The 57,206-nt window shown below is 45.3% G+C and carries 60 protein-coding genes and 2 pseudogenes (2 of these 62 running past the window's edge); 39 read left to right on the forward strand and 23 right to left on the reverse strand.

Annotation, left to right across the window (positions count from 1 at the left end):
• On the forward strand, nt 1–81 hold the 3' portion of the coding sequence (locus QT994_RS10420) for a hypothetical protein (RefSeq protein WP_333174122.1). Its footprint begins 588 nt before the window's first position; only the last 81 of its 669 coding nucleotides appear in the window; its start codon lies off the left edge, out of view; the stop codon is at nt 79–81.
• Here the strand turns inward: QT994_RS10420 and QT994_RS10425 are convergent.
• Nucleotides 72–617, reverse strand: a complete 546-nt coding sequence (locus QT994_RS10425; RefSeq protein WP_333174125.1) for a hypothetical protein — start codon at nt 615–617, stop codon at nt 72–74. The two genes, QT994_RS10420 and QT994_RS10425, sit on opposite strands and share 10 nt — an antisense overlap.
• Before the next feature lie 89 nt (nt 618–706).
• Between QT994_RS10425 and QT994_RS10430 the strand changes: the two genes are divergently transcribed.
• The 4 genes from QT994_RS10430 to QT994_RS10445 all read left to right on the forward strand — a co-directional run bounded on the left by QT994_RS10430 (nt 707) and on the right by QT994_RS10445 (nt 6,075).
• Nucleotides 707–1,129, forward strand: coding sequence for an RNase H family protein (locus QT994_RS10430; protein ID WP_333174127.1), 423 nt, complete (start codon nt 707–709; stop codon nt 1,127–1,129).
• A 114-nt stretch (nt 1,130–1,243) separates the two neighbouring features.
• On the forward strand, nt 1,244–2,662 hold the full coding sequence (locus tag QT994_RS10435; protein WP_333174130.1) for a hypothetical protein: 1,419 nt from the start codon (nt 1,244–1,246) through the stop codon (nt 2,660–2,662).
• Nucleotides 2,652–5,360: a hypothetical protein gene (locus QT994_RS10440; RefSeq protein ID WP_333174132.1), complete on the forward strand. Its 2,709-nt coding sequence runs from the start codon at nt 2,652–2,654 to the stop codon at nt 5,358–5,360. The genes QT994_RS10435 and QT994_RS10440 overlap by 11 nt, the downstream gene beginning before the upstream one ends.
• Nucleotides 5,361–5,511: 151 nt before the next feature.
• Entirely contained in the window at nt 5,512–6,075 is a 564-nt protein-coding gene (locus QT994_RS10445) for an HU family DNA-binding protein (RefSeq protein ID WP_333174135.1), read from the forward strand.
• A gap of 137 nt (nt 6,076–6,212) precedes the next feature.
• On the opposite strand, the gene QT994_RS10450 is transcribed toward QT994_RS10445, so the two are convergent.
• From QT994_RS10450 to QT994_RS10495, 10 genes are all read right to left on the reverse strand, one after another.
• Entirely contained in the window at nt 6,213–7,052 is an 840-nt protein-coding gene (locus QT994_RS10450; RefSeq protein WP_333174137.1) for an ATP-dependent DNA ligase, read from the reverse strand.
• Between the two features lie 15 nt (nt 7,053–7,067).
• Nucleotides 7,068–7,901 (reverse strand): hypothetical protein, encoded by an 834-nt coding sequence (locus QT994_RS10455; RefSeq protein WP_333174140.1) that lies wholly within the window; start codon nt 7,899–7,901, stop codon nt 7,068–7,070.
• An 8-nt stretch (nt 7,902–7,909) separates the two neighbouring features.
• On the reverse strand, nt 7,910–11,041 hold the full coding sequence (locus tag QT994_RS10460; RefSeq protein WP_333174143.1) for a hypothetical protein: 3,132 nt from the start codon (nt 11,039–11,041) through the stop codon (nt 7,910–7,912).
• 148 nt (nt 11,042–11,189) lie between these two features.
• Nucleotides 11,190–11,735 (reverse strand): hypothetical protein, encoded by a 546-nt coding sequence (locus tag QT994_RS10465; protein ID WP_333174146.1) that lies wholly within the window; start codon nt 11,733–11,735, stop codon nt 11,190–11,192.
• A gap of 115 nt (nt 11,736–11,850) precedes the next feature.
• A complete protein-coding gene (locus QT994_RS10470) occupies nt 11,851–12,234 on the reverse strand; it encodes a hypothetical protein (protein ID WP_333174149.1) in 384 nt (127 codons plus the stop codon).
• A complete protein-coding gene (locus QT994_RS10475) occupies nt 12,195–12,488 on the reverse strand; it encodes a hypothetical protein (RefSeq protein ID WP_333174151.1) in 294 nt (97 codons plus the stop codon). The genes QT994_RS10470 and QT994_RS10475 overlap by 40 nt, the downstream gene beginning before the upstream one ends.
• A gap of 4 nt (nt 12,489–12,492) precedes the next feature.
• Entirely contained in the window at nt 12,493–12,819 is a 327-nt protein-coding gene (locus tag QT994_RS10480; RefSeq protein ID WP_333174153.1) for a hypothetical protein, read from the reverse strand.
• Nucleotides 12,820–12,897: 78 nt separating this feature from the next.
• Nucleotides 12,898–13,083 carry a hypothetical protein gene (locus tag QT994_RS10485; protein ID WP_333174155.1) on the reverse strand — a complete coding sequence of 62 codons (186 nt, stop codon included), beginning with the start codon at nt 13,081–13,083 and terminating at the stop codon, nt 12,898–12,900.
• Nucleotides 13,084–13,169: 86 nt separating this feature from the next.
• Nucleotides 13,170–13,394: a hypothetical protein gene (locus QT994_RS10490; protein WP_333174158.1), complete on the reverse strand. Its 225-nt coding sequence runs from the start codon at nt 13,392–13,394 to the stop codon at nt 13,170–13,172.
• A gap of 466 nt (nt 13,395–13,860) precedes the next feature.
• Nucleotides 13,861–14,025, reverse strand: a complete 165-nt coding sequence (locus tag QT994_RS10495; protein ID WP_333174161.1) for a hypothetical protein — start codon at nt 14,023–14,025, stop codon at nt 13,861–13,863.
• 31 nt (nt 14,026–14,056) lie between these two features.
• On the opposite strand from QT994_RS10495, the gene QT994_RS10500 reads away from it, so the two are divergent.
• From QT994_RS10500 to QT994_RS10515, 4 genes are all read left to right on the forward strand, one after another.
• Nucleotides 14,057–14,542 (forward strand): GIY-YIG nuclease family protein, encoded by a 486-nt coding sequence (locus QT994_RS10500; protein WP_333174163.1) that lies wholly within the window; start codon nt 14,057–14,059, stop codon nt 14,540–14,542.
• Nucleotides 14,482–15,084, forward strand: a complete 603-nt coding sequence (locus tag QT994_RS10505) for a hypothetical protein (protein WP_333174165.1) — start codon at nt 14,482–14,484, stop codon at nt 15,082–15,084. Before QT994_RS10500 ends, QT994_RS10505 begins: the two co-directional genes overlap by 61 nt.
• 82 nt (nt 15,085–15,166) lie before the next feature.
• Nucleotides 15,167–15,529, forward strand: a complete 363-nt coding sequence (locus tag QT994_RS10510) for a hypothetical protein (RefSeq protein ID WP_333174168.1) — start codon at nt 15,167–15,169, stop codon at nt 15,527–15,529.
• 190 nt (nt 15,530–15,719) lie between these two features.
• On the forward strand, nt 15,720–16,115 hold the full coding sequence (locus QT994_RS10515; RefSeq protein WP_333174170.1) for a nuclease A inhibitor family protein: 396 nt from the start codon (nt 15,720–15,722) through the stop codon (nt 16,113–16,115).
• 389 nt (nt 16,116–16,504) lie between these two features.
• Here QT994_RS10515 and QT994_RS10520 read toward each other — a convergent pair whose 3' ends face one another.
• Nucleotides 16,505–17,404 carry a DNA/RNA non-specific endonuclease gene (locus tag QT994_RS10520; RefSeq protein ID WP_333174172.1) on the reverse strand — a complete coding sequence of 300 codons (900 nt, stop codon included), beginning with the start codon at nt 17,402–17,404 and terminating at the stop codon, nt 16,505–16,507.
• Between the two features lie 180 nt (nt 17,405–17,584).
• Here QT994_RS10520 and QT994_RS10525 point away from each other — a divergent pair, with 180 nt between their 5' ends.
• From QT994_RS10525 to QT994_RS10540, 4 genes are read left to right on the forward strand one after another with little or no spacing between them, the layout of a single operon-like run.
• Nucleotides 17,585–18,385 carry a ParA family protein gene (locus QT994_RS10525; RefSeq protein ID WP_333174174.1) on the forward strand — a complete coding sequence of 267 codons (801 nt, stop codon included), beginning with the start codon at nt 17,585–17,587 and terminating at the stop codon, nt 18,383–18,385.
• The gene (locus tag QT994_RS10530) at nt 18,385–19,494 is read left to right on the forward strand and encodes a ParB/RepB/Spo0J family partition protein (RefSeq protein ID WP_333174176.1); all 1,110 of its coding nucleotides are present in this window, start codon (nt 18,385–18,387) and stop codon (nt 19,492–19,494) included. The genes QT994_RS10525 and QT994_RS10530 overlap by 1 nt, the downstream gene beginning before the upstream one ends.
• A gap of 24 nt (nt 19,495–19,518) precedes the next feature.
• Nucleotides 19,519–19,794 carry a hypothetical protein gene (locus QT994_RS10535; RefSeq protein WP_333174177.1) on the forward strand — a complete coding sequence of 92 codons (276 nt, stop codon included), beginning with the start codon at nt 19,519–19,521 and terminating at the stop codon, nt 19,792–19,794.
• A gap of 28 nt (nt 19,795–19,822) precedes the next feature.
• A complete protein-coding gene (locus tag QT994_RS10540) occupies nt 19,823–20,404 on the forward strand; it encodes a YHYH domain-containing protein (RefSeq protein ID WP_333174179.1) in 582 nt (193 codons plus the stop codon).
• 433 nt (nt 20,405–20,837) lie between these two features.
• On the opposite strand, the gene QT994_RS10545 is transcribed toward QT994_RS10540, so the two are convergent.
• The gene (locus QT994_RS10545; RefSeq protein ID WP_333174182.1) at nt 20,838–21,473 is read right to left on the reverse strand and encodes a hypothetical protein; all 636 of its coding nucleotides are present in this window, start codon (nt 21,471–21,473) and stop codon (nt 20,838–20,840) included.
• Between the two features lie 219 nt (nt 21,474–21,692).
• Here QT994_RS10545 and QT994_RS10550 point away from each other — a divergent pair, with 219 nt between their 5' ends.
• The 5 genes from QT994_RS10550 (at nt 21,693) to QT994_RS10570 (ending at nt 29,487) form a co-directional block, all read left to right on the forward strand.
• A complete protein-coding gene (locus QT994_RS10550; protein ID WP_333174185.1) occupies nt 21,693–22,058 on the forward strand; it encodes a hypothetical protein in 366 nt (121 codons plus the stop codon).
• Nucleotides 22,059–22,401: 343 nt separating this feature from the next.
• Nucleotides 22,402–24,042: a class I SAM-dependent DNA methyltransferase gene (locus tag QT994_RS10555; RefSeq protein ID WP_333174187.1), complete on the forward strand. Its 1,641-nt coding sequence runs from the start codon at nt 22,402–22,404 to the stop codon at nt 24,040–24,042.
• Entirely contained in the window at nt 24,035–25,297 is a 1,263-nt protein-coding gene (locus QT994_RS10560; protein WP_333174190.1) for a restriction endonuclease subunit S, read from the forward strand. Before QT994_RS10555 ends, QT994_RS10560 begins: the two co-directional genes overlap by 8 nt.
• Nucleotides 25,298–25,342: 45 nt before the next feature.
• Nucleotides 25,343–26,332 (forward strand): hypothetical protein, encoded by a 990-nt coding sequence (locus QT994_RS10565; protein ID WP_333174192.1) that lies wholly within the window; start codon nt 25,343–25,345, stop codon nt 26,330–26,332.
• Complete coding sequence (locus QT994_RS10570) at nt 26,332–29,487, forward strand: type I restriction endonuclease subunit R (protein WP_333174194.1); 3,156 nt, start codon at nt 26,332–26,334, stop codon at nt 29,485–29,487. Before QT994_RS10565 ends, QT994_RS10570 begins: the two co-directional genes overlap by 1 nt.
• 41 nt (nt 29,488–29,528) lie before the next feature.
• Here the strand turns inward: QT994_RS10570 and QT994_RS10575 are convergent, their stop codons facing one another.
• Nucleotides 29,529–29,999, reverse strand: coding sequence for a GNAT family N-acetyltransferase (locus QT994_RS10575; protein ID WP_333174196.1), 471 nt, complete (start codon nt 29,997–29,999; stop codon nt 29,529–29,531).
• Nucleotides 30,000–30,145: 146 nt separating this feature from the next.
• Here QT994_RS10575 and QT994_RS10580 point away from each other — a divergent pair, with 146 nt between their 5' ends.
• Nucleotides 30,146–30,898, forward strand: coding sequence for a site-specific integrase (locus tag QT994_RS10580; RefSeq protein ID WP_333174198.1), 753 nt, complete (start codon nt 30,146–30,148; stop codon nt 30,896–30,898).
• 191 nt (nt 30,899–31,089) lie between these two features.
• A complete protein-coding gene (locus QT994_RS10585; protein ID WP_333174200.1) occupies nt 31,090–31,989 on the forward strand; it encodes a GIY-YIG nuclease family protein in 900 nt (299 codons plus the stop codon).
• Nucleotides 31,990–32,237: 248 nt separating this feature from the next.
• On the opposite strand, the gene QT994_RS10590 is transcribed toward QT994_RS10585, so the two are convergent.
• From QT994_RS10590 to QT994_RS10605, 4 genes and pseudogenes are all read right to left on the reverse strand, one after another.
• On the reverse strand, nt 32,238–33,092 hold the full coding sequence (locus QT994_RS10590; protein WP_333174202.1) for an NB-ARC domain-containing protein: 855 nt from the start codon (nt 33,090–33,092) through the stop codon (nt 32,238–32,240).
• An 84-nt stretch (nt 33,093–33,176) separates the two neighbouring features.
• Entirely contained in the window at nt 33,177–35,216 is a 2,040-nt protein-coding gene (locus QT994_RS10595) for an NACHT domain-containing NTPase (RefSeq protein WP_333174205.1), read from the reverse strand.
• Between the two features lie 342 nt (nt 35,217–35,558).
• Nucleotides 35,559–36,621: pseudogene (locus tag QT994_RS10600) on the reverse strand (ISKra4 family transposase); the annotation flags it as partial.
• Between the two features lie 87 nt (nt 36,622–36,708).
• Nucleotides 36,709–36,846 (reverse strand): annotated as a pseudogene (locus tag QT994_RS10605) (D-alanyl-D-alanine carboxypeptidase family protein); the annotation flags it as partial.
• A 150-nt stretch (nt 36,847–36,996) separates the two neighbouring features.
• On the opposite strand from QT994_RS10605, the gene QT994_RS10610 reads away from it, so the two are divergent.
• The 8 genes from QT994_RS10610 (at nt 36,997) to QT994_RS10645 (ending at nt 44,905) form a co-directional block, all read left to right on the forward strand.
• Complete coding sequence (locus QT994_RS10610) at nt 36,997–37,227, forward strand: DOPA 4,5-dioxygenase family protein (RefSeq protein WP_333174286.1); 231 nt, start codon at nt 36,997–36,999, stop codon at nt 37,225–37,227.
• A gap of 311 nt (nt 37,228–37,538) precedes the next feature.
• Nucleotides 37,539–39,743 carry a tetratricopeptide repeat protein gene (locus tag QT994_RS10615; RefSeq protein ID WP_333174208.1) on the forward strand — a complete coding sequence of 735 codons (2,205 nt, stop codon included), beginning with the start codon at nt 37,539–37,541 and terminating at the stop codon, nt 39,741–39,743.
• A 349-nt stretch (nt 39,744–40,092) separates the two neighbouring features.
• Nucleotides 40,093–40,290: a hypothetical protein gene (locus tag QT994_RS10620; protein WP_333174289.1), complete on the forward strand. Its 198-nt coding sequence runs from the start codon at nt 40,093–40,095 to the stop codon at nt 40,288–40,290.
• Nucleotides 40,221–40,586, forward strand: coding sequence for an NB-ARC domain-containing protein (locus QT994_RS10625; protein WP_333174210.1), 366 nt, complete (start codon nt 40,221–40,223; stop codon nt 40,584–40,586). Before QT994_RS10620 ends, QT994_RS10625 begins: the two co-directional genes overlap by 70 nt.
• A gap of 169 nt (nt 40,587–40,755) precedes the next feature.
• On the forward strand, nt 40,756–41,370 hold the full coding sequence (locus QT994_RS10630; RefSeq protein WP_333174212.1) for a 7-cyano-7-deazaguanine synthase: 615 nt from the start codon (nt 40,756–40,758) through the stop codon (nt 41,368–41,370).
• Entirely contained in the window at nt 41,324–42,313 is a 990-nt protein-coding gene (locus tag QT994_RS10635; protein WP_333174214.1) for a hypothetical protein, read from the forward strand. The genes QT994_RS10630 and QT994_RS10635 overlap by 47 nt, the downstream gene beginning before the upstream one ends.
• A gap of 8 nt (nt 42,314–42,321) precedes the next feature.
• Entirely contained in the window at nt 42,322–43,266 is a 945-nt protein-coding gene (locus tag QT994_RS10640) for a CBASS oligonucleotide cyclase (RefSeq protein WP_333174216.1), read from the forward strand.
• A 193-nt stretch (nt 43,267–43,459) separates the two neighbouring features.
• Nucleotides 43,460–44,905 (forward strand): CHAT domain-containing protein, encoded by a 1,446-nt coding sequence (locus QT994_RS10645; RefSeq protein ID WP_333174218.1) that lies wholly within the window; start codon nt 43,460–43,462, stop codon nt 44,903–44,905.
• Here the strand turns inward: QT994_RS10645 and QT994_RS10650 are convergent.
• A complete protein-coding gene (locus QT994_RS10650; protein ID WP_333174221.1) occupies nt 44,885–45,241 on the reverse strand; it encodes a hypothetical protein in 357 nt (118 codons plus the stop codon). The genes QT994_RS10645 and QT994_RS10650 overlap by 21 nt on opposite strands.
• A gap of 100 nt (nt 45,242–45,341) precedes the next feature.
• Here QT994_RS10650 and QT994_RS10655 point away from each other — a divergent pair, with 100 nt between their 5' ends.
• From QT994_RS10655 to QT994_RS10670, 4 genes are all read left to right on the forward strand, one after another.
• Complete coding sequence (locus tag QT994_RS10655; protein ID WP_333174223.1) at nt 45,342–45,830, forward strand: hypothetical protein; 489 nt, start codon at nt 45,342–45,344, stop codon at nt 45,828–45,830.
• 540 nt (nt 45,831–46,370) lie between these two features.
• Nucleotides 46,371–46,787, forward strand: coding sequence for a DUF3024 domain-containing protein (locus QT994_RS10660; protein ID WP_333174225.1), 417 nt, complete (start codon nt 46,371–46,373; stop codon nt 46,785–46,787).
• Between the two features lie 12 nt (nt 46,788–46,799).
• Nucleotides 46,800–46,964, forward strand: a complete 165-nt coding sequence (locus QT994_RS10665; protein WP_333174227.1) for a hypothetical protein — start codon at nt 46,800–46,802, stop codon at nt 46,962–46,964.
• 36 nt (nt 46,965–47,000) lie between these two features.
• Nucleotides 47,001–47,189, forward strand: a complete 189-nt coding sequence (locus tag QT994_RS10670; protein ID WP_333174230.1) for a hypothetical protein — start codon at nt 47,001–47,003, stop codon at nt 47,187–47,189.
• A gap of 204 nt (nt 47,190–47,393) precedes the next feature.
• Here QT994_RS10670 and QT994_RS10675 read toward each other — a convergent pair whose 3' ends face one another.
• The 4 genes from QT994_RS10675 to QT994_RS10690 all read right to left on the reverse strand — a co-directional run bounded on the left by QT994_RS10675 (nt 47,394) and on the right by QT994_RS10690 (nt 50,874).
• On the reverse strand, nt 47,394–49,598 hold the full coding sequence (locus tag QT994_RS10675; protein WP_333174233.1) for a pentapeptide repeat-containing protein: 2,205 nt from the start codon (nt 49,596–49,598) through the stop codon (nt 47,394–47,396).
• A 104-nt stretch (nt 49,599–49,702) separates the two neighbouring features.
• Complete coding sequence (locus QT994_RS10680; RefSeq protein WP_333174235.1) at nt 49,703–49,939, reverse strand: hypothetical protein; 237 nt, start codon at nt 49,937–49,939, stop codon at nt 49,703–49,705.
• Nucleotides 49,940–50,227: 288 nt separating this feature from the next.
• Entirely contained in the window at nt 50,228–50,569 is a 342-nt protein-coding gene (locus QT994_RS10685; protein ID WP_194060142.1) for a HepT-like ribonuclease domain-containing protein, read from the reverse strand.
• Nucleotides 50,566–50,874: a nucleotidyltransferase domain-containing protein gene (locus QT994_RS10690; protein WP_333174239.1), complete on the reverse strand. Its 309-nt coding sequence runs from the start codon at nt 50,872–50,874 to the stop codon at nt 50,566–50,568. The genes QT994_RS10685 and QT994_RS10690 overlap by 4 nt, the downstream gene beginning before the upstream one ends.
• 177 nt (nt 50,875–51,051) lie before the next feature.
• On the opposite strand from QT994_RS10690, the gene QT994_RS10695 reads away from it, so the two are divergent.
• From QT994_RS10695 to QT994_RS10720, 7 genes are all read left to right on the forward strand, one after another.
• A complete protein-coding gene (locus tag QT994_RS10695) occupies nt 51,052–51,402 on the forward strand; it encodes a hypothetical protein (protein ID WP_333174242.1) in 351 nt (116 codons plus the stop codon).
• A 343-nt stretch (nt 51,403–51,745) separates the two neighbouring features.
• The gene (locus QT994_RS27795; RefSeq protein WP_445243893.1) at nt 51,746–51,835 is read left to right on the forward strand and encodes a hypothetical protein; all 90 of its coding nucleotides are present in this window, start codon (nt 51,746–51,748) and stop codon (nt 51,833–51,835) included.
• A gap of 111 nt (nt 51,836–51,946) precedes the next feature.
• Complete coding sequence (locus tag QT994_RS10700; protein WP_333174244.1) at nt 51,947–52,975, forward strand: radical SAM protein; 1,029 nt, start codon at nt 51,947–51,949, stop codon at nt 52,973–52,975.
• Nucleotides 52,968–53,645 (forward strand): hypothetical protein, encoded by a 678-nt coding sequence (locus tag QT994_RS10705; protein WP_333174248.1) that lies wholly within the window; start codon nt 52,968–52,970, stop codon nt 53,643–53,645. Before QT994_RS10700 ends, QT994_RS10705 begins: the two co-directional genes overlap by 8 nt.
• Nucleotides 53,642–55,165, forward strand: coding sequence for a cysteine--tRNA ligase (gene cysS / locus QT994_RS10710; protein WP_333174251.1), 1,524 nt, complete (start codon nt 53,642–53,644; stop codon nt 55,163–55,165). Before QT994_RS10705 ends, cysS begins: the two co-directional genes overlap by 4 nt.
• Complete coding sequence (locus tag QT994_RS10715; RefSeq protein ID WP_333174254.1) at nt 55,162–56,610, forward strand: pyridoxal-dependent decarboxylase; 1,449 nt, start codon at nt 55,162–55,164, stop codon at nt 56,608–56,610. Before cysS ends, QT994_RS10715 begins: the two co-directional genes overlap by 4 nt.
• On the forward strand, nt 56,600–57,206 hold the 5' portion of the coding sequence (locus tag QT994_RS10720; RefSeq protein WP_333174256.1) for a nucleotidyltransferase domain-containing protein. The gene runs 185 nt beyond the window's last position; the window shows 607 of its 792 coding nt (coding positions 1–607); the start codon lies at nt 56,600–56,602; its stop codon lies beyond the right edge, outside the window. The genes QT994_RS10715 and QT994_RS10720 overlap by 11 nt, the downstream gene beginning before the upstream one ends.

Consider the following 57,206-nt stretch of genomic DNA (forward strand, 5'->3'; position numbering starts at 1 on the left):
CGTAGAGCTTTTTCCTCAACCAAACATCGAGTTAACTATTTTTTGACCGCTCATGAGCTTCTTCGCTGGGCTTATAAATAATCCATTGCCATCATCCTGTCAAACTCTTTGACGACATACTTTAAAAACTTGGGGTTCTGATGGAACAACTTTAAAAATCTGTCAGGCAGACCACTAAATCCTTGTCCTACCAGTTCTTCTACCATGAAAAACACCGCATAGCCGAAATAATAAAGCTTAGGCGCTATATCACCTTCTGGCGTAAATCCTTCTGTTGATATGTAGGATTTCCCAGTTCGATCGACATACTGAACAAAATAGATAGTTCCCCCATTCTTCAGTTCTAAGGATTCTCTATTATTTTCGATCAAAGTTCCGTTAGGTCGATCGAGCTTAAAATCGTTATACATTCCTCTGGCTAAATTGTTCATTTGATTCAAGCGCTGAGTTAGTCTCAGATTTTCTGCTTTTACCCTCATAGTTTCTGCTTTTACCCTCAAATTTTCTATTAATAGTTCTGAATTATCGATCGTTAATTCAGAATTGTCGATTATTAATTCAGAATTAACTACCGATAAACGCGCACATTCTCTCAATAAATCTGTGTTATCTGACATAAAAACTCTCAATTATTTGTTATATTATAGCAATAATTAAGGTTTCAGGTAGCTTCGCTTTTAGATTTTGATGTTTTTTTATTAAGTCAATGACAGCAACAGTAACTGAAACAAAAAGTGTGGTTAATATTCATTGTGATGGTGCTTGTTCAGGAAATCCAGGGCCCGGTGGTTGGGCTGCAATCCTCACAATTCCAGGTAAGTCTAATAAAAAAGCGATTAGTGGTAAATCTGACACAACCACTACTAACAATCGTATGGAATTAACAGCAGCGATCGAAGCTTTGAAAGCTCTCAAGAAACCTTGCAAAGTTACACTGTTCTCGGATTCAACCTACGTCGTAAACACGATGGCTAAAGGTTGGAAACGTAACGCTAACCAAGATTTGTGGGAAGAACTTGATAAGTTAGTAAAAGTTCATGACATCACATGGCTGTGGCTGTCGAGGAATTCAACTCCTGAGTTGAGTGAGTGCGATCGACTCGCCAAAGAACAAAGTGTCAGTTCTTGAAGCCTGCAATTTTAGCTTGACTTGATCGCAAATTGGGCATTGTTAATAGTTATAATGTCCAATTGTGGTATGTTAAAATAAGCTAACTTTTAGGATAAAACTTAGGACGCAACGATGAGTCAATTTGATTATTTACGAGCACAACTTGCCGAGAACGTATGGGCAGGAAAACCAATATTGACAGTAGCTGATGCTGTCAATCAAGGAGTAACTAGCGGAAAAGATTGGTATTTTAGTCTGCCCCATATTCAATTTATTATGGCAAACCCAGTGATGGCAGGTGTCAAAGATTTATTAGTAGCATCCCAAAATGTAGGAACAACGGTCATTGATTGCAGTTTGGTATTTTTGGAAACGCTTAATGGCATCAACCGTGCCTACAACAGCAAAGCATTCACAAACTTAGCCGGCAAAGGTCAGCAAGAATTAGCAAGTCTCCTTCCATCCACAAGAGAAAGGATAATTTATGAAACATCGGTGATGGCGTACAACGAATCGTTGAATTTACCTCAATTATCAGTAACGATCGACTCGATTGAGGCCGACATTCGAGCAATTCAGCAAGGGGGAGCCACAGCCGAAGCTCAAATAGAGACATGGAAATCACAAGCTCTTACTAAAGTCGAGCAGCTTAAGGCTGAGATTTTAGCAACGATCGAATCTCTGACCGGGAATCCACGCCGGAACGCTCGCGCACGTATCCGACGGGCAGAGGCAGCACGGATTGCTATGACTACGAACACGATTCCTAACATCATTGCTCACAACCCTTACTCCATCAGCTCAACCTACAATCACTCCATCAGTTCCATTTACAGCCGTCCGCCCGTCCTCAATGCTGCACTGGTGCCGATCGCAGTAGGGGGAGCAGCTACGATTGCAGGGGCTGTGGGTGTGCTCACAAGCATTGCCAGTTGGCTGCTAGGGAGTTTTTTCCTGAAATCATTCAATATTCCCGCAGTTTTGTTACCAGCGTTGACCAATACTGTGGTGTCGATCGTCCTAAAATTATCAGGTAGTTCAGGCGGTGCTGAAGCGGTTAGATATTTAGCGGCATCTGCTTTGAAAGCTGGAGCAAGTCTGTTGCCCCGCCTCTTTGGAACCACAGGAATGCGAGCAAGTGGTTGGGCTTATTTGATGGCTTGGGCAGCTCCTATAATTGGTGCAGCCGTTATCATTGCCACTGCTATGAGAAACCGAACTGATCTCGCTGAATTCCTTTACGTTTTCGCAGATATTGGTGATAAAACACCAAGAAAGTTTAACTTGTCGTTATCGCATATGTACGACACGAATCAAGTTGAAATTCTTGAGAAATTGAAGAGTAATGCAAGAAGTTTAAAAAATAAAGCTCTTGTGCCGATCGAGAAAATTATCGGAGTTGGACTAAACGCTAAACGCGAATTTATTCTTGGCTATGATTTAACCAATCCTGATGAACCAATTCTGATTCCCAAGGACGATATTATTACCACATTAGGAGGGGACAAAGTTGCTAAAATAGCAACAGGAAAATTTTACTTTGGCGACTAATATGCCTACGGATTACGACCTTGAATATTCTTGGGTTGATGAGAGCTTAGGACAAATTGCTACTACTGCTGTTTGGTCAGTTTGGGATTGTGTTCTTAAACAATGGTCAAACACTCCTAAAGTAACTCTCCGCAATATCCTTCTCTCTGGCTGGCATCAAGACGCTGGTAAAGAGCGATTTTGTATTGGACAAATCCCCGAAAACACCAAGACTGCTGCTCTCCTCGACCCCTTTATTGCTAATAAGAACGATCGATATATCCTGGACTTAGCTAGTGGCTCTCGTAACCACGGGAGATTCACTTTTAATATGGCTCCAATCGGCTCAAACTACTATGGCAGCAAAGGAACTGAGCAATGGAAACGCATCATTTACGGGAGTATCATGCACACCGGATGCAAGCACTTAGTCGGTAAAGAATTTAACTTTGTCATTGTAGATGATACCCGGCGTGATGCTCAAGGTAATCCCCAAGATGACCCTACAAATGGTAGACACTGGAACAGCGGAGACAGCCACGCCAAAGGGTCTAAGGAGTTTCTTACTATACTTGGAACAGGTGATGTTCACTTACCCAATGACGAAGGAATTCCCCTCCAATTTCGGATAGCCTCATTTAAAAAGTGGGTTGCAAAGGGTACGATCGCCTACAATCCAGAATTAGATGGTTCTGGCTATGATTTAGTCATCCCGTGGAGTTCACTCAAAGGCAACAAACCCGCCCTCGGAAACTACAAAGAAAAACTGCTTTGTGGGTTGGTATTTGAAGGAGAAAAACGCATGGCTAAAGCTGGTTGGATGCTATTCCAATGGTTCAAATTTGAAACACTAGAAAAAGACCAAATAATTAGCCGACTCCGCACGAAATGTGAAAAATTAGCAGCAGCTACTAACTCGATTCAAGCTCTGGCTAAAGAGTTGAGAATCCATCAAGTAGAAGCAGAACAAGAACGCGAACAAGGCGATAGTATCCAGTCAGAAGCTGAATATGTCAATACTGCAATGGAGATAATTAAATACGATATCAAAGGACGACTTCTGCTTCATCCTTACATCACAGGCAAAGTAGCAGAAAGACTTCAGGCAGTTTGGTTGAATTTAGCAAAGGCTGCGGGGGTTCGTTTCTGGTCATTGATGTCCCAACCAGATGAGTATTTTCAAAAATACGAAAGCACCGAAAATAACGGAAAAACGACTTTTAGCGAGAAAGTTTTCTGTGCACCTGGTATGGCTCCTGGCGAGTACATCGTATTTTGCAATCCCATGAGGCATTGGGGAGACTGCCAACTGTGGATTAACAGAATTGAAGGCACTTATACTCGGGGGACGAACCTCATGGCAGCATCCACCAAGCTCATGCTGAGTCTGGGCAGAGACTTTGACGGCGACTTTGTTCAGCTCATTGCCTCTCATCAATATCCGGCGTTGAGAGATGCGATCGCCAATTTCGACAAACCTCCCGAAGTTGACAAGCTTCCAAAAATGGCGCTGACGGGAACACTCCAAGAAGTCGCCATCAACAGCATGAACGACATCACCGGTGTAGTTGCCTCCTTGTTGGGTCGCGCCAGAGCAGCGGGAGTAGAAGGAATAGTCCTCAACATCCCGCCAGGAGGAATGCAGACAGAGCCAAAAGAGATGGCAATCATCAATTTTCTGAGTCAGGAACTTCAAATCGCGGTGGATTCCCTCAAATCGGCATATCCCAATAATGATGTGGGACTCAAAGCTGTTACCGACTACCTCAACGGTCTAGGAGACGCGGGTAAAATTCCCTGGCTCAAAGATTTTAAGGAGAAGGACACTTTTCTAACTCGACCCTGCGCCGTTGCCAATGATGCGATCGATACTATCTCTCGACTCGTCAAAGTAGTCAACAGCTATTGGCGGCCCCCAGCTCTAGAGACAAACATCGACATCAACTCGTTTCATAATGCGCTGTTTGTAGATGTAGAGGTAGCCCAAGAACAGATGGATTTTGCGTTTGAACAGCGCAAGGGATATGGCTCAGAGATGGGAGCTGCGATCAGATGGAAGGAAGAAAATGAGGGTGACACTACCAAACTCCGGGAAGTCTCCGCTAAATACCAGGCTCTCAAGAACTCCGCTCTTGAACAATTTGCTGATGCCCAAGGCGAGGCTTATACCGATAAATCTTGGGCTGCTGCTTATTGGCGCGCGGTGCACTTTAAGGCTACTGAGCTCAGCACTGGATCGCTAGTGTTTAACTTATTCCGGGAAGAAATCGTGACTGAATTGCAAGAGAATCCTGATACTTTGCCCTACTTCGGTGTCTTTAACGTCCACAAACAAGAACCCAATGTCTGGAGCCGAGGTGAATGGACTGGACAAAATGTACTCATCCGCATTGTTCAGCGGATGAAACCTGCTGTGGGTCAGCAAGCCGCGCGAATGGAATTAGCGATCGATATGAGGTATCCCGACAGTACCAAAAATATCGGCTATTTTCCCCTTGGATGGGTTGGTGAAAAATATCGAAGTAAAGTTGCGATCGGTGAAACTCGTGAAATGCGCTGTTACACCGATGGCAAATATATGGATGAAGCGGGTAGAACTATTACCAAAACAGTTCGTTTATTTAATCAATCCCTGAGTCAAGAACAGATTGATTTCTTAAATGGCAAAATGCCAGCAGGTCTTTATGGCCCTGAAGATTTTGGTTTACCACCTAATTAATGATGAGTGGTATTTACCATTTGTCGTAAATACCACCAACTTCCTGCCAGTTTCATGCCTAAAAATGAGAAAAATGTTTGTGATTTATTGTGCTTTTATAAAAACTAGGGCATAATCAAATCAAGCGTCTATCTCAATCAAAATTTTAATTATGGCTTCAGTTGTTGAAAATCTCCCATTTGGAGAAGTTATCTCCAGTGTCGTAGCTTCTCTAGAAAGCGGAAAGGATATCAAAATCGAAGGGTTTGGCACTTTCTCTTTGATTGAAAAACCAGAACGGGAAGGACGAAACCCAAGAACAGGCAAACCCACCATTTACAAGCCTACTCGCCGACCGAAGATTACGTTTGACAAGAAGTTCCTGGAAAGAGTTTATGCGGGTTCAAGTGCTTTGGAAACTTCGACTGAAACAGGTTCGCCAACAGCTTCAGTAGCAAGCCCCGCAACGACTCCAGCTTCGACAGCAGCTTCGACAGCAGCTCCGGTAGCAGCTCCAACAGCCCCTGTTTTGCCTCCTCCAATTCCAGCGGAATTGCTTACTCCTTCGGCACCACCAATTATCTGGCAAATCAAAGCCCCAGACGGTAGCTTTATCGAAGTTCCGAGCCAGGATCTATCCAAGTGGGGAGTTGGTGCAAATACTCCAATCTACTCTGCTGCCACTGGTTGGAAACTAGCAGGGAGCATTCCTGAACTTGTAGGGCTTGTCCAATAAGAAGAGCTTCAGCTAAACTGAATCGGCGACGAACGAACTGCACAAAAAAAACCTGAGTGACTGCACCCTCTCTCAGGTTTTTTTCATGTTTCGTGTTCCTAACACTTCCTAAGAATTTGTAAGAATTTCTTAGAACTTTAAACAAAAGCAGAGAAAACAGGATGTCTCAAAGCTCCAGTAGCAGTAATGCCAAGATGGATAACTTCGACTATTCTGCCCATATAATTAGCTTGGTTAGCCCAGATAGTCGATCGCTCAACATCAGTAAATCCAGTCCCTACTCTGGCATTGACAATTCGCTCGTTGAGAGAGCCGCCCACTAAGAGATTGCCCAACGACGCAGAATATTTCCCTGAGCCTTTAGTAAACCCGGTAACTGGCAAGCGGTCTTTCACAAAATTCTTGACCTTCAAAAGTGCGATCGATCGACCCTGGAAATATACCGAGTTCGGGTTCCGCAGCATTATCCCCTCAGCCGATTGTCCTGATGCTTTGATTGAGTCGGCTTCCGCTTGAATGACCAGAGGATTGTTCTGAATCAACCTCTGCGGAACGTAGCTAACCTTCCCCATTGCCGGAAAGATTTGCTGAACCTGGCTATATTCGTCTGCTGCCGGGATATTCGGATATTGAGTGAAGCCGATCGCAAAAATGCGAAATTCTACCCTCTGTTTCCCTTCGACAACAGTTGCTGTAGTTTTCGTCGAGCGGACAATCCCAGAAATTCTATCGAAAGGCTCTCCGGGAATGTACAACTCACCATCCAAAAATGACAAATTGTTGGCTAACCGGATGCTTTCACAGCTTTGCTCAATTTCGGTAAGTCCTGAATATCGAGTCAAGCCCGATCGACTCCTCAATCCACTGGTCGGGTTTTCATACAAACAGCGCACTCCATCCAGTTTGGGGCTACTGAGCCATTCAGCAACACCATAGTTTTTGGTGGGACTGTAAGTATTTGCTAATTGTAGTAACATCTTTGTTGCTCCTCATTAAACAAATCGACCCAAAGCAGGGCTTCGGAGATTGCCTGTTGATGTCAAACCCATGTAAACTATTTGAACTTGTTTGCCGATATAAGAATCTCTGTTCATCCAGAGATCCTGTTCTTCTTCGTCGTTTAAGCCGTAAACACGAGAAACTTTATTAACTCCATTCACCATGCCTTCAACGGACATATAACTCACGTAACCCACTATTGGATTTTGCGTAAACCCAACTACAATATAGATTCCGCTTGTTATGCCCTTCACTTTAAGAAGATTGTCCGATCGCACCCCAGAATAAACTGAGTCCAGATTTCTGAGGATGATTCCTTCAGTTTCTCCAGAATTAAGAACGGTGGTTGCTTCATCCAGAACGCTTAGAGGTGTGTTCCGAATTAGTTTTTGAGGAATCAAACTAATCATTCCCTGTGCCGGAATGATTAGTTGCATGAAATTCATCCTTTGTTGGGCTGTTAAGGTGGGATTTGTTGCCGCACCAACAGCAGAAACTCGGAATTCAACAGCAAATTTTTCATCAAGGTTGTATGTGGCTCGATCGCGAATTAATACCGTAAGCTCCTCGAAAGTTCTACCAGGAATGAACAGCTCACCGTCAAGGAAAGACAAATTGTTAGCGTCACAGATGGCGCGACAAGCTAACTCAAGTCGATCGAATCCCACAAATCGCGTGGTCAAAGTCTGGCTTCTTAATCCGCGTGAAATGCCGTCCCGGGTGTAAATGCAGCGAACTCCGTTGAGTTTAGGACTGCTTAGCCAGAATCCAACCATGTATTCTTTAGCTGGATTGTAAGTATTTGGTACTTCTGCTACAAAAGTCATGGTTTTTCTTAGTTAACTGCCATGATGAAATTGCTGACGCATCGGACTTGTTCGTTCACGATTTTGTCAAACATAAGAGCCAAATCTCGGTTATTTGGTTGGAATCTCATCAATCCCCATTGACCAGTAGCAGCAATTGTTAAGTCAGGCTTGAAAATCAGTGCTGTGGAATGGAACCATGTATTAAACACAGTCGCTGGCATATTAGAACAGATAATCATGCCAGAAATGTTGGCATAATTTATCAGCACATCTACGTTAAGACGAACCAATTTCCCACAGGTTTGATAAGTTACGCTACCTGAAACGTTCCACGATAAAGGCAACGAAATTGGCGCTGACCAAACAATTCCGGCTGGCCCGGCTGGACCAATAGCACCAGTATCTCCTTTCGGTCCGATCGCGCCAGTTGCACCAGTTGCACCAACAGCGCCGGCAACACCTTGAATTCCTTGAGCGCCCGCTGCACCAGTATCACCTTTCGGGCCCGCAACACCCTGAGCACCAGTGGCTCCCGCAGCGCCAGTTGCACCAGTAGCTCCGGCTTCACCTCTAGCACCAGTTGCACCCGCAGCGCCGGGAATTCCTTGAGCGCCAGTATCACCTTTGATTCCCTGAACACCAGTCGCACCAGTCGCGCCAACATCACCTTTAGGACCGATCGCACCAGTTGCACCAGCGACACCTGGATTTCCTTGCGCTCCAGTTGCACCGATCGCACCAGTTGCACCAGTGGCTCCGGTTGCACCTGCTGAACCAGTATCACCTTTCAAACCTTGAGGCCCTTGTGCTCCAGCGGAACCAGTTGCGCCTTGAATTCCTTGAGCGCCAGTTGAACCAGTTGCGCCTGGAGCTCCAGTATCTCCTTTAGCTCCGGGGAGTCCTTGAAGACCTGGATCGCCTTGTTTAGCTCCCAAAGTCCAGAATGCCGACGGCGGTACAGAATTTATGCTTGGCGCGTTGGCAATGTAGCTGCTGCCGTTGTAGGCAACCGCATCAAACATGGCGTAGTTGGTTGTTGGGCTCCAATTTCCACGCCAAATTAAGCCGGGTCGCCCTTGTTCACCTCGGATTCCTTGAGTACCTTGTGGCCCTGTTGCACCAGCCGGCCCCATTTGACCAGTCGGCCCGATATCACCCGGTGTACCTTGAATTCCTTGCTCTCCACGTTCGCCGGGAGTGCCGGGATTACCCTGCAAACCTTGCGAACCCATTTCGCCAGCAATTCCTCGATCACCGCGATCGCCTTTTTGACCTGCGGGGCCGGTTAAACCGATCGGGCCAGTAGCGCCAGTTGCGCCGACATCGCCAGCAATTCCTTGATCACCTCGATCGCCTTTTTGACCTTGCGGGCCCGTCAAACCGATCGAACCTGTAGCGCCAATATCGCCGGGAATTCCTTGATCACCCCGATCACCTTTAGAACCTTGCGGGCCGGTCAAACCGATCGGACCAACAGGGCCGAGATCGCCGGGAATTCCTTGATCGCCTCGATCACCTTTAGAACCTTGAGCACCAGTTAAACCGATCGGGCCCGTTGCGCCAGCTTCACCAACTAAACCTTGATCACCGCGATCGCCTTTGGAACCCTGCGGGCCGGTTAAACCTTGATCACCAGTCGCACCGACCGTGCCGGGAATTCCTTGATCACCTCGATCGCCTTTGGGACCCGGAGCGCCTTGGGGGCCGGTTAAGCCTGCCGGGCCCGTTGCGCCAATTTCACCGGGAATTCCTTGGTCGCCACGATCGCCTTTTATTCCGGGACTGCCTTGTGGGCCAGTTAAGCCTGGATTTCCTTGAGAGCCAGTAGCGCCAACTAGACCTTGATCGCCTCGATCGCCTTTCTCACCGGGAACGCCAGGGATGCCTGGATTGCCAATATCGCCTTTGTCACCTTGCGGGCCGGCAATCCCAGGCTGACCCTGTAAACCTTCAGCACCAGTTGCGCCGGGGGTTCCTGGTAAACCACGTTCGCCCGGTTCACCTTGAATGCCTGGATTTCCTTGAGGCCCTGGACTACCAGCCGGGCCCGTCAAACCTTGAATGCCTTGAATTCCTTGACTGCCTGGTTCGCCTTTTTCACCGGCTACACCGGGAGAACCTGCTACGCCATCAACACCGGGATTTCCTTGATCACCTTTCGGGCCGATCGGACCGATCGCACCAGTCGCGCCAGCAGTGCCGGCAATTCCTTGATCGCCTTTCTGACCTGGTGCTCCTGTTTCACCAGCCGGCCCGATCGCACCTGCTGTACCGGGTTCACCGGGAGTGCCGGGATTTCCTGGATCACCTTTAATACCCTGCGGGCCGGTAGCGCCAGCCGGGCCGGTAGCACCGGGTGTACCTGCTGCACCGGGCATACCATCCGCACCAGTCGCGCCGGGATTTCCCTGAATTCCCTGAATGCCTTGAGGGCCAGGATTGCCCGTGGCTCCGGTTGCTCCCATTGCACCAGTTGCTCCGGGCGTTCCAGGCTGACCAACATCACCGCGATCGCCTTTTTCGCCGGGAACGCCTTGAGGTCCGATCGGGCCAGCCGGGCCGGTTAAGCCGATCGGACCTTGTGGCCCAACGATTGCCGGCTCTGGAGGAATAAGAGTAACATCCCGAGAAGCGGTAGCAACAACACTCGTGCCAACCATCAAATCAGCGCGTAGAGTTCCATTTTGTGTGATGGCTGTCTCGAATGGAATCCAAGGAGATTCTTTGATAATTGTGCCATTGAGAGTGAAACGGACAAAAGAGTTAGTTGGCGGATATGCTACATCAGCAACTACTACAGTTTGTCCTGAGTAAAGAACAGGAGCGCGTAAGGCAATTGTTGGAGCATTGACCTTGACTTCAAAATTGATTTGAGCGGTCGATCGAACTGTAACTGGAGCTGTTCCAGAAATATCCTCGACTTCAATTAGGTGAACACCTGCGGTATTAATTGGAATCGACATTCCAAATTGATAGATAGGTGCAGCAGTAGTTCCTACATTTGTGGCTGTGGTATCTGTCCCAACAACTACACCATTCAATTTGAAACGAACATCGGTATTGGTGTTAGTGTCAGTGACTGCTGTAACGGGGAGAGAATAGGGCAATCCTCCGACTTGAATGCTGGGTTGAGTGGGAGATGTGATTCTAATTGGCATTAGCTAAACCGCCTAAAATTTGATAGACAAACAATCCCTTTCTTGGCATCGGCGTACCAAGAAAGAGATTACTGAAGCGAGCCTGGGACTAGCTTTGAGAGAGAAAATTTGGGGTTTCGCGCGTAACAATCCCGCGTCTGGTGGGGAATCAGGTCTGAATCAAAAGAGTCTGAGCAATAATCAACTCAAGTTCCATCGACTCTCCCACAATCATGAGACTTGTGTAAGCGTCGGGAGTGGGACTAGCATCATCAGAAACCCGGATAACTTTGGGATTCTGTAACTGGCTGAAAACTTGGTAAAGTTCAGTTAGGTATTCGATAGCTTCGATCGGCATTAAAATGCCAAAAACCGCCTCTGCCGGAACAGTTCCGTCCATCGTCAAACCTTGATTCTGGGTAACTGTCGCTAACTCGGTCAGCGCATTTCTAATCAAAGGCTGGAAGAGTTCATCAAGGGTTTGATAAGAAATTGCCCGATTTGCCGGAGGTTTGTAAGTAGGGGCTTCGGGATTCAGCGCCTTGATTGCAGCTCTCCGCATTGAAGCATCTCTGGAAAGGATAGCTGCGTCATCAAATGGCTGTTTTGCCCTTTTAATCGAGAGCAATGAGTCGCCTTCAGATTGAGGCCAGAAATTGTAATCGGCGATCGTTTGGCGCAGTAGTTTTGTGGCTAGTCCTGCTGTTAACACCATGTCACTTACTAACTAATAAATTATTTTTAGCTTATATCCCTTTTCTATTTTTGAGTTTATAGACTAAAAACTTGACTTTTATCCCCGTTTGTTATAGAGATAAAAGCCAAAAGTGTTAATCGGATGCTGACCAATTAACTACAATAATAGAGACAGAATCTTTGGTGAAATTATTAGCTTTGAAGTTTTGCTGTAGAGTCGCAACTACTTGTTCTGCTTTTTCTTTAGACTCAAAGAAATAGGCTTCTTCAAAATCACTAATCCATTCAGGATTTTCATAGTTAGCCAAGAACAGAATACTACCATGTTCTGTGGCAGTAGCGATTGAATAATAGGCGTAACAGATAACAAATCTGTGCTGAATCAAAGAAGGAGCATCAGCATTAGTGTTGGGAACGGGGGAATTGAGCATAAAAAAACCAGTAGCGAACTGGTAAACCGCTGCTGTCAGGTAAGAAATTAAGAAACAAGAGACTTGAAAGTGTGGATTCTTGCCCAATCGAAAGTATTTCCGATGTAACTGTCGAATAAATGACTGTCACCGCGAAACAAAACCTTGTTGGCTAGAAACCAATGACTTTCGCCACTACAATCTCGAACTAAGGTAAAGGAACGGGAGTAACAGGGAACGATCGGAAGTTCAATTTGACCGATCGCCCAACCTGGACACCAAACATTTCCATAGTGAAAGAAACAGTCTTTTGGTTCAGAAAACCAAGTAATGTGTTCTTGAGTGATTTTTAAGGTTTCCATAGAGTTACCAAACAATTGGCTTAAAACTGTTGATTTTCTCCCAATCGAAAGCATTTGCTGCGTAAGTATCGAAAAGGTGAGTTTGACAATGATTTTCCCCACGAATGGCAACATTTTTAGCAGAAACCCAATGACAGCCACCTTCAGCATCACGAACCAAAGTCAAGCAACGGGAATAGCTAGTAGGGATAGGAAGCTCAATTTGACCGAGCGCCCACCCAGGGCACCAATTAGAGGGATTGTACAAGAAGAAACAATCTTTGGGTTTCAGAAACAAATCAATGTGTTTCTGAGATGTTTTCTGTTTTTCCATCGTTTCTAGTGTTTCCATCGTTTTTGTTTCTCTTCAATTCAATTTCTGCAACAGCTTGATTGAAAGCTTCATCGGTGGGTTCTTCAATGATACCGATCAAACAAAACCACCGGAGTTGGATAGTTCGTCCGCCTCGGCAAATAGTTTTTTCTGCGCTATGGCATAAGTGCTGGGAGCCGCTATTGAGGAGTTGATCGTAATAGTATGTAAGTCGTTTGGGGGGGAGGTCGATCGGTTTTCTCCCACCAAATGGACAGGAATAGCAGCAGTTTGCTGGTACATTGTAAGCACTTAAATCTCTTGCCATGTGTTTTAGGGTTAGTATGAGTTCTGACCTCCCAGTAGAATGAGAGGTCAGTGGTCAGTAGTTAAACAGATTCTGCAATTTTATATGCTGCTAGATAGGTTGCCTCGGTACTTTGGGGGCGCTTCCCTTCTATCTGGTCGCTTATTGCTAGGGCTATTTTTATCCTTTGAGCTTCGGTTGGTGATGGAAGCACTTGGTTCTGAAAATAGTATCCAGCAGTGGAATCAAAGAATCTGTTGAGGTCAGTTTCATATTTCAGAAACTTTACTAATTTCTCTAGATTCATGAGTTTTCCGATTGAGCTTTCAGATCGTGCCTACTTTCGGACAGTCTGGAAAATGTCGAACGTCCCGAAATGAACAGAGATATCTGTTGGGATTTTATGTCCGGTTCAACTCTTTTTTGGATTGATAAAGAATGATGATGATAGATTCTCATAGTTAAAGAGCAAAAACATCATCACCCCAAAGCGAAGCATGATGATTTTCCTTTCCCCTGGATTGTTATCAGCCCCTAAGAAGTGCAAATGCTGACGGGGTAGCATTTCTTTATAAATTGCTGTGATTTGGTTCCATTTGTTATGAAGAGCTAAGAATCGATCGAATAGATAGGCAACGTGAAGGCAACGGTTTCCGAAACTTGGCTAAATAAACCTTCATTTACATCAAAAAACTAAGGAATCTGTAACAGAATCTCCAAATTCTCCTAATTTCCATTCATGAATTCTCTAGTTTTTTAAAGAATCACGGTCATCAGTTTGGTATAGTTGTGACAGTAGCAGTTCCATATTTGGAGACATTACTACCGGGAGCGTGATGTTTGGTATAATTCCATTGAGCTAAACTTGACAGCAGCGATCGTTCAACAATCTTTAAATCCGTGGAGCCACTCGAACTTTTCCCTGAATTTAAATCCAAAGCCAGAACCCCGAAATCTCCTCAATTAACGATGAGTTCTGATGCGCTAAAAAGCTGGAAACAGCGCATTTTTGAACACCAACAATCTGAAGGCACTGACCAACCGCGACAGGGAAGTCTATTCGAGCTCGCACCCAATCCCTGTGACTCTAACAGCATCGACCCGTTTACCCTGGAATTACACAATCTTTCCTTCTGCGAAAAACCGGATTGGGGTGATCGTACTTGCCTCTACTTCGTTATCGACAACGAACTCCCCTTGGTGCTGTATATAGGAGAAACAGACCGTACTCCCAAGCAACGATGGGTGAGCCACGATTGTCACAGCTACATTGCCAACTACATCGAATTGCATCGGCGTTATTCTCTGGGTGTGAGTGTAGCCATAGCATTTTGGTACGGAGCGCCGAGCAATCGGAAACAGCGGCTACAGTTAGAGTCCGAGCTTATCTACAAATGGCGATCGCCTTTCAACAAAGAATGCTGGCAGTGGTGGGGGCAACCGTTCGGGAAGTAAAACTGCTGCAATTTGGTATTTTAAAGTTAGAAACGATAGAGGAACAATCAGCCATCCCCGAATCAAATATGGATCGATTTGAATTTCAGCTAGCCATGCTGCAAAAAGGAGCAGAGGAACTAGAGAAAAAAATAGCTAATTTCAGTACGATTTTGCAGCAGGTAAAAACGGCAGCCATTACCATTTGGGTAGCGTTAATTGGTTGGGTGTTTGCCAGCAAAATAAATGCGTTAACTCCGCTGGGATACGTTATAATTTTTGGTTTTTGGTTTTTAGAAGCTACATATTGGAGAGTACAATTTTATTATATGCAAAGAGCCGCTGAAGTTACTGAGTTCTTGAATGATGAAAGGGCTTTAGATGAAAGTTTTAATACTGGTTCTATACCCAAAGGTTTAGTTCACCCGCTCGGTTCTTTGAAAATATTTAAAATGCCTTCTTTAGGGAGAGCTATGGGTGCTCCATCAATCTATATTTTTTATACCTTTTTGTTGGCTGTTAATTCAGTCGTTTGGTTGATAAGCCTTAAAACAGCTCTTTAAGTGGGCGAGTTCCGAACGTGCGATCGACCGAAGAATATCTTTCATCCCAACTAACTAGAACTAGACGCATCTCCACCTACCAATGAAAAAATACATCAACCTCGCCACCGCCCTCATCGCATCACTCAAGCCCAAATCCAAAATACCCATAATCGACACTTACGGTGAATCCACGCTTAACCAAGACGAGCAGCAAGCTCTTATGGAATGGCTCTTTGCTAGTTTGATGGGTGCGGGCTACTTCGGCAAAGCTCACCTCATCTGGGATGATGGCAAAGACAGAGAGCGGGAGATATTTACGGCATTGATGAGAAACGAGCCGATATTCCTGTACCGCCAGGGAGCGCGACCTACCCCAACGGTTGAAGGATATGGCTGGCGGCTGATTGGCGAACATCCAAGTTTGAGGGTGTATGAGTTGCAGGTGGAAGTTGGAGGAGAGTGAGACGATCGATATCGTGACCGACGAAGAAAGTTGCCAAGGTTGCCGTGACGTAACTAAACACCAAAACTCACCCAGCGTCATCACCACAGGCAGTTTTAGGAGTTTCAGAGTTCCCAGAGCGATCGCCTCGAAGCCCGCTGTAGCAACGCCAACTGTACAATCACAGTAAAGCTGAGGAACCACCGCAATCATGACCGACTCGATCGCCACCCAACTCCAACAAGCTTCTGAGGGCTTACTCTTCGGAAGCGAAACTGATGCTCCCTTTGAGGTCATTCATTGGCCGACACAGGGAGAGCTAACCCCGCCGAAACTCTTGCAACTGACGAATCATCTACCCGATGCTGCCGTAGAAATAATAAGTGTGGACGAGTTCTTTGATGCCGCCACCCAAGAAGAAGATTGGCACGATGAAGAAGAACGGGAAATAGTGAAGTGCTTTCAGAACTTAGTGAGCGTCTTGAAGCAGAACCTATCGCAGTTGCAGGTTTACCGAGTTGGCAGCATTGAGATTGATGCGTACATCATTGGAGTGACGGACGGTGGCGGAGTGGCGGGGCTGTCTACGAAACTGGTGGAGACTTGATTGCAACAGACAGGGTGAACTATGATTGTTTGTTAATCATTTAGTTACATAGTAACCATAATTAGAGTCAGGAACAGAGGTTGTAATATGAGCGCGCTTGGCAAAGTAATTAGTTGGCTTGCTTCTCTTTACTGTTTAGTTATGCTAGGAATTTTATTATTCCTCTCTTACACAGAGGGCAAGCCATTCCAGATGGGTATTATAGCTTCCTTTTTTATGTTCCTAATTGTTTTTCCTCCCCTCTGGTCTTACCTTGACAGAAAATATAATTTCAGGATTAACTGGCTAATCAAGTTTATTCTCTTCATCTTTTCTTACGGATTCCTAATGGCAAATGTTAATGCAGTTGGTTAAAAGTCTCAAGCAAAAAAGTAAGTTCTATTCCTTTTTTACTGACTGTCCACTTTGCTTTCAATCACCTGCTGAATCTGTGGCGGGACATTAGACAAGAAATTCAGCCCCGTTTCCTTTTCAACTCTCGCTACGGAAACTCGAAAGCTTCTCCATCCCCTGCCTTTGACGCTGGCATCGTTGGGCATCATTACAGCGATCGTCCTCGTGTCGGTTGTAATTCCTTGCATCCCCAACCCTTGTTGGCCGAGAACCACGATAACTTTCCAATTCTTAGTCGGCACTGCAATTTTCTCCTTTCTGCCGATGCTGCCTTTCCTCCCCACGGGCCCCGCTACGATGTAAAGTTCCTTGCCCTGTGCCACCAATTCCCGGCAATACTCTTCCAAGTCACCCCACACGCCTCTGTTAACTTCTGGTACTTGCGGCATCATATTGGTCATCAGGAATGTGCTGCTGTTGTCGGGTTCGTTGCGAGTTCTATCGGCACTGGGTGCAATGTGTCCCCGGTCATAGCCAGTTCCCATGTAATCGTTGGGTCGGACTTTGTACCAATCAGCGGGCAGGGAATCATCGGGGCGGAAGTTGTCTTGGCGATCGGCTGCTCCAATCCAAGAGCGATTCAGTTGCCACGAAACCCAGTTGGCGGTCTTAGTTTTACTGTTGTAGCTCATCACGTACTGAGGTTTTACCAGTAAATAGTTGTCGATGCTGGCAACACTAGAAACGGCATTGCTGGGATTTCCCAGGAGTAAGTTGCGGTTATTGATGGCTGAGCTGATGGGTTCTCTGGTGCTTGGTTTTGGTTGCTGCACCCTTGGTTTTTCACGACCAATTTGAGGAAGCCGAGACGGTGGCGATGGCTCAGTCAAGTTGCAGCCGCTAACAATTCCTAACAAAATCAGAGCGATCGCCCCCCGTTGCCACAAATTCTTCACTCTCAACCGCTCCTCTTACATCTTCCATGCCAAGCTTATCAGCAGCCTGCCACTTAACAAAAAGAATACAGCACCGCTAGTCGTATCTTAAAAGACGAAGCAAATGTTCTGTCGTATCTTAAAATACGACGAGACAAACTTTCTGTCGTATCTTAAAATACGACTTTTCAGAGTGAAGTTATGGCAAAGCACAAAATTATTATTGGGATTTTAGCCAATGCAGGCGGTGTTGGGAAAACAACGTTAGCAGTACATCTCGCTTACGAGATATGCAAGCGAGGACTCAAAGTAGCTTTAATCGACCTCGATCCTCAACGAGCTTTAGATGTATTCTGTGGTTTACCGAGCGCAGAAGTTGAAAACACAGTTGTCCGAGTATTTGACAAAGACTTCGACGGAAATTGGCCCTTGGTTTCGGCTTGGAACCATCCCGATATCGAAATCTGTCAAGGTCATCCCGCTACCGCACAAGTGGCAAGCGATTTGGTCATTCGGAGACGCGGTGAGTACGTGCTGGCCGATCGCTTAAAGAGCCATCCCCTACGCCACGATGTGGTCATCCTCGACTGCCCTGCCACCATAGGAATGCTTTGCGAAAATGCAGTGGCGGCTGCCACCGGCATATTAATTCCCCTTCAGTTAGAGATGAAATCTGTTTCCGGCGTAGCTGACTTGACGCAGTGGTTGATTGGAATTGCTGACGACTTAAAGCTAGAACCACGCCCTCCCGTCTTAGGCTTAGTTCCCAGCTTATATGACAACAGTCGCGCCATTCACCGCCAGTACCTCCAGCAGTTACCTGAAGTCGCCGAACAACTGCGAGTAAAACTATACCCGCAGATTCGAGATTCCTCAGAATTCAAGAATGCAAGCGCCAACGGCTTGCCTTTACAAAAATACCGCCCAGCCCATCCCGCTTGCAAGGACTTCAAATCGATCGCTGACGACCTCGTTACGTTAGTTAAAAAAGGAAAACTTTAATGGGTAAACTGCCTAAAATAAACGAACGCTTTGCGGGTGCTTATCAAGCGACTGACCAAGCCGAACGGATTGCCCAATTACAAGCTGAAGTAGAGAGGCTGCGAGCTACACCATCTCCAGAGCTAGAGCAACAAATGGCAGCTTTGCGAGAGCAACTGAAAGCGCAGTCGGGTGAATTAGAAGTAGCTGTAGATTTAATTGACCCCAATCACTACCAACCTCGCCAGACAATTACACCGGAAAGCATTCAAACTTTGGCTCGGAGTTTGGCTCACGACGGGCAGATTACTCCACTGATTGTCATTCCTCAAGGTGAAAGATACTTGTTGTGGGACGGACAGCGGCGTTGGGAAGCGGCTAAACAGTTGGGTTGGAAAACAATGCGGGCTGTCACTGCCCCCATGCCTCAAGATTTACATCGCAAAGCGCTGTTGACGTTTATCCATCACGAAGACCTCAATCCCTTAGATAAGGCTGAGGCGATTATTCAGGAAATAGCTACCACTACCGGCCGTGAGGCTGAAGAGATTTCTACTGTACTCTCAACGGTGTTGCGGCGTTTGGAACGTTCGTCCCAGGCTCATCAACTGACTGCCCTCGTGACGGCTGCCACAGAGGAACAGCAGCAAGGAGTGCAATCTTTGGGAGTGAGCGAAACGGAGGAAAAGTTGCTGTTAGCTTTGTTGGATTTAGCTTTAAATCCCGCTTCGGTGAAGGCTAACTTAATTCCTATGTTGTCCCTGCCAAAGGATTTGAAGGCAGCAATTCGACAGCTAGGGCTGAAAGGAGCGCACGCTTTAGCTTTGACGGTTTTATCTGCTAAGACTTTAAAGACTTCTGAGCGTCAGGCTACGAAGGAGAGGATTGAAGCGACTAGCCAAGTGATTGAACAAGATTTGACGGTAGCGAAGACTCGCGAGTTGGTGGGACAGATCAAGGCTAAATACCTAAAATCAGTCACTTCTGACTCGAAAGAAGTCACAACATTGGTGCGAGGGGTTAAGAAGTTATCGAAAGTAGTGATGGTTTCGACTAGCGCTGAACAACTTACGGAGTTGCGCCAAGTTTTACAACAAAAGCTTTCGGAAATTGATGAAATTTTGAGATGATACTAAGCGGGAGTTTCTTGGTATATGCTGACCCAGGGCTTAAAACCGCTAGAGCTTCATGAGGATAGGTACATATTGACCAAAGGCTTAACACTGCTACAGCTTCATCAGGATATACCAATTTCCTGCTTCAGAACGTCAAATCTCTATAACTGCGTGTTTGTACAGACGTATCAAAGCAAAAAGGGAATTAAGGTAGAGATAGAGGTGGATTTTTATGCGAGACGCTATGGGGTGATCGAAACGCGATCGCAACTCGCTCTTGATTCTGCTTGCTGCATCTACGGCTTGTTTGACTGACTGCAATCCCAAACCAGAATGAAACCCCATGAAAATTAATTGCAAGGTATCCAAAGCCTTGGCTGCTGCTTTTTTAGCTTTATCGGCTGTCTCGATCGCGGAGAGTAGCTGGGGACATCCAGGTCGCACTGATGCCAGCGGATGTCATACCAATCGCAAAACCGGAGACTACCATTGCCACAATGGTTCAGGTTCCGGGTCAGGTTCCGGGTCGGGTTCCGGGTCGGGTTCCGGGTCAGGTTCGCCCAGTGGCGGAGGTTCGGAAAGCGTTTGCCTGACGTTCACTGACTGCATGAATCGGGGAGAAGCGCAGCTTAATTCGGATGCAGCTCAGGCGCTCAGGTATTTCCAGCAAGCTTTACTCCTCAAACCAGGGGATATCAAAGCATTTACCCAGATTAACGTTGTCGAGCCTTACGTGATGGCGATACCCGGTAATTGTCCAGATTTTAAAACCTGTATGAATTTGGGATACGCAGGAATGAAACAGAAAGACTACCAAACTGCGTTAGTCAATTTCAAACGAGCCTTAGCGTTTAATTTAGGAAACAAGTACGCCGTTGAAGCAATTGGTAATGTTTCTCGCTATATCCAACAATCGCGCAATTGATATAAACCCTTTAAAACCTTTAAACCCGCTGCACTGTGACTGGGGCGGGTTTCTGCATTCACCAGCTTTTTAGAAACATCAACTATTTACATCTCAACACTTTAAAGAAAAAAGCTAGCCACACCCTGTGATCGCTCCGACCGCTCCGACCGTGCCAGTCCTCACCATCCAATCACCCCAAAACCCCGTCTAGCCCCATCTAGAGTGCATTTTTGGAGCCGTACCAGCCGTGCCAGATACGCAAGCATCGGGGCGATCGACACGGGACGATAGGCGCTTTAATTTGGTTTAGGTTGATTTTTCTTGACTTATTTTGCCTTTTCTTGAGTTATTCTGATTTTCTTGGTTTAAGTTGATTTTCTTGACTTATTCTGATTTTTCTTCAGTTTCCTGACAGCCAAAGGCGATCGCCATCCTTAGTCCGGGTAATATGTCAAGTCAAGTTGCTTCTCATCTGCGAAATAGCTTGATTCAACCCCTCGCTGTGAATCCAGCCTACGAAGCCACCGTAAATCATTTTGCCATCGGGATCGGCTAAAAAAATGTGGTCAACGCCGAGGGGGTTTTTCCAAGCCCTAACCGCTGTTCCATCCCTAAGTCTGATAATCGGATTGGAACTGTTAAAATCCCTGTGGTGTGCTGGTGTCATTCCTGGGACAGCTTCTAAAATGGCGCGAGCCTCAAGGGTAACATCTGAAATGTTTGCAGCGCTGGCTGCTGAACAACCACATCCATCTGTCACAGTTTGCTTGAGCCTTTCTTTGATATCGCCATCAAACAGGGATAATTGCTCAATCTCATCTAAAAGTTTCCCGTGTGGCTCCGATAAGCGCCTTTGGCAATAAATTGCTGTTAGCAAGTCCTCTAACCCTACTTTTGTTAAGGCATCTGCAATCAATCCCGTCAAACCTAGTACGGCAATGCCTCCGAGCATTCCTGCCGGGCCACCTAGAAATGCTAGAGCTGCTGTGATTGCAGCCGCTCCTGTAAAACCTGTCGCAGCCATCGTCACTACCAAGATGATACCTGGTAAACCCAAAGCAGCTACTTTCTTGACGACTTCATCCATTTTACAAACCTTCGCTGTTGCTTTCTTTCCTCTACCAACCAGTTATCAGCACAAAAAACCTGCTAGCGCAACAAGTTATTTATTATATCCTGACCTTGCCGTAGGTAGCAGTTTCGAGTCGTAGATGGAAAAATGTTGTTTCCCTGCCTATTGGCACTTGTGACAATTCATCTGTTCATGGAATGGTTAGAAGGTTGAGCACCATTTATAAAAATGACAATGGCTAACAATGTTCGTTCAGGCAACTTGACTGATGCTGCGGGGCAATGGTTAGCGGCTGTCGCTGACGAAGCAGGGATGAGTGGGAATGATTACCTAGAAGCGTTAGCAGAAGGTGATACCCCGCTTGTAGAAACAGTAAAAGCTGATCTAGAAACTGACGGGGCGAACCCGACGCACCAATCAGATAGCGAGATTTCTCCGTCTATGGAGGCAGTACAGGCTGAAAATCAGTGTTTACATACACAGTTAGGTAACTCTGCAAGTGAAAAAGAATCACTTGAACAAGAATTGGTGGAAGTTCGATCGCAACTTGAGACAGAACGTGCCGATGTAAAGAAATTGAGGCAGAACTCTCAGAGCTAAGCAAAATTTTAAGCCCTGGGTTAGGATGGACTCTATTATGATGTAGTCCTGAGCGCAGACTCTCTAGGCTGTCGCGAAGCTAGATTGTTGGGGCTGATTTTGTTGCCAAGATGTTTGATGCACCGTTGCCTGAAAATGACATCTCACTTCTAAAAGCTAGAGAGTCAAATAAAAATCAGAAAATTCTGTATTCTGATGGAATTGTGGGGATTGTAGTGCCTAGATGGGGAAATATGACTCTGACATTGCACATATTCCTTGCTAGAACTTTCGTAAAGCTATTTACTCTGACGGGGTTGTTACTCCGTCAAGTAAAATAGACTTTGGACTATTGAAGACTGCTATGCCCAAAGACAAGACAACCAACGCCCAGAATAAGGAAAGCCTAGAGCAGAAGCTATGGAAGGCGGCGGACAAGCTACGAAAGAACATTGATGCGGCAGAGTATAAGCACATCGTCTTGGGATTAGTCTTCCTTAAGTACATCTCTGATTCCTTTGAGCAGTTGCATGAGAAGTTGATTGCTGGTGAGGGGGAATACGCGGGGGCTGACCCGGAAGACTCGGACGAGTACAAAGCGGAGAATGTGTTTTTCGTACCTGCTGAGGCGCGGTGGTCAGCATTGCAAGCACAGGCGAAGCAGCCGACGATTGGGCAGATAGTAGATGAAGCGATGGAGGCGATCGAGCGGGAAAACCCCAAACTCCTCAAGGGGATTTTGCCGAAGGTCTATGGTCAGCAGAAGCTTGACCCGATCGCTTTGGGGGGGCTGATCGACAATATCGGCAGCGTCAACTTGGCGAAGGTAAAGGCAGAATCTGACGGGCAGTTAATTTTGGATATGGAGCCAAGGGTAGCCCCTACTCGACAGGCAGATTTACTAGGGCAGGTGTATGAGTATTTCTTGGGGGAGTTTGCCTTGGCAGAAGGCAAGAAGGGAGGACAATTCTACACGCCAGAAAGTGTGGTGCGGGTGTTGGTAGAGATGCTCGAACCCTATAAGGGGCGAGTGTTTGATCCTTGCTGTGGGTCAGGGGGAATGTTTGTCCAGAGTGAGAAATTTGTGAAGGCGCACCAGGGGCGGCTGGATGATATTTCCATCTATGGGCAGGAAAGCAACGAGACAACCTATAAGCTGTGTCGGATGAACCTGGCAATTCGGGGAATTGATGGCTCGAATATTCGGTGGAATACAGAGGGGTCGTTTCTTAAGGATGCTCACCCAGATTTGAAAGCAGATTTTGTGATCGCGAATCCACCGTTTAACGATAGCGACTGGGTTGGCCGGATAGACGAGAAAAATGACGGGGGGCATCCCCTTCGTAATGATGGGCGCTGGCAGTATGGAACGCCCCCCGTGGGCAGTGCCAACTTTGCCTGGGTGCAGCATTTCCTCTATCATCTGGCTCCGACCGGGGCAGCGGGGTTTGTGTTGTCAAATGGGTCGCTGTCGTCGAATACAAGCGGTGAGGGAGAGATTCGCAAGGAATTAGTGAAGGCGAATTTGGTGGACTGCATTGTGATGATGCCAACGCAGTTGTTTTACAACACCGGCATTCCGGCGTGTCTGTGGTTTTTAAGTAGATCTAAAAACGGCAACAAAAACCGCGATCGCAAGGGGGAGGTATTATTTATTGATGCGTCGGAGTTGGGCTATATGCTCAGTCGGCGCAATCGAGCGTTGGATGATAACGACATTCAGAAGATTACGGGAACATATCACGAATGGAAGCGAAACGGCAGCAACTACCAGGACATCAAAGGGTTTTGCAAGTCGGGAACGTTGGCGGAGATTGAGAAGCACAATTTTGTCTTAACGCCGGGACGGTATGTGGGGATTCCTGATGAGGTGGAATCTGAGATTTCTTTTGAGGAAACGATGTCAGCATTGACAGCAGAACTGGCAGCACAGATGCAAGAAGCCGCAGCGCTAGACAACGAGATTAAGACCCAGTTGGCAAAGGTGGGGTTTGGATATGAGTGAGTGGGAAACTTACAAAGTTTCAGACCTTGAAAATGCCAACGTTCTTAAGGTGGAAGACGGAAATCATGGTGAATATCGACCTCGCTCAAATGAATTTGGAGACCAAGGAACACCTTTCATTCGTTCTGCGGATATTGATAACAATAGAATCTTGTTTAAGACTGCCGAAAAAATAAATCAAGTAGCTTTAAATAGAATACGAAAAGGTATTGGAGAACCCGGAGATATTTTATTTTCCTCCAAAGGAACCATTGGAAAAATTGCAATAGCTCCGATGGATTGCCAAGATTTTGTCTGCTCCCCTCAAGTGACATTTTGGCGCTCTTTAGATTCGGATTTTTTAGATCGTTGGTTTCTTTACTACTACATCCACTCCCATCATTTTCAGCAGCAAGTCAACGCTCGCTGTAGGGAAACTGATATGGCTCCTTATATAAGCCTCACTAATCAACGTGAGTTTAAAATTTCCGTTCCAGATATTGAAGAACAAAGAAGGATTTCAACAGTATTATTGTGCCTCGATCACAAGATTGAAAACCTCAGAAGACAGAACGAGACGCTAAAAATAATCGTGCAAACCTTGTTCAAACAGTGGTTAGTCGATTTTGAGTTTCCCAATAAAGATGGGAAGCCCTACAAGTCATCTGGTGGAGAAATGGTGCGATCGGAGTTAGGCGAAATCCCCATAGGTTGGTTTATTGATCCCCTAGATGAAATTGCCAATTTTCTAAATGGTTTAGCACTACAAAATTATCCAGCGAAGAGTGATAATTTTTTGCCTGTAATTAAGATTCGAGAGATGAAAGCTGGCATCACTGCAAATACAGAAAAGGCAAGTCTTGAAATTCCAAGCCAATATGTTATTGATAACGGTGATGTTATTTTTTCATGGTCCGGATCACTAGAGATAATTATTTGGTGTTTTGGAAAAGGTGCATTGAATCAACATTTGTTCAAAGTTTCCTCGAAAAAATATCCGAAGTGGTTCTACTATTTGTGGAATTTAGAGCATCTTAACCACTTTCGGGCGATAGCAAAAGGTAAAGCAACCACAATGGGGCATATTCAGAGAAAACATTTATCTGAAGCTTTATGTTACGTTCCTGACGACAGCCAATTGCGGATTATGAACTCTACCATGAGTCCTATTTTGGAAAAGCTCATTAAAAATAGTTTGCAAATTCAAACCTTAACCAAAACCCGCGATGTGCTTCTACCCCAACTGATGAGCGGCCAACTACGCATCACTCAATAAAGTACCTCAACTTTTCGCACTGTCTTTTACATTCCAGAAGCTATTATGTTGAATTCTGTCTTAATTCTCCCAGAAAATAACCTCAAATCATTGGTTGCTGATGATGGCAAGCATCTAATTGATAATACTCCGTACTATAGTCGAACAAACCGCCTGATCGAGTTGCTAGAAGATGTTGGTGTTATATATTTTGACTCTACAACCACTATGTATAGTTATACACCCTTTATAGAAGGTGACAGACAAAACGGAAGAGCAAGAATGGTCGCAAAAATGTTGGGATACACAGCAGAAGGGATTGTAGTAAGAGAATGTAACAGTGATTCCAGTAAAAATGCGAAGTGGGCTAATATAGCCCGGCTTCTTAGAGAAGATAAAAATCAGTTTAGTAATTTAATAAAGAAAATTTTTTGGTATCCTTTTCAGCAAAATCCGGATAATTATCATGCAGTAGGGACAGGCTTAGCAAAAACAAATACTCAAAATCCGTCATGGTACAGCAGGCAGAGTGACAGGGATATATGCTGGATTGATAGCGCAACAAAAGCAAGAGAACTCTTGGTTCCTAAGAATATAACTAGCGGAAAACGCAAAAATGCCGGAATCCAACTAAAAGTAAGTTCTTCCCCCTATGGTCGTTATGTTACTGATTACTTTAAGCGGAAGCCCTACTTCACTCTTTACCCTGTTGTTTATTTCGACTTAGGTAATGACTTTTACCAAGTCAGAGCAAACTTACTTAACCTCACATCATTTGAAGTACAAAGCAATTCTTTGTTTAGTAGTGATGTCCAGTTTTCAGAAGGTTTGTCAAGAGGTGATATTGTTGATATGATGTTACTTCGAGGTCGAGATATAGACGCATCACTACACGATGAGCTTTTGTACTATCAATCAATCTTTAATAGTTTGGCATCTGGTGGCATTAGCTTGTTTGATTTGACAGATGAAAAAGTAATTTTTGGCTTAATTACCGACTTCCTGGGAAAAAATGTTGTTCAAGATAGTTCAATACTCACCATCTCTTACAGTTGATGAACTACACCACCGAAGACCAGATCGAAGAATACAGCCTCGAACTGCTTGATGCCCTCGGCTACGACTACAAACACGGCAAAATCCTTGAACCCGAAGGAGCCACACCCGAACGCCAGAGCTTCAGTGATGTCCTACTCAAAGACCGTCTAACTCAAGCCCTAGCGCGGATCAATCCCCACATTCCTCCCGAAACTCGCCACGAAGCCCAACGGGAACTGCAAAACCTCGCCAGTTTCGACCTGATCGACAACAACGAAACCTTCCACGGCTACCTCACTGAGGGTATCAACGTTGAATATCAGCGCGACGGCGAAACCAAAGGGAAACAGCTTTGGCTGATTGACTGGGACAACCCCGAAAATAACGAATTTCTTGCCGTGAATCAGTTCACCGTCATCGAAGACAACCACGATCGCCGCCCCGACATTATTCTTTTTATCAACGGGCTGCCCCTAGTGGTGATTGAACTCAAGAACGCCGCCGATGCCAAAGCCAACCTGCAAGCCGCCTTTAACCAATTACAGACTTACAAGCGCGAAATCCCCAGCCTCTTCACCTACAATGCGCTGCTAGTAATTTCTGATGGCACCTCCGCCCGTGCCGGCTCTCTCTCTGCTTCCTATAGCCGTTTTAGCCAATGGAAACGTAAACTCCCCAACGGCGACATTGACAACAACCCCAACACCAATGAACTAGAAATTCTGACTCAGGGGATGCTCAACAAAGACACCCTGCTCGACCAGATCCGCCACTTCACCGTCTTTGAAAAAATCAAGATTGTAGACCCCAAGACCGAAGTCGTTACCCTGCAAACCATTAAAAAGCTGGCTGCCTACCACCAGTATTACGCCGTCAACAAAGCCGTTGAGAGCGTCATCGTCGCCACTAGAACCAACCATCGCGGAGGTGTCCTGTGGCATACCCAAGGCAGTGGCAAATCCCTTTCGATGGTCTTCCTCAGTGGCAAACTCGTCCTGACGCTGAATAACCCCACCATTGTTATCCTCACGGATCGCAACGACCTGGACGAGCAACTCTTCGACACCTTCGCCGGATGCCGACAACTGTTGCGTCAATCTCCTCAACAAGCCAGCGATCGCGATGCCGTGCAAGAACTGCTCAACGTCAATTCTGGTGGCATCATCTTTACCACTGTACAAAAATTCTCTCCCCAAGACAACGAGACGATTTATCCCAAGATTAGCGATCGCACCAACATCGTCGTTCTAGCCGATGAAGCCCACCGCAGCCAATACGGATTCAAAGCCAAACAGGTCAACATCAAAGACGAGGAAGGCAACATCGTCGGCAAACAGACCCGCTACGGCTTCGCCAAATACATCCGCGATGCCTTGCCCAACGCCACCTTCGTCGGCTTCACCGGCACTCCCATTGAACAGACCGACAAAAACACCCCTGAAATCTTTGGCGACTACATCGACATCTACGACATCGCCCAAGCCGTCAAAGATAACGCCACCGTCCCCATTTACTACGAAAGCCGCTTGGTCAAAGTAGACCTCGATGAGCAAGGGCGGGAACTGCTCAACGAACTCGACGAAGACCTCAGCTTTGAAGAGCTCAGCACTACCCAGCAAGCCAAAGCCAAACAGACCAGAGTCGAGGCGATCGTTGGCTCCACCCAACGCCTAACAACCATCGCCAACGATATTGTCACCCACTTTGAAATTCGCCAAACTGCCAATCGCGGCAAAGGCATGATCGTCACCCTCAGCCGTCAGGTAGCTGCCAATCTTTACGATGCCATTATCAAAATCCGCCCCGACTGGCACAGCAACGACCTCAACAGCGGCAAAATCAAAGTCGTCATGACTGCCAGCGCCTCTGATAAGGGCAACCTCGTAAAACACCACACCAACAAGAAAAATCGTCAAATCTTGGCGCAACGGCTCAAAGACTCCACCAACGACCTCGAACTCGTCATCGTCTGCGATATGTGGCTCACTGGTTTCGATGCCCCTATCCTTCACACGATGTATATGGACAAGCCGATGAAGGGGCACAACCTGATGCAGGCGATCGCCCGCATCAACCGCGTTTACTTTGAAAAACAAGGCGGCTTGATAGTCGATTATTTGGGTGTGGCCAATGAACTCAGAGAAGCCCTGAAAGTTTACTCCCAAAGCGGCGGCAAAGGCGACCTCACCCTCGATCAACAGGTGGCGATCGGGCTACTGTTCGCCAAGCTCGAAGTCGTTGAAGACATTATGGCGGGGTTTGACTATCAGCCTTACTCCAACGCCAGCACTAGGGACAAACTCAACATTCTAAAATCGGCGGCGAACTATGTCGCAGATCCGCAAATTAAAGACCGTTTCTTCGATGGCGTAACCGCGCTCTCCAAAATCTATGCTCTCACCGCTCACCATCCAGAGGCGATCGCCCAATCTGAAAAAATCTCCTTCTTTCAAGCTATCCAGGCCAGTCTCCGCAAACTAGAACCTACCGACGGTAGCCTCAGCAATGCCGAAATCGAAACCGCTATCCGGCAAGTAGTGGATCAAGCCCTCGTCTCCGATACCGTTATCAACATCTTTGACGAAGCAGGCATCAAAAGCCCTGACCTCTCCATCATCTCCGACGAATTCCTCGAAGAAGTCGAAGGTATGGAGCATCAAAATCTGGCAGTGGAATTGCTCAAAAAACTGTTACGCGATGAAATCAAAGCCCAACGCCGTACCAACATTGTCCAGAGTCGCCGGCTTACTGAAATGCTTGAAGACTCCTTGCGACGCTACCAAAACCAAGTAATTAGCGTCACGGATGTGATCCAAGAACTGATTAATCTCTCTAAGGATGTCCAAGCTGCCAAACAACGCGGTGAAGAGTTGGGATTAGAACCCTATGAACTCGCCTTTTATGATGCCCTGGCCCAAAACCAGAGTGCGCGGGACGTGATGGGACAAGACCAACTGCGAGAATTGGCGATCGTCCTGGTAGCACGGGTACGCAAAAACGCTTCTATCGACTGGAATCTCAAAGAAAGCGTCCGATCGAGAATGAAGGTGATGGTTAAACGCTTATTGCGGCAATATGGCTATCCACCCGATATGCAAGCTCTTGCGATCGAGTTAGTGTTAGAGCAGGCAAAGGTTTTCACCGAGTTTGAAGTAGAGACAAATCGTTCCTAATATTACACAGGAAAACCAAAACCAAAGTAGCTAAGGCGTAATTAATTTGATTTCTCTCCTAAATCCAGAGAAATCCCAAAAACTGCATTTTCGATGTTCTCCTGTGAAGGCGGAAGTATTTCAAATCCATACTTCTTGTACCATTTGACAAGGTTGGGATTATTGTTGATGTCTTTTTGAGTTAGAGAACCGCAGATTCGCTTAATTCCCCGCTGACGAGCTTTCTTTATCGCAAATTGCAACAGGTGAGTTCCCAGTCCCCTGCGACGGTAATCGATTGGCTTAGGTTCAACTAGCAGTCTCAAAAGAGCTGCCCCTAAGTGTTCTGGAGCGTGAATTACATCGTCGTGAATCAAGATATCGCCTATCATCAACTTATCAGGTGGAGACAAAACGCAGTGAAGCCTACCAACTTCGCTGTTGCGGTACAAGAGTTTGGCAATAAAATATGAGTTTTCGTCCCCGTTTACTTGCAGGCGGTACTCTCGTCCTTGGCGATCGCGAATAATCATCTGATCATTGTTTTCGGATGAACTTTCCAACATCATTTATTTTTAGAATACCCGATAGTGATTGTCGCTCATCGACTCTACGATGACCCTTATTTTCCTTGGCATCTCTCCTACCACGTTAAGAAATACCCCCAACCGATGCAGCAATGCAGTATTTGCGGCAAACTCTGTGGTATCGGGTCGAGTTTACCAAGATGAAGATAGAGGGACACGGGCAGGCCAAGATATTCACGCAAGAGGAAATCGAACTGCTGTTCAACGAAGGTTTGCAAACCTCACGCGATCGCACGCTGTTCGGAGTTTGTCTCTACACGGCTTGTCGGATTGCCGAAGCTTGTTCCCTGGAAGTCATCGATATTTACACCGCCAGAGGTGCAGTCCGACCTACAATCAACTTCCGCAAGCGCAACACCAAAGGAAAACTCCAAACCAGGACAATTCCGGTGATAGAGGATTTGCGAAGTCTCCTAACATCTTGGAAACCCAACGCGGGTCAGACTTATTTATTTCCCGGCCGCTACCCGAACCACCACTGGAAGCATTTGCACCCCAACTCAGCGGATCGGATTTTGAGAGAAGCGTTCGATCGCGCCGGCATCGAGGGAGCATCCACCCACAGCTTTCGTCGGACTGCCCTGACTCAGATGAGCAATGCCGGAATTCCGCTGCGGATTATTCAAGAAATCAGCGGTCACAGTAACCTCGAACAGTTACAGCGCTACTTAGAGGTGAAGCCGGATCAAGTCAAAGGAGCGATCGCAAGTCTTTCCATGCTTTCCTACGCGGGGAAAGAGGTATTTCCCCGCGTACAGGATGAATTACCCGCTGGGCCGTTACCGAAAGAGCAACTGTCACAAGGCCTATCAGACTCGGAGCCTGAAGAAATTCCCGATTGGTGACGAGCAGTTTTAGATTTTAGATTTTAGATTTTAGATTGGGGATGCAAGGATTAAAGTCACGCATCAAGAGCATCGAGTGCCGATCGCTTTCTTTCCCAAGGCAGAAGCCCTCACCCCTGGATTTGTTAGAATCGTTGGTCATGTGGAGCAGGTGCATCTCCAAAACCGGCTCAAAGGAGAATTGACAGGCGATGTGGCTTAAATTTGGTGTTGCTCCCAGTGGTGAACTGGCGAGCATTGATGAGGTTGTGCGCGGAAAAACTCAGCTAACTTGCCTCTACTGCGGTGGCGGATTAACAGCAAAAAAGGGGAAAGTGAAAGAACATCACTTCGCGCACACCGGGGAGACTTGCAAGCCCGTGTCACAGCGCATTAAAACCAAAGCTTTCCCATCGCTGCCCCTTTACGACAACTTCACCATCCAGCTTAAGGGTGATGAATTGGAGCAATTGAAAGTGCTGTGGAAAGAGTACGGCGCACAAAATTACGGCATTCCCAAAGACTTGGTAAACTTTCGGTGGCAGTTGAAAGGATTGGTGGATTCGGAAGGCGATCGCACTTATCACTTTACCGACTTGGGTAAAATCCCCGTCGGCGCACTTCCCCTGCCGCTGTTTAACCAAGTCCAAGAACCTTTGCTGGTGTCGGAGCTGGCTTCGTTGGAAAGCTCTGTAGAGATTGCTGAAGCTGCGGGGTTATCTTGTTTGGAAGAACGGCGGGCTGATTTGCTGATTTATCGAGCGCAGCTTCGTCGGATTCTGGTGAATTCGCTCTATTTTCTGGAAGTCAAAGCTGACGAAAGCTGCTTCTATAAAATTGGGGTGACAACTCGATCGATCTCCGAACGCATTGCCGAGGTGCTGCGGGATGTGAGAGCGCATTACTCGGATGTGACCGTCAATTTGCTGGGACTTTGGGAGAGCCGGGGGAATGTGGAGCTGTACTTCAAACATCGCTACAAAGCTTTTAATTACCGCATTGGAAAACTGACAGAGTATTTCGCGTTTCCCGATGTTAAGGTTGTTCTGAACGATTTGTACGGGATGGAACTCAAAGTGCTGTCGGCTGTTGAGGTGGATGCGATCGCCTGATTGAGATTATTGGTTTGCTTGGACTCAACAAGCTTGCTGTGCAAAAATTCCCGAATCAGTTCGTGGAGCCTATAGGTTCCCTTTGCTTCGTGCTGAATCAGATGTAAGTCGAGCAGGAAGTCATCCCTGATTTCTTCTAGTTCTTCTGGATCGCGATCGGGAAAACACTGCTCTACCAAAAGCCAACAAATTGGGACTAAATCGAATAGGCTCAAGAAACAGCCCAATTCTTGGGCAACAGGACTTAACTATTTCCAGCTCAAGTCAAAGGTGGCTGCTACACCTAAGTGGGCAGTCATGTCTGATTCTGACTTGGGCGTTTTCAACGCCTGTTGCTCTAGTCGTTTTTCCTGCAATCGTCGCTGCATTTGTGCTAGAGACAAATCGGGTTTCCACTCTAGATAGCGTCCGACTAATTCTAGTCCTAAAGGCAGACAGCCTACCCACTGGCACAGATCCCTGGCAACTTCTAGTTCCCCTTGCACTCGTTGTGTCCCAATTAGCGACTCAAGTAAAGCTATTGCCGCGTCTGGAGCGAGGACATTTAGCTCTAATCGTTCTGAGGATTTCAGTAATCGTAGCCGTGTGGTGAGCAGTACCCGAAAGCGAGAAGCAGGGGTCGGCAGGTAAGGCTTGAGCTGTGCGTAGTCATTAACATCATCCAGGATGACTACGACATTTCCCTCTTGCCAGTGCTGCCAACACCAGCGCACCCGCTCGCGTAATTCTTTGATGTCTTTAGGGGGATTCAAACCCAAATGAACTTGGGTGAAGTTAACGATCTGAGTGCCTACATCCTGTTCCCGTGCTTGGAGCCAGCAAATGCCACCCTGGTAAGTTTCTCGGTGAGCTAGGGCATATTGAATTGCCAGTTCTGTTTTACCGACTCCTCCCATACCTGCGAGCGCGGAGATTGCTACGCAGTCTGTTCGCTGCAACTTCTGGTGTAAGATTTCCAGTTCCTTTGAACCTCCTACGAAGTTGCTTGCACCTGTGTAGGGAATGTTTTGTGGAATTCCAACTGGTTTAGGAAGTTCAGGCTGATTGATAGTAATGTTCGTGTTGTTCTGAGTGATGTCTCCAGTTAAAAGGTCACCACCCACTTGGACATTCTTAAAAATGCTCTGCTTCACCTGATGGAGATCAGGGTGATTTCTTCTGAAGACACTTCATGAATGCTCATCACTTCATCTATCTATTTCAACAGTAGGTAACAACAACATCTCTTCAATTTCCTGTCGCACTTTAGGAGCCACTTCACAACCGCTATTTAGGCAATCAACCAGTAATTTATTGGCATCGTAATACTGCTTTAGCAATTCTTTTTGGTGTTCGCTAAACTGCCAATCATGACCGATATTGCGATGTTCAATCATCACCGCTCTTAATTGCTCAGTCCAAGCTTGACCGTTAGCGTGCCACCACTGGCAAAGCATATCAAAGCCACCGTCCAAGTTAGGTAGTGGCTCTTTGAGTTGTTGCAATAACAGCTTTAGCTCAGGATCAAAGACAAAGCTACGGTCAAGGATGATATCCAGAGTACAGTCAAGGGTAAAGTCAAGGTCAATACCACGCTCAAGGATAACGTCAAGGACAAGGGCACGGGCAAGGACAGTCTGAGATGTATCGTAAAAAGCATGAGCAAAGGCAATGTCAAGGTCATAGGCATCAGCAAAGGAATGGGCAAGGTCAAGGTCAAGGCTACGGGCAATGTCAAGAGAACGGTCATAAGCATTTGCGTTATTTCGGGCAATGTCAAGAGTAAGGGCGAAGTAAAAGGCGCGGACTGCCATTAGTCGGTATGGAACCTTAACTAAAAGAGATTTATCGTTAACCCAGATAAGAAACTGCTGCAACTTTTCATCAAATGAGGCAACAAGTGTACCAATTTGTTGCCTCATCAACAGCAGTAGACCATCGCTATTCGGTAACATCTCAACCGATAGTAAAAAGACTTCTCGCCAGCGCCTCTCTAGGACGTGGCTGGCTAGATATTCTGAAGCATGAGGAATCCACCTGGCAACAATTTCTTTGGCAGTGAAATACTCTTGAAACGTTAGATGAGAGAAAGAGTAAATTTCCCGCGCTCTTTCTATTAATAACCCATGCTGCACCTCTATCGATTTCAACACAGACTCACTAGCCAGTTGCCTTGAATCTGGGTCAGTCTCTGCATCGGGTAATATGCAGAGATATCCGGCAATCAGTTGCTGAATTTTGCCTTGTTCAAAGAAGTAATCACCTTGCTCAAATGTTATAGCTGCAATCTGGCTTAGTAGCTTCAGTTTGTGTGGCAAAGTCAAATTGCGATAAATCTCATCCCGTTCAATGCCCCTAGCTTCATCCCACCGGGAGGCCAAAATGTTCAGCCCTTGCTCATAAAGTTTAGAGCGATTTGTCGGTAAATCTTGTAGATCATTAAAAACCAAGCAGGTTAAACTGAGCAAGATCGGTGTTATTGATAGTTCTCTAACCCGTTTGTTTTCTGGCTGCTTAAGTTTCTCAATAAATTCAGTAGCCTTAGCTAAACCCTTCTCTTCTAAATTCCTGGCAACTGCCACAAACCACTTTTTTGCAAAGGATTCAATCTGCTCTTGATTGAAGTCGGCAACTTCAACATTAGTAAAGGGCTCAAACCTGTATTTCTGAGCCTGAGTCCGACAGGTAATCGCAAACTGATTTTTGTAATATCGTTCGCAAAGCCAGATAATTTGTTGCTGGATTGCTTTACCCTCTTGTTCTGGAACTTCATCCAATCCATCCAATAAGATTAAAGCTCTACCATGCTTGAGCAAGCTTTCAACATCCGTAGCGGAAACGTCACAAGTTTGCAGAGATTGGCTGATGTAATTCAAGAGGTCGAAATTACCTGAATATATGGCATCGTCAGCATATCTTTTTAACCGGATAAAAATTGGTACACGGTCAGCCTGAAAGTTGCCTTTATTGCACTCAATAGCCAGATGTTTCAAAAAAGTAGTTTTACCACCCCCTGGTTTGCCCAGCACCATTAGTTTAGGATTAGTGTTTGCTGCCTCCAGCCCTGGTACTCGCGCCTGAAGTACCAAGCCTAAGTAAAAGCGGTCAAAGTCATCAGCGCTGGGGTCGAAGTCTTGCAGCCGATCAGAAATTCTAACCCATCGCTGGCTAGGAATTTTATTCAGCATATTGACATCGACATAAAGGTTATCCAGAGCAACCGGATGTGAGACATCCAATAGCTGCATGGTGCCGCACTCATACTGGATTTTATCGCGGTAGAGTGATCGCACTTGCTCAACTAGAGCATCAATGGAAAGACTAATCTGGGGTGACTCGGCTGGTTTGGGTGCGTCACTCTGATTCACAATCTGAGTGATGCTGCCAATGTAGATGTCCCGACCTGCTTGCAAGTCGCTGGCAGCAGTCTGTTCGGCTTTTTTGGGGTCAGGGCGATCGTTCACGCAATTAATCTTGGATTCCTTATTTACTTACTTTATTCCTGAAAATGACCTGTGCCTCTGGACAGCCGACAAAACGCCAGTGCCAAGGATCATAACGGGAGCATCCCAGTTGGGCAGAAACACTCTTATCGCGAGTAAACCATTGAGGTAAGCACAACGATTTGAAAGCACCTGATTTACACTCTCTGCGTTCCACGCTCGCCCGCCTCGATTTTAATCCTTGCTCCAATCTGCTCGCATTGCCGACTCGACTGCTCCTGAACCAATTGAACATAGTTGCTCAGCTTGGTAATAACTGTAGTTGACTTTGCGTTCTCTATGTTTTTCCAGGTAGGCACAGAAGTTGCGAGCTTGTTTGCCTCGGCAACCACGCTCACAAAGCCGAGGCTTCAAGCACCTGACAAAGCCACAATAGAACTCAGCCTTTCTAAGTCTCTTTAATGAGCCACCAACTTTGTAGAGATTTTCTTTGAGATGATACCCGTCCAAGATTTCCCAGCGCTGTTGGTCTGTGCTAAACTCCTGGATTAAATTCCACACTACCTGGTGACCATCTGCCAAGCAGACCAATGGGTTAAGCAATGGTTGGCTGTTGACATAATCAATCAATGATTGATTGTCATCAAAAAAAGCACCATAGTATGTGCTATTTAACCGTATAGCTTTGTAGTCTCTCAAGTAACTCCCAGTTTTTGGCTCTCCCCGGAGTCGGACTTTACCCCCATCCACACTAATTTCTGAGATTCCTTGCTTCGCGGAGGGTAATGGCAACTCTTGTCGAAGAACAAGTCTTTGTTGGGTCGAGTGACCGACAATCATCCCTGTCAATGCTTCAACTTCGGCTTCTGCATTCTGGTATGACTCATTGGCACTCAGGCGCAGACAACATTTTTCTAGCAGAGGACTCAACTGGGAATGTGACCTCAATCCTAATTTCTCTGCTTGCTTTGCTTTCAATCTCAGGGCTCCCACACAACTTGTTACTTGAAGGGTCTTCCCTGCCTTGATTCCTGTTGCTTGTTCGATAAAAAAAGGGCTATTTGTGGACTGACATATTCTAACATCTGAGTCCGCACAGTTTTTTCAAGGCTTTCTAGGTCGCTGAGTTCACTCTGGTTCGTCTCTTAATATAGCAAGGCAGCGAGTTCTGCAGACAGGCTTTTAGACGTTCTTGTTTCTCAGGGGTCATGGTTGGTGCGGATGGCTTCGTTCTTCCCCTACATTCTCCCAAGAATTGGTAGATCTGCCAAAGTGGGATGCTCCCCTCATAACTGACTCCTTGAACGTTATTTTCAGGAAACGACAACTCAAATCCAAATTCTTTAGCGTGCAGGTTCAACCACTTAAACGTATCTGTTGCAGCAAAGTTGTACGTAATATCCTGTTTGAGAAAATGACCGTCGGCTAGGTCAATATTTTAACTATTTCCTCCAGCGCAGCAAAGAATTGATCGTCAAAAGACCATCAAAGAAACTCAGTCCTAATGCAAGTAGTTGTTCGCGAGGGATTAAACGACGGTAGTACCACTCGTGAATAGATTCTTTATCTGTAAGTTTGTTTACCAATTCTTGTTGCTCCCCATCCCCACGCTATGTATCAAGTTGCTTTTTTACCCCCGCAGTTTGGCAAAGTCGTTCCCTGGTTAATGCTGAATCGTGAGGGACTCGATATTCTCATTCACCCTGAAACAGGCGAGGATGTGGCAGACCACACAAAACATTCTTTGTGGTTGGGAGAAAAACTAGAGCTGAATGTAAAAGTCCTGCGACCTAGGACAGTCAATGCAAGCTTCTGAGCTCACGCTCCGTAAAAAGTAGCAGTTCATTTATCATCACCGTGAACTCAGATACCCGCGTTCTGGTTGCCCGCACCCGCTCGATTTGGATCGGTGCAATATCGCAAGTGGGTGGCGGAATTTGCGTTCGCGGGTCAATATTCTCTGGTAGGTTAGAAGGGGTAGCATCAACAAAACTATCCGGATCTAATCGATCAAGTTTCGGAATACAGAATATTAGGGCTTTTAGAATCAAGGCATAGAAGTCGTCAAAAGTATATTGAGTGCAGTTTTCCAACCTTTTGTCAGTTCGCCAGATACGCAAAAAAAATATGAGCGATCGCCTAAGCCCCGAACAAGTTTTGCAAAGCATTCTCCAGAATGTTCAAGTAGGTGGCAACTTAACAACAGGGGACATTAACCAGATTTTGAACTTGCTGGTTATTGTTAAACAGCCCGACTCCTTCAAGCCAACTGGAATACCCCACAATCTTCCTCGCAGTGGCACAATCAAGTTTGTGGGACGTGCCGAAGCACTTGAAAACTTACACCAGATGGTGCAGCACCATAACCAAGTGGTGATTGCTGCTATAGAAGGTATGGGGGGAGTCGGCAAGACGGAACTGGCAACGCAGTATGCTCTACTTCATTTGCTATTGCTCACCTATCCAGGCGGTATCTGTTGGTTAAGGGCGAGGGATGAAGATGTTGGCATTCAGATAGTGCGGTTTGCTCAAGCCAAATTGGGGCTAAACCCACCGGAAGATTGGGACTTACCGAGCCAAGTTGATTTCTGCTGGTCGCGCTGGCATGAAGGAAACGTGCTGGTGGTGCTAGATGATGTCAACGATTACCCAAAGGTGGAGCCATACCTGCCACCTCAACCCTCCCGGTTTAAGGTGCTAATCACGACGCGGTTACAGTTGGATCTTCCCCAGTCATTCACACTAGATGTGTTAGATGAGTCAGCCGCGTTGGAACTTTTACGGGAGTGGATTGGAGAAGAAAAGATTAGCCATGAATTAGCAAATGCCAAAGAACTGTGTCAAAGGCTGGGCTATTTGCCACTGGCGCTAAACTTGGTAGGGCGGTATGTGAAGAAGCGGAAGATTTCTCTAGCAGAAATGCTGCGGCGATTGGAAAAAAAGGGACTCAAGCACGAATCATTGGAGCGGGAAAAGAATGACCCCGCATGGACGCTAAATGTTAGGCGAGGAGTTGCTGCTGCTTTTGAATTGAGTTGGGAGGAGTTGAGTGAAGAGGCTAAGCAGTTAGGCTGTTTGCTGAGTTTATTTGCCTTGGCTCCTATTCCTTGGGATTTGGTGGAAAGCGTAGAGACAGGGCAAGACGCTGAAGATTTGGAGGATGCCAGAGTTGAGTTGGAGAGTCTGCATCTACTTCAGGGTGAGGATACCTACCGTTTGCATCAATTAATTCGGGAATTTTTCCGGGAGAAGCTCGAACACTCTGATCGAGCAGATGAGCTGAAGCGAGAATTTGCAGGAACAATGTCAGTAGAGGCAACGCAAGTCCCTCAGCAGAATGAATTAACTCGTGAGCAAATTGTTTCCCTCAGCTCTGTCATACCTCATCTGGCAGAAGTAGCTAACCATCTGACTGCCTATCTCAGCGATGAGGATTCAGCAAAGCCTTTTATCGGCTTAGGCTGGTTCTATGAAGGTCAAGGATTTTATGACAAAGCAGTACCCTGGTTTGAGAAGTGCCTAGCTGTTACTCAAGCCCGTTTCGGATCTGAGCATCTTGCAGTAGTAGAAAGCTTTACTAATCTGGCATGGCTCTACACATCTCAAGGTCACTACAGTAAAGCAGAACCTCTGTTAGTACAGGCTTTGGAACTCACAAAGAGGCTTTTAGGAGAGGAGCACGCCCAAGTAACTATTAGCCTCAATAATCTGGCGTTGCTTTATAAATCACAAGGTCGCTATAGTGAAGCTGAATCCTTGTACATACAAGCCTTGAACCTATACAAACGCCAACTTGGAGATGAGCATCATATGGCACAAAGCCTCAATAACTTGGCTGTGCTTTATCACTCTCAAGGTCGCCATAGCGAAGCCGAACCGTTGTACTTACAAGCATTAGAGCTGTACAACCTTCACTTTGGAGAGGAGCATCGTGATGTGGCACGATGCCTTAATAATCTAGCCAATGTCTATAGTGAACAAGGTCGCTCTAAAGAAGCAGAGCTGTTGTTTATGCAAGCCTTGGAACTTAGACAACGCCTTTTGGGAGAGGAGCATCCTGATGTGGCAAACAGTCTCTACAGTCTGGCAGTCATGTACTCATCTCAGGAGCGCTACCGTGAGGCACAGCCTTTGTATGTGCAAACATTGGCGATTTGTGAACAGCGGTTCGGCTCGAATCATCCTCTTACAGTCAGGGTTCAGAAACGTTTTGCAAGATTCTTGAGGGATGTGAGCGCAGAAGGATGTGCTGATTTAGAAGCGTTGCCAAATAATCCAACGATTCAGGCTATCCTTGCCGAAGTTCAAGCAAGCTTTGAGCAATCTGAATAAAGTAGATATGATGCCTGCTCCACAAGAGAGTTGCCTCCCCTTCAAATTCAAAACGCGATCGCTCTTATCTTTGCCTTGTGACTTTTCTCAACTTCTCTTCCGCTACATACTTCTGGGCTGAGAGCTTTTTGGGATGGGTAACTTATGGGGTCGCCATTTCGTTGAACACTATTCCAGAATAGAGGCATGAAATGTCCCAGATAGGCTGCAATGTGAATCTGGGTGACTTGACTCAGGAGGGCTAAATTGACGAGCGATCGTCCTGAAGAGATCCCCAAAGACCTACAGCAAGAGCTTTTCAAGAATGTTCAAGTTTAGGGAAATTTAACGACTGGGGATATCACCCAGATTGCTAGTCAGTTTGTCCTCAATCTCGATAAGTCTCCCACACCCACAGGTATTCCTCAAAATCTCCCCCGCAGCAGCATTTCTAACTTTGTCGGACGGGAAGAAGCGATCGCAACACTACACCAGCAGTTGCAGTACAGCGATCGAGTTGCGATTTCTGCGATCGCTGGTAGGGGTGGAGTGGGGAAAACAGAACTAGCGCTGCAATATTCTTACCTCCATTGGCAGCAACAGACTTATCCCGGTGGGGTTTGCTGGTTGCAGGCACACAATTTGAATTTGGGGACTCAGATTGTCGCGTTTGCCAGAGTGCATTTGCAGTTGCACCCCCCACAGGATTTAGATTTGCCTTCTCAGGTAGCATTCTGCTGGCGGCATTGGTTGCCGGAGGAGGTGCTGCTAGTGCTAGATGATGTTACCGACTATCAGGAGGTGAAACCCTATCTGCCTCCTGTAGAGCCACGCTTTAAAGTATTGATGACAACACGGGTTTAGTTAGGTGCGCCGATTGTGCGGTTAGACTTGGATGTACTCACCAAAGATGTGGCGCTTTCTTTATTGAAGTCGCTGATTGGGGATGAGCGGGTAGAATGGGAAATTAGCTCAAATCTAAAAGCTGTGTAATACTTGAAGAGCGCTTACTGGTTATAAACGAGAGCTTGTGATGATATCTAGCTTTGCCACTCAACCAGATATAACAATCAACTTGCTACTTGGAGGAGGAATAGACTCAGCAGCTTTAATAGCTTATTACCTCTTGCGAGGAGCAATTGTTAGAGGAATTCACTTCAACTACGGTCAGCCTAGCATTGAGGGCGAGCGTCGCTCTATTTTAGCTTTATCTCAACATTACGGGATTTATGTAACAACAGTTGATCTAGGCTTTTCGATGACTAATACTCAAGGAGAATATCCTTGCAGGAACGCAACAATGCTGTTGACGGCTGCCAGTATATTCTCTGCAAAAGGGGGAATATTTTCTATAGGCATTCATTCGGGGACACCTTACTACGATTGCTCTCAACTATTTATGGTGGATACCCAACGATTATTCGAGGGATATTTCAGCGGTACGATTCAAGTCGAAGCTCCGTTTCTAGAGTTTACAAAAAAAGATATATTTGAGTTTTGTCATTTAAACCAAGTTCCTATAGAAATCACATTCAGTTGTGAACGTCGAGGTGATTATCCATGTGGAAAATGTCCATCTTGTAAGGATAGGAGAATGTTAGATGAAGGTTACGGAAATCTGCCAATTGCGAAATATTTCGATAATTGATATTAGTACACCTATTCTCGTTCCTTCATTTTCAAGTCGAGGATTTCCAGAAGTAAGAGATATTTACAATTCGATGCGCGATTTTATTGTCGATGTTTCTCTCGTTAGTGCTTATGACCTATACTACGATTTCATAGATAGAGACATATATTATTCCGATCTAATTTTTATCGATAGTGGAGGTTACGAAACTCAACTCCTTAAATCGACTGCTAGCCTAGATGACGTATATGCAGCTAGGGATAGCTGTTTTGCTCGGCCCTGGAATTCTGACTTACATCAGTCTGTACTAGACAGATTAGAACCTAATTCTCAATTTGTCTTTATCAGTTATGATTCCCAGGAAAATTCACAACCTATTCTTTGTCAGATAGAATCATCGCTAGCTTTGTTTCAGGAATACCCAGATGTAGCTTCAGAATTTCTTTGCAAGCCCGAACAAGAATCTAATTTCATAAATATAGGTAATTTAATTGGTTATCTAGATAATATAGCACAATTTTCGATACTAGGATTAACAGAGAAAGAACTAGGAAAATCTATTCTTGAGAGATGTCAAAACCTTTTAAGATTACGCTCGGAGTTTGAAAAAAGCGGATTTCAGATACCTATTCATATACTAGGCTGCTTAGACCCGGTATTGAGCATTGCATATTTTTTATGTGGAGCAGATATATTTGACGGACTTGCATGGCTTCGATATGTGTTTTATGATGGGTTAGCACTGTATCCATCAACAGCAAATATTATTACGGAAAAATGGAATTACTCAGAACAGGAATTGGCTAAGTTTTACGGTATTCAAAATATTCATATGCTTAACCGTTTAACCAGAGCAATGATAAAATTCTGTAAAACAAGACGAATTGAGGAATTTTTAGAATGGAACAGAGTGATGCCATCGGTGCTTAATTTAGTTAGAAATGCTGGACTTGAAATTTGAGGATAATTATGGGTGGTAGTGGCGGATCGGGTTGGTCTTCTAGTAATTTATCAGGAATAGATAAATTAGTCCAGCAAGCTAATGAGCAGACTAATGCTTTATCCTATACCTCAGAAGTTAACAGCTTACTTCAAGATGCACTCCAGAGATACAACGATAGAGATACAGATGCCATCAACAAACATATTGAAGACCTCAAGGAAGCCATTGAGAAAGAGCTTGAGGAAGAATCTGTTAATCTGAATTTTGGTGGCTCAGTTCGCAGACATACATTCATTGATGGTTTAAGCGATGTCGATATATTAGTATTAATCAACCAAACTTCCCTTCAAGGAAAGACGCCAAAAGAAGTTTTGGAATACTTTGCAGGACAAATTAAACAACAGCTTCCCAATACCGAAGTCTTCCCTCCAGGTAAGCTAGCTGTGACAGTTCGCTATTCTGATGGGTGTGAGGTTCAACTTTTGCCAGCCATCAAGACAGCCACAGGTTTCAAGATAGCTAGCTCTATAGATGAAAATCAGTGGAGCAATGTAGTACGTCCTGAAGCTTTTGCTAGAAAGCTTACTGCTGTCAACAAAGCTTGCTCTGGAAAAGTTGTTCCTGTCATAAAACTGTTCAAAGCAGCAGTCAAAGAAGTTTTCCCGACAAACTTAAAAATATCTGGATATCATGCTGAATCACTTGCTATTGAGGCATTTGAAAGATATGAAGGACGTAAAACATATAAGGATATGCTAAATCATCTTTGCCGTACTGCTAGCGATAGAGTTAAAGTACCTATTAAGGATAGAACTGGGCAATCAATACACGTAGATGACTACCTGGGTTCAGAAAACAGTAAGGAAAGGAATAGAGTTTCCTCTTGCCTGGGAAGATTAGCTACGCGGCTAGAGAAAGCGGACAGGCTTCAATCATTAGAGGAGTGGCAGAAGCTATTGGGGAGCGAGTAGGGCTTGTATAGTTAGCCTGGTAATCCATATTTCCCCACAGCATAAGCTGTTACGCATTTAAAAGACGATAATATGGTGCGTCAGTACAGAAGTGTTTCCCTTGTAAGCGTAAGTGTTCACTCCTGACGCACCCTACAAGCCTCGTTAGTGGTTTAAATGCGTAACAGCTTACTACCAAACAGATACAAACTTTATGAGCCAGTATGCAATTAAAGGTCAACGAATCCACATTGCCGGAAGTGCAACCAAGGATACATCGCCGAACTTACTCAAATATGCACATGAGTTGATCTTTGAGTTAGTCAAGAAACTCGCAACAGAAGGAGCCACATTCATAATTGGTGTTGGGAATGAACCTCTTTCGGAACCTAACACTCCAGCCTCATTGCCTATTATCTTCGACTGGACTGCATTAACTGCTGTCCGTGAGTGCCTTCAAGCTGGAATAGCACAAGCTTCTGGCTCACAAGGGCGGCTAATTGCCACCGTAGCAACTAGCAAAATAGAAGACAAAATTCCCGACACTCGACGGGAGTTGTGGGAGTTTCTCCTTGCAGCCGAGGCAATTGAGATAGAGTTCCTCAAACCAGGCTGGTCATCAGGTGCATTACGTCGCCAACGAGAGGTGGCCAAGGGGGATATTCTGATAATCCTAAGTGGAGGGGAAGGAGTTGAACACCTTGCCGAGGAGTACATAGCAAGGGCAAAGCCAGTTATTCCTCTAGACCTAAGAATTGGTTCGCGTTGCAATGATGGCAGTGGGGGAGCATCACGCTTGGCAGGTGAAGCACTGACTCAACCCGATCGCTTTGCCCGTATTCTCGACCCAACTGCTGCGGGAAACCTCTTTTCCCGATTGACAACCCGTCAGGGTCGAAGACCAGTTATAGAAGTAGTGGAAGCTGTGGTGCGACTTATCCATGCCCTTGAACCATCTTCTGGCGGCGATCATCCTCAATCGCAAAGCATTCTCAGCAATGTAAAAGTCGGTGGCAGCATGACTGTAGGTAGCATTAATCAATACTACGGCTTTGGGACAGCGCTTCAACCCGCTCAACCTACTCCGACACCTCCCCTGAAGCGTACCATCTTGTTTCTAGCATCCAGCCCCATCAACGCAGCCAGACTGCGCCTGGATGTGGAAATGCGGGAAATTGATAATGGATTGCGACTGGCACAGCAGCGCGATCGCTTTGTCATTGAGCAACGGTGGGCAGTGCGTACAGATGACTTGCGTCGCGCCCTGCTAGATTTAAACCCAGAGATTGTCCACTTTTGCGGACATGGGGCAGGAGCAGGAGGCTTGGTGCTGGAAAATGACGCAGGACAGGCAAAGCTGGCTTCTACCGAGGCTTTGGCAAGACTATTTAAGCTTTTTACGAATCCGGTTCGGTGCGTGGTACTCAATGCCTGTTATTCAAAGGTGCAGGCAGATGTCATTTGCCAACATATCGACTATGTAGTAGGCATGAGCGATGCCGTCAGCGATGCAGCAGCGATTAAGTTTGCCGTAGGCTTCTACGATGCTTTGGTGCGGGAACGGTCGTATGAAGACGCCTTCGACTTTGGCTGCAACGCGATTGAGTTGGAGAACCTACCGGAAGAATTGACCCCTGTATTAAAAAAAAAGCCGGGTTAGAGCCAGCGAAATCAGTTGAGGCACTGATGCAGAAAGTGCGATCGCACTTGCCGTATTGGGAGCCTTCAGCTTCAGCGCCTGAATCAGTTCCTTAGCTGTTATCTCCACTGGGTTACTCCACTCAGGTCTCTCCGCAGCGTACTTTTCCTTAGTCTGTTTAATTGTCTTGGTTAGGAACAAAATTGCGCTCCCGGTGGCGGTCAGTGTTTCCATGACTCCACGTTGAAATCGGTTCTCACTCAGTTTTATCTCAACCATTACACAATTGATGGTTGTAATACCACTGCAACTGTTGAACAGTAGTGCTTCCAGTGGTCTTCTGAGCAATTGTTCCAAAAACATCTCTCCACAAATACTCACGACATTCTCTCAAATGATGATTATCTTTGAGTAGGTAGGGTTTTATGCCAATCAGCTAAATTAGAAGAACAAAAATATGGTAGAGCCGTTGTCCATTGTCGCTGGAGCAGTTGCCACGCTGATAGTGCCCAAAGTCCTAGAGAAAGTCGGCGAAAAGATAGGCGAAGCCGCGTGGGAAAAAAGTGGGCAAGCCATCCAGACAGTGCGGGAGACAGTCCAATCCAAGTTACAAGTAGCAGGTACAGGCGGGTTGTTGACACGAGTAGAAGCCAATCCGACTGAGGCTAATATGCAAGTGCTTCAAGCCGAACTGGTGAGCCAGATGGATACAGACAAAGAATTTGCTGCCCAGTTACAAGAACTCGTTAGCCAGATCCAATCCCAATCTCCCGCAGTGCAAGTGATTCTAGATAGGCTAGAGGTAAGAGGCCAGCTAGAGGTAGGAAAAATAACACAAATCAAAGAAGGAAAGAGTTCTGACAAGCAGTTGATAGGCAGAAACTGGCAAGTTGGGGGCGATGCCAAAGTCGGTGACATAACCCAGGAAAACCGAGATGACAAGTAAGGTGCCGACAGCATTCTCTGGGTGGAAGGACCCACCGAGGAGCAGTGCTTTCCGCTCATATTGTCCAAGCTAACTCCAAAACTATCGACAGGAACCAAAATTGTCAGCATCAAAAATACGGGGGATTTATTGGGAAAGAAAGCTCACTTTGCTGATGTTATGTTTGACTTATACCCCACATTCCGCACCCTGAACTGTCACACTACGAATTTTCGGAGTTTGGCTAAATTGAACTGGCGATCACAAGTCTAATTTTCCACTTGTGTGTATAAAAAATGACCATTTGGATTCACAAAATTCCGCAAAAACCGATTGTGACAGTGGAGGGTGTGGAAAGTGGGTACAAATCATCCGCGCCGCACCCAATCAAGGCATAGATTGCGTCGTTTGATCTGAGGAGGCTCGCATTACTTGGAGGCTCACGCCGCCTTGATAAGTAGCCCAACAAAGGTTGTTGCAAGCAGCCACTACCTTCACAGTAGGTCGAACGATCGATTTTGTCGTTTCAATTCTACCTAGATAATCAGGAAAACAAATTCAATGGCAAAAAAAGCAAAAAAGCTCTGGCTTTCTTCTTCTCCCAAACAGTCTAAACCTACAGTGCCTGATACTGAGAAACAATTAATCGAACAAAAATGTAATGAGTTAATTCAAACAGAATTTAAGCCCAAATATATCGACTCTCCACCCACAGACCATGATTTCAACTATCGAACGGATATCTTTGGCAAGTGGTATCGCAACTATTTTTACTTCTGCTCAACTTATAATTGTCCGAGTCCGAGGGCGATTTCCCCGTCTTTTGAGTCTCGCTCCGCCCGCCTAGAATATGTTGGGCCAGATTGTTTTAATGTGGCCTACATGAGACATATGGGACAATGGTGGGAAATTCTGCACGGTTTGTCTTTAGAAGAATGTTTATCGGAAATTAGAAACAATCCCCTGTTACATCCTTAATTGTTGCTATAATTGGCAATCGTTCTTTTAATTATCGAATTGGCTCTCCTGACGGAGTATTTTGCATTTCCCGATGTCAAGGCGGTGCTGAATGATTTGTACGAGATGGAACCCAAAACTTTGAGTGATGTTGAGGTCAATGTTCTCTGCTTGCGCTACTTCCCCGAAATCAAATAACCCGTCTTGTGCTGGTAAGATTTGTTAGGCAACTTGATGCCATCTTCTGGGTCGTGGATGCTGGCGCGTAATTGGCGAGAATCTGGATTGGATTTGTCAAGTTTGACGATCGCTAGTCCAGTTTCGTTTGAAGAGGATGATACTGGGCTGGTGGAGTTGGCGAAGTCTCCTGAAGATGAGGATAAATACCCATTTGTGCGTCCCAGTAGGGCTCCGGTGGACTAGATGGACAGATTGAGGAGAGCGATCGCACAATGGGAGAATATGGATTTCGACGAGCGAATTCAGGCTGACCCTACATATAGATAGGATCTAGGCGTAGGGAATGCAGAGCAGAAGGGTTAGGCGTTTGGTTCGATGGGGTGGCGGTAGCTGCCCTTTAAAAAGACGATTGCACTCAAAAATTGTGCTGCAAAATTGGGCAAGATATCACTCTCCTGTTTGCCACCCGTCTAAAGCTGCTAGCAAGATATTAATTAACGGATGATCTACTAACTCTTTTATTGCTTCAACTCCTCCTGATTTTAGCGCACCCAATACCCGTTGTTTCAAAGTTGGATCGTCTTCAATCTGCTTAATCGCTTCTGTGACGACTACCATTTTTTCAGATTGAGTGTTGGTGGGATAAGTTTGCTCCAATTGTTGTAGTAACTGCTTAATATCTGCTGCGGCTTTAGCTAGATTTTGTTTGGTGGCGTAGTTATGCTGTGTACCTATTTGAGTGCCGTGGTTTGTCCCGATATTACTGCCTGATACTGTGGCATCTGGCAGGTTGTATTGATTGTTTTCTTGCACAGGGTTACTCTCCGATATTGATGTAACTTCATTATTAAGGATAACTTGATGAGACTGGCTAGCTAATAATTTAACAATTTCGTGCATATCTGAATAGTTTTTACGCTGATATTCGTATAATTCTTTATATTTCTCTACCTCTTTAAGCGCTAATTCATAATTTTGCGTAAATTCACTATGAATTTTTTCCTTATTAGTATCGGGAGGAACGCTGACTCTGACGACAACCACGCCATCGCCTTTGTTTTCAATACTCTGGATAGCAAGTTCAGTGCCTTCATTTTCTACTTCCACTTTTTTGAAGGCTGCGACAAAGGCTTTCCAGTCAATTCCTTTATTAAAAATTAGGTCAATGGTATTTAAAACCTCTTCAAACAGCTTGGTAAATTCTCCCGGTTTAAATTCACCACTGCTGGGACGGCGTTCGCGGTCATCGGTTGTTCGTTTGGGCTGTTCTAGGAGATAAACAAATCGACAATCGACATTATCTAATTTAGTGCTATTTTCAATATTCCACGCTTCTACACAAGCGCCTGTCATTTGAGCGTTGGTAAAGTCAGTGCCAATTGCCTGAGTGAGAGTCAGGTTTGTCCACTCTAAATTGGCTCCTTGGAAAGTGGCTTCAACGATATCTGCTTCTTTGAGATTAGCATAGCTGAGATTGGCTTCTATTAAGTCTGCACCTCTGAGATTGGTTCTAACTAGCTTAGTGGGCTGGTGTTCAACTTGGTCTAGGTAAGCTTTTTTTAAACTAGCTTGATTGAGATTCGCGTCGGTAAAATCAGCACCTCTAATATCTGCTTGTTCTAGGTATGCACCTTTAAGATTCATCCGAATAAAGGATTTATTTCTGCCTTCTCGATTAATAAGTAAATCTTGAACGGCTGGGTTAGCCAATATAGAATCGCCGACTCTAGCGCGGTCAAGTTTTTTGGCGTGAAACCAGTTAGTACGGATGAGAGTAGCACCTATGAAATTGGTACTTTTAAGCGTTGCTTGCGTGAAATCGGCATCGGTTAAATCAGCACCACGAAAACTTGTGCCACCTGTAGCAGCGAAGATAACAGCAATCGTGCGAACAAAGGCGTATTTCTCATCTCCAGCTAAGGCACGCCAAGCTATGTAAATACCCCCTACCACCATTACCGCTGCCACTGGTGTTGCCACTGCTGCTGCGGCTGTCACTACCCCTACCCCTGTCAGTGTCGCTACCGCTGTCACTACCCCTACCCCTGTCAGTGTCGCTGCCACTAACATTGCCGCTAACTCAGTCACTGCCGCTGCCGTTGCAACTATCGCCGCCACTGCCACTATCGCCGCCACTGCCGCTGCCACTATTATTGGCGTTTGGATTATAATTGACGCTGGCGTACCCCTTGGTACTATCGTTGCCAATGCTATTGCCACTAACGCTGTCATCGGCACTGTCATTGCCCATAACACTACCACTGCCCTCAGACCTTTGCCAATAGTGACCATAAAGAAAGCTGCAAGCACTATTAATATCAACCAACCAGGAATAATCGTGTAGTCTTCAATAGAAGAAGGAGTGAAGAAAATTCCTACCAAAAAACTAGCCAAGACTGAAAGTAATCCCGATAGTACCGATAGAATTAATGAAATTATTAGCAGAACAATTACCCAGAGAGGTTGCAGTCCCGCTTTGGCATGGCTGAAGTTTGCACCTTTTAAAACGGCATTGGTAAAATCCGCACTTCGGATATCTGCGTGGGAGAAGTTCGCACCCGTGAGGTCTTGGCCTTTGAAATTGCGTCCTCGGAGATTTTTTTTATGGGAGAAATCTTTAGACATCGTTGATAGCGGAAGAGTGGCTTGCATCTTTATACAAGCAGACTTAGGAATAATCAGGAGTTTCACCGCGCCTGCTGTACTGTATGCAGCAGGACTTATGCACGACGATCCTAAAAACCCGATTTTTTTGCTTAAGTCCTTTGCAGATTGGAAGCGAACGCATATCTCAATGCTAGACTTGTGCTTTCGGCAGTCCGATCTCCTTGTCGCAGAAAGCCTGCCTGCTGATATTTGCCTTGGATACTCGATCGAATCTGCGATCGCAAATTGCACCTTTTTCCTCGGCTTGCCCAAACTGCGTGCCAGTCGCGCAATGTGATAGGACAACTAGGAACCAGTGCCGCCCGCACTTCTTTGTCTGAAAACATTCTAACCGATTCGTGTTTTCACCTTCTTATTAGAAGAATCGGTGTTTTTAGGAAATGCTTTTTCTTTCGGTATTCTTTATTTGGGAAAGCCGAGCGAAAAACCACTTGAACCCGCAGTGAATTCAGTAACGTTTCCAAGGCAGGCTTCCAGTAAATGCAGTCGATGTGCACGACGAGCAAAATACCCAATCGAGCGTCCAGGGGCATTGAAGTCCCTAGACCACGGGGCGCTTTTACGGTCATCAGAAATTCTTAGGAAAAACGCTGCTGCCAGAAACGCTGCTGAACTCACGTATCTAGCAACTCCTGTAAAATCTGTTCTACTGTTACCTTCAACGGAGGTAAATTATTCTGTACGATCGCCCAAACTAGGTTCAGCGAAACTCGGAAATATTCATGTACTACAAGATTCCTAAACGCTACAATCTGCGCCCAAGGCACTTGGGAATATCGGCTAGTTAACTCGGACGATAACGCATTTGTTGCTTCTCCAATAATCTGGAGGTGATGAACAATCCAAATTTGGATTAATTCTTGGTTATCAAATGCCTGCCTGCCTTGGCTTGCATATCGCTCAATTGCAGCTATTGCATCTAATATATCTTGCAGCCGTTCCGCTTCCCGCCTCATAATGGTACAGCTTCCTGCAAAACGCGCTCGCGAATGCGTTCTTTGAGCATATCCACTGTGGCGATATCGACCTTGCGATTGAGCAGTTGTTCTAAATCAAGCAATAGTCCACCTGGAAACCAAGGCGTAATTTTCTCTAAATCGTAATCCACTAACAAATCAATATCGCTTTCTGGGGTCGCTTCCCCCCGTGCTACTGAACCGAATACGCGCACGTTGTAGGCTCCGTGCTTTTGGGCAATGGCTAGAATTTGCGATCGCTCATAATACAGTAATTCTTGAATGCCTAATCCTGTTTTGGTCATCAAACCCTCCTCAACGTCTTAAGATGGTGCCCTCATTGCTATTTCTAGTCTGGCACTTTCAGCAACAAGTTACGCCCAATTACGCAAGCTATCGCTACACAACGCCATTTGCGATCGCCACTAACACCTCAATTTGCGAGAAACTAAACCCAAACCCAAAACCCCAACACCTCCGCCATGCCCAAACTCCCTGAGTGCGATCGCTGTCTCCTCTACGCCCGCAACCCACATTTAGTCTGTGCCGTGCATCCCACAGGCCCTAACACTAATACTTGCATTGACTTTCGAGAAAACCCCGACGCTGAACCGGAGGAATTGTGGGAACCCGAAGGGGCAAGCTACTATGGCAACGAACTAATCTTGCAACCACAGCAGCGATGGACACCAGAGCAACAGTTAGAGCTGCTGGATACCCACCCACTGTTTACTGGTCGGTGTCCCCACTGTGAGTTCCCGTTCCCCCAATATGAAACACCCCCAGTGCATTGGGATTGTTCGGAGTGCGGGTGGATGGATGATTCGGTGTGAGGCGATCGCTCATAGTGATTGGGCGATCGTTAGTTTTATTGGCTACGGCGCAATGAAAAGTTAGTCGGGGAAATTGCTTTTGCTGTCAGTTCTCTGGTTCGTCAGACAGAATTGACGAGGGTAGCCACTTCTGCGCGTTCTTTGGTGGTGGCAGTGGATATTCTGTTGACGACGTTGGGTATTGGTGCTTTGATGGTATGGATGGGTTTACTTTGTCGCAAGGAGGGTTTGCACCGGGGGAGGCGGTTCATTTGACAGGATCAGGCGGAAGCTTTGCGGTGGGCGACTAGCGCTAAGGGGAAGTTTGCTCGGAATTTGATAAAAAGATGTTCGGCGTCTAAGAGTGACGTTGAAGGTTGCGGGGCGTCCTGCTACGTCGGGTGTCTGTACTGTGTGGGTGGAGCCTTTAGAGCAGCGTAAATTTAGTGACTAAGTGCTTGCAATTTTATACACGGTAATAGCGTGTTAGACCGCAATTACGATGTAATTAAGAGTTAAGCAGTTTAATGAATTGGAAAGCTAAAGTAGTTGAGAGATATAAAAAATGTTTGCTCCCCAAGATTTTCATCTTCGCATCTTCCTTGAATCGCACTGTAACTTTCGATGCGTCTATTGTAACCCTGATGCGGAGCGACAAGAAGATAGAGTTATTAGTGATGAGGAGATTATTGATTTTCTTAATGTAGCAAGCCAAGTTGGTATTAGACGTGTCCATTACTCCGGTGGTGAACCGACTCTGAGAAAGGGGCTACCCGATATCATCAGAGCCGCGTCACGATTGGGCTTTATAGATCAATCTATGACGACTAATGGTTTGCTCCTAAGTCGTAATATTGATGCCTATTCAAACGCAGGTTTACAAAGAACTAATATCAGCATTGATTCGTTGAGACAAGAGCGTTTCCAGTCATTAACGGGTAAAGACTGCCTGAAAGATGTACTTTCTGCAATTGATAAGGCTGTGGAATGCTTTGGGGAGACAAAAATTAATATTGTTGTTTTGAAAACCAATGTTGATGAAATCCCGGATTTTCTTGAGTTTTCGCACAAATATTCAGGGAAGGTTGTGTGTCGATTTATTGAGTTACAGACAAACCAACCTATTTTTTTTCAAGGACATAGAATAAATCATCTTCATGTAACGCATGAAGAAATAATGAATATCGTGTCTAGCTATGGTGAGCAAGTCCCAGTTTTTATTGCAGGGAAAAACCCAAACTGTTCGTACTTTGCGATACCAAACACTAAAGCTAGATTTGGAATCATTGCAAATCATTCGCGTGGATATCCGTGCGGAGGTTGCAAGAAAGTCAGATTGAGCCCATATGGTGATGTTGGAGTCTGCATCACAGCAGAAGGTACGAATATACGTCATACTACTACAGCTCAGAAAAAAGAAATTTTGCTGAGCCAGATTGATTATCGGCAAAAGCTAGATGAAGTCAATCCTCATCGCCTTCATCTTTCAAGTGACTATGGCTTCTGGAGATGGGGAGACCTTAATCCATCTAATGAGGCTCGTCCTATCCCAATGAATTCTATCCTATTAGAAAAAGAGATCGCAAATGAATAAACCAAAAACAATGATGGAACTTGCAAAACAAGCTTCTGGATGGCATTTTGATCCAAGTATTCCGGAAAAATCTTTTAGAGAAGTTGCTTGGTTTCGGAAAGAATGGAAACCTGAATTGAAAGCCTATCTCCAAGCTATGCAAAGTCAAGGAGCATCGAATGTCATTACTTTGGGTTCTTATTCTGGAAGAAATAAGCATACTGAAGAAGAAGAAATGGAATTATGGGGATATGAAAAAACCCAGCCATTTCATTCATACATGAATATTTCAGCATATTGTGAACAAGGAATTGAGCCTCCTGATTTTATCAATTCGATAGTGGATTTATGCGAATTGAAATTTCCAGTCGCGGAAATTTTAAGAATGCAGCCCGGTCAAATGTTACCTTGGCACTGCGATATGTACAACTCATACAGGAAGGAACACGGGGAGGACGCTAACGTCATACGATATGTGGTCGCGCTAGATGACTGGGATTGGGGACATTTTATAGGAATTGGAAATAGTGTTTGGCATCAATGGAAGCGTGGTCAAGCTATATATTGGCCTAGGTATATGTATCATTGTGCAGCCAATTCAGGACGTAAATCATTGCTTTTGTTTACCATAACGGGACAAGTTCAAGAATCTAGTCTTCATCAAAAACCTCTATCAATTTTTGACTTATGAATCATAGTTATAAGACAACAAATCGTCACTTAAGAGATATCAAGCTTTTTAATAGTCTCACGGGTTTAGTTGAGATCGTCAAACCCAAAACACCGGGAGTGATCAAGTTTTATGCCTGTGGACCTACTGTTTACTCATATGCTCACATAGGTAACTTTCGTTCTTTTCTGACGGCAGACCTTATCGTGCGAATCGCAAAAGTTTCTGGGTACAGTGTGACTTTTGTTAGCAACATTACTGATGTAGGTCATCTTTCTGTTGATGATGTAGCTGATGCAGGTGGGCAAGACAAAATGGTTCGAGCATTAAAAGGATCTGATGGTAATATTTTTAGGAATGTTTGGGATTTGGCCAGGTATTACACAAGTTGCATGGAAGAGGACTGGAAATCCCTTAACTTGTCTCAGCCAGATGTTCGTCCGAGAGCGACTGAACATATTACAGAGCAATTAGAGTTGATTGAGAGTCTCTGCCGACAGGGATTTGCTTATGAAACATCTATGGGAGTCTATTTTGAAATATCAAAATTTCCTCAGTATGGAGCGTTGTCGGGGAATATACTTGACCAAGTACGCGAGGGGACGCGAGATATCGTGTCTGACCCAGAAAAACGTAGTGTACATGATTTTGCACTTTGGAAGAAAGACAAAGCCCATCTGATGCGTTGGCATAGCCCTTATGGATGGGGGTTCCCAGGTTGGCACATTGAGTGTAGCGCTATGGCAATGAAATACCTTGGAGCATCCTTTGATATTCATTCAGGGGGTGAAGATAACCGATTCCCACATCATGAGTGTGAGATTGCCCAATCAGAAGCTTTAACAGGTATGCAATATGTCTCTACCTGGGTTCACACTGCACATTTGTTGGTAGAAGGACGCCGCATGGCAAAGAGTAGTGGGAACTTCTTTACTGTGAGAGAGATTTTGGGAAGAGGGATCGATCCACTTGCTTTAAGGTATGCACTGACCTGCTCTCATTACAGGGACAATATAAATTTTACTGAAGCTTCGCTTGAGGCTGCTATTCGTGTACAAGAGCGCATCCGAGATTGCTACAATGCAGTTAAGAAAAGGTTAGACAACAATCTGTCTGTTGAATCGACAAGAGAGCCCGTTAAGCACAATAAATTTCTTGATGAACTTTTAAAGACGTATGATAAGTGCCTAACTGATTTGCTTGATGATCTCAACACATCTTCAGCTTATTCTCATCTTATAGCTGGGATTCGACTGATTAACTCAAACATTAAGTCAATTAGTCAGGGGGAACTTAAGAAATGTTTGGATTGGTTCGATTCAATGAATGAATTAACAGGCTTGGTTTTCAGTACCTATGATATTAGATATTCAGAGAGTGATAGCTTTGATGAGGCTTGGGTGCGGGAGCAAGTAGAAGCTCGTAATGAAGCACGTTCCCAGCGTGACTTCAAGCTAGCGGATAAAATAAGAGACACTCTTCTTGCATCAGGAGTAAAGCTGTTTGATGAACCAAACGGGACAGAGTGGAGGCGAATTTGACAGGTTTTAATAGCACCCATCTAAATGAAAGTTCTGATTTTGAGGATGTGCTGACAATCATTTCGGATTTTAAGAATGGTCGCCAGGAAGATCTCCTTGATGTGAGTGGAATTTGGCAGACCTCTTCCATTTGGAGTTCTATGCCACAGGTAGGCAAGAATCTCAAGAATGTGCTCTCCGAATTTCAAAAAGATTTTCTAGCATTTTCACCAAATCCTACAGCTTTGAATCAGCTTGCTTTGCCATATAAAGGAGATTCAGTTCCCGGTTTGATTGGTGAATTGCTTGCCGCTGGTATACATCAAAACTTAGTTGATTACCGATGGAGTCCTGCGGCTACCGCTATGGATTTTTTAATCATTAAATGGTTTCGAGAACTCATTGGCTATCGAACAGTAGAATCTCCTTCTTCTTTGCTTGAATTCGGTGGCTTAATAACGGCAAGCGGAACTACAAGTAATGCAAGTGCGTTAATGATAGCGCGTGAAAAAAAAACCCCAGGAGCTTTTGCAAAGGGAATAACAAATCCAGAAGTATGTGGAGTAATTGTTCCGGAGCACCTTTACCATTATGGAATTCGATTGGCGCTTGGCTGGCTCGGATGTGGGATGAGAGTAATTCCTGTTCCTATTCGAGACTTCAAATACGATCTTGTTCATCTTGAACGTACTTTGAAAAAACATAAATCGGGGGTTATGGCAGTGATAGCATTCGCTGGAGATAGCCGAACTCTGACAGTAGATAATCTTAAAAAGGTTTATCAGATAGTTAAGTCTATTGATGAAAGCATCTGGCTTCACTGTGATGCTGCGCATGGAATTAGCTTGGCTTTCTCCTCGTCAAGTAAGAATAAGCTGATTGGAGTTGAATGTTTTGATAGTATTGTTGTTGATGCACATAAGGCGCTTGGTCTACCATTTGGCTGTAGTATGCTCCTTACTAAAGAATTATCCGTTCTTGGATTGTTGGCAGAGTTTCCTCTTAAAGATGGAGATTATTCAACTGGACTAATTACACCATTCATGTCTTCTCGATCATGGCTATCTCTTAAAGTTTGGTTTCACTTATCTACTTATGGAATAATTGCTATTGGAGAAAAATTTGATAGATGCTTAGATATTGCAGAGTGGTTTTCAGGTGAACTTTCACGTACCCCTGGTTTTGTTGTTATACACACTGGAGATATTCCGTCAGTTTTATTTTTGTATAAGGGGGAGGCAGACTGTTTACACACTAATACCTTAAGTGCTATATCAATATCAATTGCTATGAGACTAAAGTCAACATATCAATTATTTACTGTATCAATACCTTGCCCTACTTCGCTTGTAAAGGGTGATGAGACAGTTACTGCCTTAAGAATTGTAATTTCATCAGATAAAATCACCAAACAATATCTTATTGAATTTATTGAAAACCTAAAGCGTGCTGCAAATGAAAAATGATCAAGTAGTTTCTGTTTACGAAAAGTCTACCGCAGTAATTCGGTGGGTTGATGAGTTTTGTCGAGATAATTTGAAAAGTTATTTCATTGTTGCGTTTGGTTCATACGCTGCCAATCGAATGACTCAAGACTCTGACATTGACTTGATTGTCTTCTCTAAAAATCCTGAACCGTTTTTATGCAAAACACTAGCTCTCGAATTTATTAATCAATGTAGCACGTTGGGAATTAGTACTCAAGCACAAATCCCACATGAGCTTTACATTATATCACCTTATAAAACCCTCATCGAAGGAATCTGTGGAGAGGGATTTGATATAGATGAAGGAAAATTAGTGATTCCACAAAGAATTGAACATCCTGATTTTTATTGCAGTCAGAAAATGTTGCGTCGGTTTTGTTTTAATGCACTAACTACTCACAATCTATTTTGTGGTGGCAATAATGATACTTTTATTTATTTCCGCACTACTGCTTTTTGCGCGTTAGTACGGTTTTTGATTAACTTAACAGGTAATCTAACCTTTACCAGTAAAGACTTAGTTAAGGCAAGTATTTCAGAACCAAAAAGTGGAAGACGGGAAGGAAGATTTTTGG

Source organism: Microcoleus sp. S13_B4 (genome assembly GCF_036700885.1).
Classification (GTDB): domain Bacteria; phylum Cyanobacteriota; class Cyanobacteriia; order Cyanobacteriales; family Microcoleaceae; genus Microcoleus.

Bases quoted from the DNA above. Each gene is read 5' to 3' on its own strand.
- QT994_RS10425 (WP_333174125.1), bottom strand. From the start codon at position 617: ATGTCAGATAACACAGATTTATTGAGAGAATGTGCGCGTTTATCGGTA.
- QT994_RS10430 (WP_333174127.1), top strand. From the start codon at position 707: ATGACAGCAACAGTAACTGAAACAAAAAGTGTGGTTAATATTCATTGT.
- QT994_RS10435 (WP_333174130.1), top strand. From the start codon at position 1,244: ATGAGTCAATTTGATTATTTACGAGCACAACTTGCCGAGAACGTATGG.
- QT994_RS10445 (WP_333174135.1), top strand. From the start codon at position 5,512: ATGGCTTCAGTTGTTGAAAATCTCCCATTTGGAGAAGTTATCTCCAGT.
- QT994_RS10450 (WP_333174137.1), bottom strand. From the start codon at position 7,052: ATGTTACTACAATTAGCAAATACTTACAGTCCCACCAAAAACTATGGT.
- QT994_RS10455 (WP_333174140.1), bottom strand. From the start codon at position 7,901: ATGACTTTTGTAGCAGAAGTACCAAATACTTACAATCCAGCTAAAGAA.
- QT994_RS10460 (WP_333174143.1), bottom strand. From the start codon at position 11,041: ATGCCAATTAGAATCACATCTCCCACTCAACCCAGCATTCAAGTCGGA.
- QT994_RS10465 (WP_333174146.1), bottom strand. From the start codon at position 11,735: ATGGTGTTAACAGCAGGACTAGCCACAAAACTACTGCGCCAAACGATC.
- QT994_RS10475 (WP_333174151.1), bottom strand. From the start codon at position 12,488: ATGGAAACCTTAAAAATCACTCAAGAACACATTACTTGGTTTTCTGAA.
- QT994_RS10480 (WP_333174153.1), bottom strand. From the start codon at position 12,819: ATGGAAACACTAGAAACGATGGAAAAACAGAAAACATCTCAGAAACAC.
- QT994_RS10485 (WP_333174155.1), bottom strand. From the start codon at position 13,083: ATGTACCAGCAAACTGCTGCTATTCCTGTCCATTTGGTGGGAGAAAAC.
- QT994_RS10490 (WP_333174158.1), bottom strand. From the start codon at position 13,394: ATGAATCTAGAGAAATTAGTAAAGTTTCTGAAATATGAAACTGACCTC.
- QT994_RS10500 (WP_333174163.1), top strand. From the start codon at position 14,057: ATGAGTTCTGATGCGCTAAAAAGCTGGAAACAGCGCATTTTTGAACAC.
- QT994_RS10505 (WP_333174165.1), top strand. From the start codon at position 14,482: ATGGCGATCGCCTTTCAACAAAGAATGCTGGCAGTGGTGGGGGCAACC.
- QT994_RS10510 (WP_333174168.1), top strand. From the start codon at position 15,167: ATGAAAAAATACATCAACCTCGCCACCGCCCTCATCGCATCACTCAAG.
- QT994_RS10515 (WP_333174170.1), top strand. From the start codon at position 15,720: ATGACCGACTCGATCGCCACCCAACTCCAACAAGCTTCTGAGGGCTTA.
- QT994_RS10525 (WP_333174174.1), top strand. From the start codon at position 17,585: ATGGCAAAGCACAAAATTATTATTGGGATTTTAGCCAATGCAGGCGGT.
- QT994_RS10530 (WP_333174176.1), top strand. From the start codon at position 18,385: ATGGGTAAACTGCCTAAAATAAACGAACGCTTTGCGGGTGCTTATCAA.
- QT994_RS10535 (WP_333174177.1), top strand. From the start codon at position 19,519: ATGCTGACCCAGGGCTTAAAACCGCTAGAGCTTCATGAGGATAGGTAC.
- QT994_RS10540 (WP_333174179.1), top strand. From the start codon at position 19,823: ATGAAAATTAATTGCAAGGTATCCAAAGCCTTGGCTGCTGCTTTTTTA.
- QT994_RS10545 (WP_333174182.1), bottom strand. From the start codon at position 21,473: ATGGATGAAGTCGTCAAGAAAGTAGCTGCTTTGGGTTTACCAGGTATC.
- QT994_RS10550 (WP_333174185.1), top strand. From the start codon at position 21,693: ATGGCTAACAATGTTCGTTCAGGCAACTTGACTGATGCTGCGGGGCAA.
- QT994_RS10555 (WP_333174187.1), top strand. From the start codon at position 22,402: ATGCCCAAAGACAAGACAACCAACGCCCAGAATAAGGAAAGCCTAGAG.
- QT994_RS10560 (WP_333174190.1), top strand. From the start codon at position 24,035: ATGAGTGAGTGGGAAACTTACAAAGTTTCAGACCTTGAAAATGCCAAC.
- QT994_RS10565 (WP_333174192.1), top strand. From the start codon at position 25,343: ATGTTGAATTCTGTCTTAATTCTCCCAGAAAATAACCTCAAATCATTG.
- QT994_RS10570 (WP_333174194.1), top strand. From the start codon at position 26,332: ATGAACTACACCACCGAAGACCAGATCGAAGAATACAGCCTCGAACTG.
- QT994_RS10575 (WP_333174196.1), bottom strand. From the start codon at position 29,999: ATGATTATTCGCGATCGCCAAGGACGAGAGTACCGCCTGCAAGTAAAC.
- QT994_RS10580 (WP_333174198.1), top strand. From the start codon at position 30,146: ATGCAGTATTTGCGGCAAACTCTGTGGTATCGGGTCGAGTTTACCAAG.
- QT994_RS10585 (WP_333174200.1), top strand. From the start codon at position 31,090: ATGTGGCTTAAATTTGGTGTTGCTCCCAGTGGTGAACTGGCGAGCATT.
- QT994_RS10595 (WP_333174205.1), bottom strand. From the start codon at position 35,216: ATGCAGCTATTGGATGTCTCACATCCGGTTGCTCTGGATAACCTTTAT.
- QT994_RS10615 (WP_333174208.1), top strand. From the start codon at position 37,539: ATGAGCGATCGCCTAAGCCCCGAACAAGTTTTGCAAAGCATTCTCCAG.
- QT994_RS10630 (WP_333174212.1), top strand. From the start codon at position 40,756: ATGATATCTAGCTTTGCCACTCAACCAGATATAACAATCAACTTGCTA.
- QT994_RS10635 (WP_333174214.1), top strand. From the start codon at position 41,324: ATGAAGGTTACGGAAATCTGCCAATTGCGAAATATTTCGATAATTGAT.
- QT994_RS10640 (WP_333174216.1), top strand. From the start codon at position 42,322: ATGGGTGGTAGTGGCGGATCGGGTTGGTCTTCTAGTAATTTATCAGGA.
- QT994_RS10645 (WP_333174218.1), top strand. From the start codon at position 43,460: ATGAGCCAGTATGCAATTAAAGGTCAACGAATCCACATTGCCGGAAGT.
- QT994_RS10655 (WP_333174223.1), top strand. From the start codon at position 45,342: ATGGTAGAGCCGTTGTCCATTGTCGCTGGAGCAGTTGCCACGCTGATA.
- QT994_RS10660 (WP_333174225.1), top strand. From the start codon at position 46,371: ATGGCAAAAAAAGCAAAAAAGCTCTGGCTTTCTTCTTCTCCCAAACAG.
- QT994_RS10670 (WP_333174230.1), top strand. From the start codon at position 47,001: ATGCCATCTTCTGGGTCGTGGATGCTGGCGCGTAATTGGCGAGAATCT.
- QT994_RS10675 (WP_333174233.1), bottom strand. From the start codon at position 49,598: ATGCAAGCCACTCTTCCGCTATCAACGATGTCTAAAGATTTCTCCCAT.
- QT994_RS10680 (WP_333174235.1), bottom strand. From the start codon at position 49,939: ATGTTTTCAGACAAAGAAGTGCGGGCGGCACTGGTTCCTAGTTGTCCT.
- QT994_RS10685 (WP_194060142.1), bottom strand. From the start codon at position 50,569: ATGAGGCGGGAAGCGGAACGGCTGCAAGATATATTAGATGCAATAGCT.
- QT994_RS10690 (WP_333174239.1), bottom strand. From the start codon at position 50,874: ATGACCAAAACAGGATTAGGCATTCAAGAATTACTGTATTATGAGCGA.
- QT994_RS10695 (WP_333174242.1), top strand. From the start codon at position 51,052: ATGCCCAAACTCCCTGAGTGCGATCGCTGTCTCCTCTACGCCCGCAAC.
- QT994_RS10700 (WP_333174244.1), top strand. From the start codon at position 51,947: ATGTTTGCTCCCCAAGATTTTCATCTTCGCATCTTCCTTGAATCGCAC.
- QT994_RS10705 (WP_333174248.1), top strand. From the start codon at position 52,968: ATGAATAAACCAAAAACAATGATGGAACTTGCAAAACAAGCTTCTGGA.
- cysS (WP_333174251.1), top strand. From the start codon at position 53,642: ATGAATCATAGTTATAAGACAACAAATCGTCACTTAAGAGATATCAAG.